The sequence below is a fragment of the Erwinia sp. B116 genome (assembly GCF_002865965.1).
Classification (GTDB): domain Bacteria; phylum Pseudomonadota; class Gammaproteobacteria; order Enterobacterales; family Enterobacteriaceae; genus Erwinia.
Window position 1 is genome coordinate 51,672 of sequence record NZ_JRZZ01000003.1, and the last position, 54,270, is coordinate 105,941.

At 58.9% G+C, this 54,270-nt stretch carries 42 protein-coding genes and 3 tRNA genes; 17 read left to right on the plus strand and 28 right to left on the minus strand.

All coding sequences use genetic code 11. The annotated features are described in order from the left end of the window. The first annotated feature begins 94 nt into the window (after window positions 1-94). Both NV64_RS03095 and NV64_RS03100 read left to right on the plus strand, forming a co-directional pair. Complete coding sequence (locus NV64_RS03095) at window positions 95-670, plus strand: PIN domain-containing protein (RefSeq protein WP_101505300.1); 576 nt, start codon at window positions 95-97, stop codon at window positions 668-670. Between the two features lie 155 nt (window positions 671-825). After that, window positions 826-1,431, plus strand: a complete 606-nt coding sequence (locus NV64_RS03100) for an inorganic diphosphatase (protein WP_056232116.1) — start codon at window positions 826-828, stop codon at window positions 1,429-1,431. A gap of 126 nt (window positions 1,432-1,557) precedes the next feature. Here the strand turns inward: NV64_RS03100 and NV64_RS03105 are convergent, their stop codons facing one another. From NV64_RS03105 to NV64_RS03120, 4 genes are all read right to left on the minus strand, one after another. Then, window positions 1,558-3,075: an FAD/NAD(P)-binding protein gene (locus NV64_RS03105; RefSeq protein ID WP_101505301.1), complete on the minus strand. Its 1,518-nt coding sequence runs from the start codon at window positions 3,073-3,075 to the stop codon at window positions 1,558-1,560. Window positions 3,076-3,106: 31 nt separating this feature from the next. Then, window positions 3,107-4,540: a CoA-transferase gene (locus NV64_RS03110; RefSeq protein ID WP_101505302.1), complete on the minus strand. Its 1,434-nt coding sequence runs from the start codon at window positions 4,538-4,540 to the stop codon at window positions 3,107-3,109. Beyond that, window positions 4,537-4,941, minus strand: a complete 405-nt coding sequence (locus tag NV64_RS03115; protein WP_146005439.1) for a cupin domain-containing protein — start codon at window positions 4,939-4,941, stop codon at window positions 4,537-4,539. Before NV64_RS03115 ends, NV64_RS03110 begins: the two co-directional genes overlap by 4 nt. A gap of 269 nt (window positions 4,942-5,210) precedes the next feature. Beyond that, entirely contained in the window at window positions 5,211-5,738 is a 528-nt protein-coding gene (locus tag NV64_RS03120; protein WP_056232110.1) for an HPP family protein, read from the minus strand. A 104-nt stretch (window positions 5,739-5,842) separates the two neighbouring features. Between NV64_RS03120 and NV64_RS03125 the strand changes: the two genes are divergently transcribed. From NV64_RS03125 to NV64_RS03140, 4 genes are all read left to right on the plus strand, one after another. Next, on the plus strand, window positions 5,843-6,439 hold the full coding sequence (locus tag NV64_RS03125) for a TetR/AcrR family transcriptional regulator (protein WP_199177614.1): 597 nt from the start codon (window positions 5,843-5,845) through the stop codon (window positions 6,437-6,439). Between the two features lie 325 nt (window positions 6,440-6,764). Next, window positions 6,765-7,448, plus strand: a complete 684-nt coding sequence (locus NV64_RS03130; RefSeq protein ID WP_056232103.1) for an amino acid ABC transporter permease — start codon at window positions 6,765-6,767, stop codon at window positions 7,446-7,448. Then, on the plus strand, window positions 7,441-8,208 hold the full coding sequence (locus tag NV64_RS03135) for an amino acid ABC transporter ATP-binding protein (RefSeq protein ID WP_101505303.1): 768 nt from the start codon (window positions 7,441-7,443) through the stop codon (window positions 8,206-8,208). Before NV64_RS03130 ends, NV64_RS03135 begins: the two co-directional genes overlap by 8 nt. 34 nt (window positions 8,209-8,242) lie before the next feature. After that, window positions 8,243-9,016, plus strand: coding sequence for an amino acid ABC transporter substrate-binding protein (locus tag NV64_RS03140; protein ID WP_056232099.1), 774 nt, complete (start codon window positions 8,243-8,245; stop codon window positions 9,014-9,016). A gap of 136 nt (window positions 9,017-9,152) precedes the next feature. On the opposite strand, the gene NV64_RS03145 is transcribed toward NV64_RS03140, so the two are convergent. Continuing rightward, complete coding sequence (locus NV64_RS03145) at window positions 9,153-10,064, minus strand: LysR family transcriptional regulator (protein ID WP_101505386.1); 912 nt, start codon at window positions 10,062-10,064, stop codon at window positions 9,153-9,155. Window positions 10,065-10,166: 102 nt separating this feature from the next. Between NV64_RS03145 and NV64_RS03150 the strand changes: the two genes are divergently transcribed. Further along, entirely contained in the window at window positions 10,167-11,036 is an 870-nt protein-coding gene (locus tag NV64_RS03150; RefSeq protein ID WP_101505304.1) for an MBL fold metallo-hydrolase, read from the plus strand. A 176-nt stretch (window positions 11,037-11,212) separates the two neighbouring features. On the opposite strand, the gene queE is transcribed toward NV64_RS03150, so the two are convergent. From queE to relA, 6 genes are all read right to left on the minus strand, one after another. Then, window positions 11,213-11,884, minus strand: coding sequence for a 7-carboxy-7-deazaguanine synthase QueE (queE, locus tag NV64_RS03155; RefSeq protein WP_101505305.1), 672 nt, complete (start codon window positions 11,882-11,884; stop codon window positions 11,213-11,215). A gap of 95 nt (window positions 11,885-11,979) precedes the next feature. After that, window positions 11,980-13,647 carry a methyl-accepting chemotaxis protein gene (locus NV64_RS03160; protein ID WP_056232093.1) on the minus strand — a complete coding sequence of 556 codons (1,668 nt, stop codon included), beginning with the start codon at window positions 13,645-13,647 and terminating at the stop codon, window positions 11,980-11,982. A 185-nt stretch (window positions 13,648-13,832) separates the two neighbouring features. Next, entirely contained in the window at window positions 13,833-15,128 is a 1,296-nt protein-coding gene (eno, locus tag NV64_RS03165; protein WP_056232090.1) for a phosphopyruvate hydratase, read from the minus strand. 79 nt (window positions 15,129-15,207) lie between these two features. Continuing rightward, window positions 15,208-16,845, minus strand: a complete 1,638-nt coding sequence (gene pyrG / locus NV64_RS03170) for a glutamine hydrolyzing CTP synthase (RefSeq protein WP_101505306.1) — start codon at window positions 16,843-16,845, stop codon at window positions 15,208-15,210. Between the two features lie 199 nt (window positions 16,846-17,044). After that, entirely contained in the window at window positions 17,045-17,827 is a 783-nt protein-coding gene (gene mazG, locus NV64_RS03175) for a nucleoside triphosphate pyrophosphohydrolase (RefSeq protein WP_199177615.1), read from the minus strand. A gap of 542 nt (window positions 17,828-18,369) precedes the next feature. After that, a complete protein-coding gene (gene relA / locus NV64_RS03180) occupies window positions 18,370-20,604 on the minus strand; it encodes a GTP diphosphokinase (protein WP_056232085.1) in 2,235 nt (744 codons plus the stop codon). An 839-nt stretch (window positions 20,605-21,443) separates the two neighbouring features. Here relA and barA point away from each other — a divergent pair. After that, a complete protein-coding gene (barA, locus tag NV64_RS03185) occupies window positions 21,444-24,170 on the plus strand; it encodes a two-component sensor histidine kinase BarA (RefSeq protein WP_056232082.1) in 2,727 nt (908 codons plus the stop codon). Between the two features lie 144 nt (window positions 24,171-24,314). Here the strand turns inward: barA and NV64_RS03190 are convergent, their stop codons facing one another. From NV64_RS03190 to syd, 4 genes are all read right to left on the minus strand, one after another. Beyond that, complete coding sequence (locus NV64_RS03190; protein ID WP_056232079.1) at window positions 24,315-24,764, minus strand: flavodoxin; 450 nt, start codon at window positions 24,762-24,764, stop codon at window positions 24,315-24,317. A gap of 54 nt (window positions 24,765-24,818) precedes the next feature. Then, window positions 24,819-25,595, minus strand: a complete 777-nt coding sequence (gene truC, locus NV64_RS03195; RefSeq protein ID WP_056232077.1) for a tRNA pseudouridine(65) synthase TruC — start codon at window positions 25,593-25,595, stop codon at window positions 24,819-24,821. Continuing rightward, the gene (locus NV64_RS03200; RefSeq protein WP_056232074.1) at window positions 25,595-25,921 is read right to left on the minus strand and encodes a YqcC family protein; all 327 of its coding nucleotides are present in this window, start codon (window positions 25,919-25,921) and stop codon (window positions 25,595-25,597) included. The genes truC and NV64_RS03200 overlap by 1 nt, the downstream gene beginning before the upstream one ends. Before the next feature lie 659 nt (window positions 25,922-26,580). After that, the gene (gene syd / locus NV64_RS03205) at window positions 26,581-27,132 is read right to left on the minus strand and encodes a SecY-interacting protein (protein ID WP_101505308.1); all 552 of its coding nucleotides are present in this window, start codon (window positions 27,130-27,132) and stop codon (window positions 26,581-26,583) included. Between the two features lie 118 nt (window positions 27,133-27,250). Between syd and queF the strand changes: the two genes are divergently transcribed. From queF to xni, 3 genes are all read left to right on the plus strand, one after another. Continuing rightward, on the plus strand, window positions 27,251-28,096 hold the full coding sequence (gene queF / locus NV64_RS03210; protein WP_101505309.1) for an NADPH-dependent 7-cyano-7-deazaguanine reductase QueF: 846 nt from the start codon (window positions 27,251-27,253) through the stop codon (window positions 28,094-28,096). A 174-nt stretch (window positions 28,097-28,270) separates the two neighbouring features. After that, on the plus strand, window positions 28,271-29,635 hold the full coding sequence (gene ppnN, locus NV64_RS03215) for a nucleotide 5'-monophosphate nucleosidase PpnN (protein WP_056232066.1): 1,365 nt from the start codon (window positions 28,271-28,273) through the stop codon (window positions 29,633-29,635). Between the two features lie 40 nt (window positions 29,636-29,675). Then, window positions 29,676-30,428, plus strand: a complete 753-nt coding sequence (gene xni / locus NV64_RS03220; protein ID WP_056232064.1) for a flap endonuclease Xni — start codon at window positions 29,676-29,678, stop codon at window positions 30,426-30,428. 9 nt (window positions 30,429-30,437) lie between these two features. Here xni and rlmM read toward each other — a convergent pair whose 3' ends face one another. From rlmM to NV64_RS03240, 4 genes are all read right to left on the minus strand, one after another. Then, complete coding sequence (gene rlmM / locus NV64_RS03225) at window positions 30,438-31,538, minus strand: 23S rRNA (cytidine(2498)-2'-O)-methyltransferase RlmM (protein WP_101505310.1); 1,101 nt, start codon at window positions 31,536-31,538, stop codon at window positions 30,438-30,440. Next, the gene (locus NV64_RS03230; RefSeq protein ID WP_056232058.1) at window positions 31,531-31,926 is read right to left on the minus strand and encodes a DUF423 domain-containing protein; all 396 of its coding nucleotides are present in this window, start codon (window positions 31,924-31,926) and stop codon (window positions 31,531-31,533) included. Before NV64_RS03230 ends, rlmM begins: the two co-directional genes overlap by 8 nt. A gap of 78 nt (window positions 31,927-32,004) precedes the next feature. Continuing rightward, a complete protein-coding gene (locus tag NV64_RS03235; protein WP_056232056.1) occupies window positions 32,005-32,925 on the minus strand; it encodes a transcriptional regulator GcvA in 921 nt (306 codons plus the stop codon). A gap of 345 nt (window positions 32,926-33,270) precedes the next feature. Next, complete coding sequence (locus NV64_RS03240) at window positions 33,271-33,495, minus strand: YgdI/YgdR family lipoprotein (RefSeq protein ID WP_056232053.1); 225 nt, start codon at window positions 33,493-33,495, stop codon at window positions 33,271-33,273. Window positions 33,496-33,716: 221 nt separating this feature from the next. Between NV64_RS03240 and csdA the strand changes: the two genes are divergently transcribed. Both csdA and csdE read left to right on the plus strand, forming a co-directional pair. Continuing rightward, window positions 33,717-34,922 carry a cysteine desulfurase CsdA gene (csdA, locus tag NV64_RS03245; RefSeq protein WP_101505311.1) on the plus strand — a complete coding sequence of 402 codons (1,206 nt, stop codon included), beginning with the start codon at window positions 33,717-33,719 and terminating at the stop codon, window positions 34,920-34,922. A 3-nt stretch (window positions 34,923-34,925) separates the two neighbouring features. Next, a complete protein-coding gene (csdE, locus tag NV64_RS03250) occupies window positions 34,926-35,366 on the plus strand; it encodes a cysteine desulfurase sulfur acceptor subunit CsdE (protein ID WP_056232047.1) in 441 nt (146 codons plus the stop codon). Window positions 35,367-35,818: 452 nt separating this feature from the next. Here csdE and tcdA read toward each other — a convergent pair whose 3' ends face one another. Together tcdA and mltA are read right to left on the minus strand one after the other, a co-directional pair. Then, a complete protein-coding gene (gene tcdA / locus NV64_RS03255; RefSeq protein WP_056232046.1) occupies window positions 35,819-36,649 on the minus strand; it encodes a tRNA cyclic N6-threonylcarbamoyladenosine(37) synthase TcdA in 831 nt (276 codons plus the stop codon). A 51-nt stretch (window positions 36,650-36,700) separates the two neighbouring features. Next, a complete protein-coding gene (gene mltA / locus NV64_RS03260; protein ID WP_056232044.1) occupies window positions 36,701-37,852 on the minus strand; it encodes a murein transglycosylase A in 1,152 nt (383 codons plus the stop codon). Window positions 37,853-38,066: 214 nt separating this feature from the next. On the opposite strand from mltA, the gene NV64_RS03265 reads away from it, so the two are divergent. From NV64_RS03265 to NV64_RS03275, 3 genes are all read left to right on the plus strand, one after another. Then, a tRNA-Met gene (locus NV64_RS03265) sits at window positions 38,067-38,143 on the plus strand. A gap of 64 nt (window positions 38,144-38,207) precedes the next feature. Continuing rightward, window positions 38,208-38,284 (plus strand) — tRNA-Met (locus tag NV64_RS03270). Window positions 38,285-38,322: 38 nt separating this feature from the next. Continuing rightward, window positions 38,323-38,399, plus strand: a tRNA-Met gene (locus NV64_RS03275). 111 nt (window positions 38,400-38,510) lie between these two features. Here the strand turns inward: NV64_RS03275 and amiC are convergent. Then, complete coding sequence (gene amiC / locus NV64_RS03280; protein WP_101505312.1) at window positions 38,511-39,755, minus strand: N-acetylmuramoyl-L-alanine amidase AmiC; 1,245 nt, start codon at window positions 39,753-39,755, stop codon at window positions 38,511-38,513. Window positions 39,756-39,968: 213 nt separating this feature from the next. Here amiC and argA point away from each other — a divergent pair, with 213 nt between their 5' ends. After that, window positions 39,969-41,342 (plus strand): amino-acid N-acetyltransferase, encoded by a 1,374-nt coding sequence (gene argA, locus NV64_RS03285; protein ID WP_162237176.1) that lies wholly within the window; start codon window positions 39,969-39,971, stop codon window positions 41,340-41,342. A gap of 117 nt (window positions 41,343-41,459) precedes the next feature. Here the strand turns inward: argA and recD are convergent, their stop codons facing one another. From recD to NV64_RS03315, 6 genes are all read right to left on the minus strand, one after another. After that, the gene (recD, locus tag NV64_RS03290; protein WP_056232035.1) at window positions 41,460-43,343 is read right to left on the minus strand and encodes an exodeoxyribonuclease V subunit alpha; all 1,884 of its coding nucleotides are present in this window, start codon (window positions 43,341-43,343) and stop codon (window positions 41,460-41,462) included. Next, window positions 43,340-46,873: an exodeoxyribonuclease V subunit beta gene (gene recB / locus NV64_RS03295; RefSeq protein ID WP_101505313.1), complete on the minus strand. Its 3,534-nt coding sequence runs from the start codon at window positions 46,871-46,873 to the stop codon at window positions 43,340-43,342. The genes recD and recB overlap by 4 nt, the downstream gene beginning before the upstream one ends. Continuing rightward, window positions 46,870-49,755, minus strand: a complete 2,886-nt coding sequence (gene ptrA / locus NV64_RS03300) for a pitrilysin (protein WP_101505314.1) — start codon at window positions 49,753-49,755, stop codon at window positions 46,870-46,872. Before ptrA ends, recB begins: the two co-directional genes overlap by 4 nt. A 115-nt stretch (window positions 49,756-49,870) precedes the next feature. Further along, window positions 49,871-53,242, minus strand: coding sequence for an exodeoxyribonuclease V subunit gamma (gene recC, locus NV64_RS03305; protein WP_056232028.1), 3,372 nt, complete (start codon window positions 53,240-53,242; stop codon window positions 49,871-49,873). A gap of 100 nt (window positions 53,243-53,342) precedes the next feature. Further along, window positions 53,343-53,696, minus strand: coding sequence for a prepilin-type N-terminal cleavage/methylation domain-containing protein (locus NV64_RS03310; RefSeq protein ID WP_056232355.1), 354 nt, complete (start codon window positions 53,694-53,696; stop codon window positions 53,343-53,345). Window positions 53,697-53,796: 100 nt separating this feature from the next. Further along, window positions 53,797-54,249, minus strand: coding sequence for a DUF2509 family protein (locus NV64_RS03315; protein WP_369878855.1), 453 nt, complete (start codon window positions 54,247-54,249; stop codon window positions 53,797-53,799). Window positions 54,250-54,270: the final 21 nt, after the last annotated feature.

Here is a 54,270-nt window from a genome sequence, read left to right on the forward strand (position 1 = left end):
ATGTACTGGCTTACCGGGATCGGCTCAAAAATGCCCGCCTTGATGCACTGGATCAACTGGGGGCAATCGATCAGCAACTCGGAATGGGATACGAATGAGCGCGGGTTATGCCGTAGTACTTGATGCCTGCGTTCTTTATCCGGCACCGTTACGCAGTTTCCTCATGTACCTCGCTGCCGGAGGACAGTTCCGGGCGCACTGGACAGAAGATATCCATGAAGAGTGGATCAGGAACCTGTTACTGAATCGTAAAGAGTTAGCCAGACCTCAATTAGAGCGTGTCAGGGCATTGATGGACAGACATGCTCCCGACGCACGGGTAACCGGATATCGTGAATTAATTGATTCCATTACCGGGCTGCCCGACAAAGACGACCGACATGTTGTGGCTGCAGCGATAGTCGCTCAGGCAGCAGAAATTGTGACATTCAATCTGAAGGATTTTCCGGATGAGGTTCTAACCAGATGGAATTTGCGTGCAATCCACCCCGACAGTTTCATCACCAGCCTGAGCGATTTGGATATTACCCTCGTACTGGAGGCAGCCCGACGCCAACGGGCCAGCCTGAAATCTCCACCTTTTAGCGCTGACGAATTTCTCGATTGCCTGCTGCGCCAGCAGTTACCAGAGACCGTATCGCGACTGCGTCCACTTAGCGGTCTGATCTAAAGAAGCTCTGATGCTAAAACTATGCTTTTACAGGCTGGAATCGCTAACAGACTGATTGATTCTCAGGTTTACCCCGCTTTACTTTCCTGTCATCTCCCTGTCATTCCCCCCCACTACATTGTTGGCTCACTCATTAAAGATCAAGAGAATCAACGATGAAGCTGTCAAGCAAACTGTCTGTTCTTGCCCTGGTTTTTTCAGCCTGCGCCCAGGCCAGTACCATTAATATCCTCGACTTTCCGCAGCCGGAAAATAACCCGGAAGAGTTCTACGCCCTGACCGAGATCCCGGCCGGCGGCATTATCAAGTATGAAACCGACGCCAGAACCGGCTTTATTATCGCCGACCGTTTCCAGTCGATGCCGGTAGCCTACCCGGCCAACTACGGCTCACTGACCCAGTCGCTGGGCGGTGACAACGATCCGCTGGACGTTGTCTTCTACACCCGCGCGCCGATGGCCCCCGGTACGCTGATCAAACTGCGCCCGATCGGCGTGCTGAAAATGATCGACGGCGGCGAGTCCGACGATAAGATCGTCGCGGTGCCGGCCAGCAAGATCGACCCGACCTACGATGACATTAAATCGATGGCCGACCTGCCTAAACTGGAACAGCAGCGCCTGGAAGCCTTCTTCCGCGTCTACAAGCAGCTGCCGGAAGGCCGCAAGAAGGTCGAGCTGAACGGCTTCGGTGATGCCGCCGCCGCCAAAACCGAAATCAAAGCGGCCTATGACGCTTACAAAGCGAAAGCCGCTCAGTAAGGCAACAGGTGCGGGTGGTGACGGGCTGCCCGTACTCTATGAAAGACTTATCAAACATCCAAAAAAGAAGCTCCCTTAATAATCGATGAAAAAATATTTCTTCGGGTAGGGATTAATTTTATAAAATTAGATACAACCATCTTCGTTAACTTCACTCAATATTAATTCAAGTAAGCTTCGAGCACACTCCTTAGCATGCCTAGTTATAATATCGAGAGCACTTGTAAAAAGGAAAGTTCCATTGGTTACTTCCCCAATAGCAAAAATACTAGAATTTATAACACCTGAATCACTTATAATTCTATAACTTGACCTGCAAACATTTAAACCACCTAAATAGTTCCTCGATATTACTTTACCTTCGAGCAACCTTGAAAACAAAACCGAATCACAATCATCTAAATACCTAGGACTTCCAGTTGCATACAAAATTTTATCTAAATAACTACCACCATCATGAAAACACATTCCACTTTTAAAAAATATACTTGGATTTATTTCACCATGAACATAACTGAGTTGCCCCGATTTAATATAATCTAAAATCTTTAATGCATTTACTCTAGGTATAGATACTCTCATTGACATTGCATTCGAAAAATAACTCGCTAAAAATAGTTCTTTGTCTTTTTTTGAAAACATACTCCATATAAGATCTATACAATCATTGGTATCGTAAAGAATCGCCTGCCAGGCGCGTGGGCCACTAGATAAATTAATTTCCCGCTGAAGAAATGAAGCTAGTGAACTTATGGGTTTGAAATTAATTGGCAGATCGTCACCATCCTGAGTTTCTTTTGTTTTCTTGTAATTATCAATCTCTTTATTATATAGATCATGCAATATTTTAAAATCCATAACATTAAAATTTGAGGATATAAAACTTCGATTCAAATACAAATTTTTGTAACGTTTTTGTGTTCCTCTCACAAAGGGAAAATTACCTGATCTAGAAAATAGAGTAATTTTCCCTCTATGCCCTGACTCAATTAGGCTAATTACTGAATCGATGGCACTAAGCCTTGACCCCACGATCCCAACATTATCATAAGGCATAATTTTTTTAGGTAAAAACTTAGTTGGGAAAGGAGTAGTCATAAAATCACCATCCTTTGAATAATCCTTTCCTTTCCCATTGAGATTACCACAGGCAAGAATTATCTTATTTGCATAAACCTCCTCACCATCACTCAAGGAAATAACAAACTCATGCTCATCTAACTTATCGATACTTACCGCCTCACCTTTTATTCTTTTTATTTCAAAGCCAGAATAGTGAGCATGCTTGCATATTTTCTCAAAAGCATCCTTCATATATATTCCAAAAAGCGCTCGTGGCAAGTAACTATCTCTCTTCACCTTTAAATTAGCAAAATCAACTCTCCACTTATTCTCACAGCACACTAACCATTTGTAGAAGTCCCCCGGACTATCTCTGAAAATCGTAATATTTTCAGCTTTGGTATTTAGAATATTTGATTCAATATCATTTCTATATGCATTACCGGGGCCTATTTCTTCTGATTTTTCTATTACTAAAAAACAGATGGCCAATGGTTCGGTATTATTACACTCCTTTATAAAATTATCTATAAAAGAAACACAAGATGCCCCACCACCAACGATAGCAATATTTAAAGACATAGCAAATCCCTTTTAGATTTAAAACACCTACTCAATTAATCTCGAATGGAAATTCCTTTTCTACTCTATCTAATTCAACATCACCAACCAGCTTAATAAGATAGAAAATCCCTTTATGCAGTTTAAATACAATCAACTCCGTTATAATTATTATTTCCTTTTGCCAAAAATGAGATTGATTAGTAGAAATTGTTATTTGTTTGACATGATCAACAAACTTTTTCACCTTCCCTCCACTTACAATTTCAACTTCCCCTGAACTCAGTGCCTTTTCAAAAAAATTGGTTCTCGTTGTACCACACAAATATATTTTCTTAGCTGAATGAAAAATATTAATAAATCCACCCGCACCCGTTACCTCTCCTCCAAAAGAGCTAGCATTGACATTCCCATACTTATCTATTTCAGCGAAGCCCAGAAATGCAACATCGATTCCACCGCCATTATAAAAGCTAAATAAATCAGACTGTTGAATGCATGCGCTAAAATTTTCTGACTCACCAAATGACATGCCTGTTTTGGGAGTCCCATTTATGACTCCTGATTCAATAGAGGAATGAAACTTTTGATTACTTTTAGCGATCCTCTCTCCTATAAGAGCCGGTAGTCCTATGCCAAAGTTCACATAAGACCAATCTTCTATTGGCTCTGCACAAGCATATTTAATAATAACCTCCTTTTCGATTCTGATGTTATCAAAATCATCATAAAATGTATAATTAGCGGAACCATAACTTGGGAAGTGTTTATTTTTTGATATCACAACATAATCAACTAAGTGCCCTGGGATATCTACTTTTTGAGCTGGTAAAATGTCCACCACACTCTCGACCTGAAAAGCAATTATACCTCCACTATTTCGAACTGCCATTGCTTGCAATAGTGCATCATGCAGAGCCGCCTCGCCAGACATTGATATATTTCCGTTCATATCTGAGACAGTTCCTCTGAGCATAGAAAAATCGGCTCCTACGCTAGGAAAATAAAGCATATCCTTACCCATGATGTTAACAACGCTTACCAATGTATTTCCTTCAATTACAAGATTACCACCATCAACTCTAGGGTCTACAAAGGAATGCAACCCTACTGAAGTAATATGGCCATCCAGTCCACTTGCTATATCCCTAAAAAGATGACTAATAACTCCCAGAGGCCAATTATGCGCTTCAATCCTCCCACTCAGCCCAAGTTTAGCTAGTGAAGGGCAATAACCCCAGAATCCACCAATAGCTCTTTTTACTAGAAATTCATTAGCAATCACATCTAATCCTTTCCCTTTTTTATCACCTGAACCAGATCCGAAAAACAATGTTAATCCTAGTGGATGCCTTTCCTCTGAAAACCGATTGGCTAGAGCATCTGTTAATTCATCGGGATGACCACAACAGCCAAACCCTCCAGGGATTACAACCGACTTATCTTTAATCAAACTTACCACATCTCTAGCTGTTGTTATTTTCACATTATCCCTTGCAGTTGTTTTACGGGTTTATATCTCGATGCCAAAATTAAGCATCCTTTCTTGGATTCCATACTATGACAAGTGCCAGGAGAACGCAGAATAAATGAACCCGGAAGAAAGGTTTTATTGTTTTCAATATAATCACCTTTTAATACCAGCACAGTCTCATAGCCAGTATGTAAGTGTTTAGGTACGAACGCATTTGGTCCATAGCGAATGAATGCCATATCTGCACCGTGAGGATCGTTGACAGTCTCATCAAATAAAACAGCTATTTCTACATTTTTTCTAAGTCCTTTTTGGTAAGTGGAAAATTCAATCCATTCAGGTAATTCAAAATCCTCACCGAAAGAAATATTCATTACTAAGTCATATGCCTCAGATTGATAAATTAATGTCACAGTATTTTACCCTCTCATCACAGAAAACTTATTTGATATATGTAAAAATAATCAGTTAGCCCTAAGCCTAATTGCTAAAACAACTCAATCGATTGATTTCTCGGCTGATAAGTTGACAAGCAAATGGTATAAGCAACAACATCTAGACTCGTATATTATTATAGCAAAACTGGAATTAAAATAGATTTTCATCCAAATAAAACCAGCTTGCTATACTTAAAGTCAAAATGGATAATTTATTTATCTATTGAAGTAATGTAAGCCGTTAATTAATTTCGCCACCAATCCAAACCGTGCCAGTAGTGCGGCCAGCGCTGCTCTTTACCTGAGTTATTTACCAGAGTGGCGAGAATCACCAGCGCAACACTGCCTAACAGAACCGGCGTCAGCAGGAAAGACCAGTTCATCACCTGCTGTCCGGCAAGAATGATCACGATCGGGTTGGCGCCGGCAGGGGGATGAACGGTTCGCGTAACCTGCATCAGCAAGATAGCCAGACCGACTGCGACGGACATGACGATCGCTGAATCTCCCAGCGTATAAAGCGCAGTCATGCCCACCGCCGCAGCGATCAGATGCCCGCCGATCACGTTACGAGGCTGTGCCAGTGGCGATGCTGGTACGGCAAACAGCAGTGCGCAGGTTGCCCCAAACGGTGCCATTAGCCAGGGTACGCCGGTTGACGCAGCCAGATACCCCAGCAGCAGGATCCCCAGAGTGCTGCCGATAAATCCCCTGACCAACTGCATCACGCCAGGTCTGGGTGGCAACTGGCCACCGCCGGATAATTTTTTCATCTCTCACTCCTTAATGCTCAACGTTAAACCACAAGGTTCTGTGGTAGCCTTAACCGTACAGATCTGTACAAGTCAAAATGTACAGATCTGTACACTTAACGGCAATGCTGATTTTGCGGGTAGAGAGGAACAATTTTGTGAGTAAAAGTGAACACATTCTGGACGTTGCTGAGACCCTGTTTAACCAGTTCGGTTATTCAGCCGTGGGGGTTGACCTGATCCGGGATCACGCCAGGGTATCTAAAACGTCGATGTACCGGCATTTTGGTTCCAAAAATAAGCTGATTGAAGCCGTGCTGACCCGACGTCATCAGCGTTTTGAAAATACGCTGGGCAAGACCGTCATCGCCGGTTCGTCCACGGAAGAGAAGCTTAATGCCCTTCTGGATTGGCATTTCGCCTGGTTTCGCGAAGCAGATTTCAAAGGCTGCATGTTTATGCACGCCTTTGCGGAGTTCAAATACGCCGATCGGCTCCTGGCCGATCGGGCACAGCAGCATAAGGCCTGGCTTAAGGCGCTGATTGCCTGCGCTTTTGACGTCGACGAAGCGCGGTCTGAGGCCTGCACGTCACTGCTCCTGACCTGGTTTGAGGGGCTGATCGTCACAGCAGAATTTGGCGAGATCGACGCCGATCGCGAACTGTACCGTTCAGGAATGCATGCGCTTGCCGCTACGCGCTTCCCCACTTATGCTCAGTAATGTCTTTGCCCTGCAGGCTTAGCACTGTCAGCCGCTAACCCTTGCCGCCCCTGGCCCCCAGCCGTGACTTATTACGACCCGTGCCGCCACTAAAGAGCGGCATCGGGTGCTCAGTCTCTGACAGCTGATGCCGCTTAAGCGCCCTTACTTTCAACCAAACAGATAAGTCCGGCTTTATGTTTTTTTGTCGCAAGCTTAGCCAAAATAAACTTATTCTTATTCCATCTACTATATTAAATGACGATATAAGCGCGGTTTTCATCACCGTGCTACGCTCCCGCCATAAGTTCAGATAAGAAATACTACGATCCAGGAAAGGTGCCCGATGCCCACATGGCTGACGTTAGCAATAGACTCCTTCTGGCCGATGCTGTACGCCGGCCTGACATTCACCATTCCACTCACCTTAATCTCCTTCGTGCTCGGCCTGTCGCTCGGTTTCCTGGTGGCGCTGGCGCGGTTGTATGGCCCAAAACCGTTAAAGCAGCTGGTGCGTTTCTACGTCTGGCTGATCCGCGGCACGCCGCTGCTGGTGCAGCTGTTTCTGATTTTCTACGCGCTACCCAGCGCGGGCATCACCATTGACGCCTTTCCGGCGGCGGTGATCGGCTTTACGCTGAACATCGGTGCTTACAGCTCGGAGATCGTGCGCGCTACGCTGCTGTCGGTGCCGAAGGGACAGTGGGAAGCGGCGCATTCGATTGGCATGAGCTGGCCCCAGGCGCTGCGGCGCATCGTCATCCCGCAGGCGGCACGTATCGCCGTGCCGCCGCTGTCGAATACCTTTATTTCACTGGTAAAGGATACCTCACTGGCCTCGGTTATTACCGTGCCCGAGCTGTTCCTCGCAGCGCAGCGCATCGCTGCCGTTACCTATCAGCCGCTGATCCTCTATACCGAAGCGGCGATTATTTATCTGTTAATCAGTTCGGTATTGTCCGCCCTGCAGACGCGGCTGGAAAAAAAGCTGGAAAATACTGCCCCGCGTAAGGTGCATAGCCATGATTAAGTTATCCGGCATTGAGAAACGTTTTGATGACAACCCGGTCCTGAAGAACATCAACCTGACCATTAACGAAGGCAGCGTCACCGCGCTGATCGGCCCGTCCGGCAGCGGCAAAAGCACCCTGCTGCGCTGCATTAACCTGCTGGAGATCCCGCAGGCGGGTGAACTGACCATCGGCAGCGAGCAGATCGTCTTTACCGGCAGCCCGCGGGTGGGCAGAAACGACCTGAAGCGTATCGCCGGGCAGACCGGCATGGTATTTCAGAATTTTCAGCTGTTCCCGCACCTGACGGTGATTGAGAACATCACCGAAGGGCTGATCGTGGTACAGAAACAGTCACGTGACCAGGCGCGGGCGCGGGCGGAAGCGCTGCTGGAGAAGGTCGGTATGCTGCATAAGCGGGATGCCTGGCCGTCGACGCTTTCCGGCGGCCAGCAGCAGCGCGTGGCGATTGCCCGTGCGCTGGCACCGTCACCGAAGGTGCTGCTGTGCGACGAACCGACCTCGGCGCTGGACCCGGAACTGGCGGTGGAAGTGGTCGCGGTACTCAGGCAGCTGGCGCTGGAGGGCACCACCATGCTGATGGCCACCCACGACCTGCGGCTGGCGGCCAATATCGCCAATAACGTGGTGTTTCTGGAGGCGGGCGAAATCGTCGAATCCGGCACCTCACGCGATATTTTTACCCGGGCACAAAAGACCCGAACCCGGGCGTTTATCTCAACGCTGACCGAAACCCTGCCCGATTCATGGGAAATTTAAACCACAACCACACACGGCATTCAGGAGCACTAAGATGAAAACACTCGCAACGCTGGTCTTTGCAGGCCTGGTTCAGCTCGGCTTCGCAGGCGGCGCACTGGCTGCTGACGATCTGGCAAAAATCCAGTCCGCCGGGGTGCTGAAAATCGGTACCGAAGGCACCTATCCGCCCTTCACCTTCCATGACGCCAGCGGCAAGCTGACCGGCTTCGACGTCGAAATTGGCCGCGAAGTGGCAAAACGCCTCAACGTAAAGGCGGAATTTGTCGAGAGCAAATGGGATGGCCTGGTAGCCGGGCTGGATGCTAACCGGTATGAAGCGGTGATTAACCAGGTGTCGATCACTCCGGCACGTCAGGCGAAGTATGATTTCTCCGAACCCTATATCAGCTCGAAGGCAGCGCTGATCGTGCGTAACGATAATACCAGCGTGAAAACCTTTGAAGACCTGAATGGCAGGAAATCTGCCCAGTCGCTGACCAGCAACTTCGCAGAACTGGCGCGCAAATATAAGGCGGAGATCGTTGGTACCGACGGCTTTAACCAGTCTGTTGATCTGGTCGCCAGCGGCCGCGCCGATGCCACCATCAACGACAACCTGTCGTTCCTCGACTTTAAAAAGCATAAGCCGGACGCGCCGGTGAAAATCGTCGCCACCCAGAGTGACGCCGAGCAGGAAGGGATCCTGATCCGTAAAGGTAATCCGGAGCTGAAGGCGGCGATCGATAAGGCCTTAGCCAGCATTAAGAGTGACGGCACTTACCAGCGCATCTCGCAGCAGTACTTCGGTGCTGACGTGTCGAAATAAGGTAACAGCCCGGCGACAGGCGCGGATCTTCGCGCCTGTTGCAAAGTCCCGCTACGCCCCGCCTGTAAGCCGAGCCGCCATCTGCAAGCCGCACCGATCCGCGTTTAACAACCGTGCCAAACCCTGTAAGCCCCCTCTACTCGCCGTTTAACAATCGTGCCGCTTCATCGCCGCTGAACCACTGCGCCAGAAAATCCAGTAACGCGCGCAGCCGCGGCGACTGGTGCTGGCGTGAGGTGTAGATGGCGTAAACGCCGAGGTCCTCCAGCTGCCACTCGGGCAGCAGCGCCACCAGCTGGCCGCTGGCCAGATACGGCCCGGCGCTGAAGGTCGGCTGCATTGAAATACCGCTGCCGGCCAGCGTGGCGGCCAGCAGCATCACCGAATCGTTGGCGCTGAGATTACCGCTCACCGCCACCGCCTCCAGTTCCTCACCCCGACTGAAGTGCCACAGGCTTTTGCCAAAGTGCGAATAGACCAGGCAGTTGTGCTGTGCGAGCTGCGCCGGCGTCTGCGGCGTGCCGCTGCGCGTCAGGTAGTCCGCTGAGGCGCAGATCACCGACCGGCAGCGATGCAGCGGGCGGGCGATCAGGTTGGGCTCCAGCTGTGAGGTAATGCGCAACGCCAGATCGATGCGCTCCTCCACCAGGTTGACCCGCTGGTTGCTGATATGCAGATCGATACGGATGCGCGGGTGCTGACGCTGGAAGGTGTCAATCGCCGCCATCAGCACGCTCTGCCCCAGCGACAGTGAACAGGAGACGCGCAGCAGCCCGGACAACGCGTCCCCTTCCGGCTGGTTGCTGTTCTCGATTTCCACGGCCAGCGCCATCAGCTGCTGACAGCGGGCCAGCGCATGCTCCCCGGCCGGGGTCAGGCTCAGGCGGCGGGTGCTGCGGTGCAGCAGTCGCGCCCCGGACCAGCTCTCCATCTGCGTCAGATAGCGGGTGACCATCGCCCGCGACATCGCCAGCGTTTCCGCGGCCGCCGACAGGCTGCCGCGCTGAACGATAGTGATAAAAACCTGTGCTGCGGTCAGCCTGTCCATCATATGCCCGTTTTATGCAACAATCTGTTGCCTGATAGTCGGTTTATCCGGCCCGTTTTGCAATCCACAATAGGGGACTTTTCGCATCACAGGTTAACTGCCATGAAACGTTTATCGATTTTACTGCTGGCCGGCGCGGCCAGCGCCCCGCTTTACGCCGCCGAACCGCTGCAGCTGCAGGTTTATAATCCGGGCGAAGCCAGCATTTTCCCGGTCTCCAGCGAGATCATCTCCGGCCCGCACGAGGTGGTGCTGATCGACGCCCAGTTCCAGCGTAACGACGCCGAAGAGCTGGTCAGACGCATTAAGGCCACCGGCAAAAAGCTGACCACGGTGTTTATCAGCCAGTCCGATCCCGACTACTACTTCGGCCTCGACACCATTAAGCAGGCGTTTCCACAGGCTAAGATCGTCGCCACCGCCGCCACCGTCGCGCTGATCAACCAGACCAAAGACCATAAGCTGGCGTTCTGGGGCCCGAAAATGGGCGACAACGCGCCAAAATCGCTGATCGTGCCGCAGGTGCTGGCGGGCAGCAGCTTCACCGTTGACGGCCAGATCGTTGAAGTTCAGGGCAGCCACGGCGCGGAGCCGCAGAACGGCTGGCTGTGGGTACCGGCGCTGAAAACCGTGCTCGGCGGCGTGCAGGTGTCCGGTGAAAATATTCACGTCTGGCTGGCGGACGCGCAGACCAAAGCCGCGCGCGAAGTGTGGCAGCAGAAGCTGCAGGCGATCGCCGCGCTGCAGCCGCAGCGGGTGATCCCGGGGCACTTCCTGCCAGGGACAGCGGAATCATTAGAGTCGGTTAGTTTTACGCTGAACTACCTGAAAAAAGCCGAGGAGACGCTGACGCAGACCAAAGACGCCGTCGCCTTTACCGAGGCGATGAAGGCCAGCTATCCGGCGTTGAAAGACGTGTCGAGCCTGGAACTGAGTGCGAAAGTGCTGAAAGGGGAAATGCAGTGGCCGTAACGGCGTTTGCAAAGGTAATACTGGCGTAGCGGGCGGCAGTCGCAGCGGTAATCCCGTGCGGCAGAGCCGGCCTGAAACGTTCCGTTTACGGCGTCTTCAGGGCTGTGTGCGGTGACGAACGTGGCCTCGATACGTGGCGATGTTCACCGGCGTGGAGAACGCCGGTGAACGTGGCATCAGGCAATATTCAGGTACTTGTGGGTCTGCATCGACAGCCGCCAGTTGCGGGCAATACAGGTGTCGATGCACAGCTTAGTGGCATCGTCCTTCTGGCTGATCGGCTGCAGCGCGATAATCCGCGCCTTGCTGTCGCTCAGCGTCGCCAGCAGGTCGTCCAGCGCGTCGATATCGCGCTGGCGGGCCACCGGGTGCTTCACTTCATCGGCGCGCACCAGCGCCGAATGCAGCACGTCGTAGCCGCCGCGCATGTTGACCTTCGGCGATACCGTCACCCAGGTGGTGGCGGTGCAGCGCACCTCATGGGTTCCGCTGGTCTCAATCTGGCAGCTGAAGCCCTGCTGCTCCAGTTCGGCGGTCAGCGGCGTCAGGTCGTGAATGCACGGCTCACCGCCGGTAATCACAATATGCTGCGCCGTCCAGCCGTGCTGGCGGACAACCGCAATCAGCGCTGCGGCGTCGGCCGCACCCCAGGCATCGGTTTCCACCGTTTTCAGCAGGATATCGCCCAGCGAGGTTTCCCGATCGGCCAGCTTATCCCAGGTGTGTTTGGTATCACACCAGCTGCAGCCCACCGGGCATCCCTGCAGGCGGATAAAAATTGCCGGAACGCCGGTATAAATCCCTTCGCCCTGCAACGTCTGGAACATTTCATTTATCGGGTACTGCATTGACTTCTCGACTGGTGGCTAAATAACGGGCGCAGATTATGGCAGATTGCGACTGCAACACCAACCATCCTGTGCCTTCCGGCCGTCCTCAGTCGTTAAAAGGTCTCCCAGTTGCCCTCATCAGCGGCCAGCGCCTTGCGCGGAGCCGCCAGCTGCGGGGTTTTAAGCGCCGGCACCGTGGGCGTCACCCGCGCCACCGCCGCCGGCTGACCAATTTTAAACACCGCCACCGTCTGGGTCAGGCGGCTGGCCTGCTCCTCCAGCGAGGCCGAGGCCGCCGCCGACTGCTGCACCAGCGCGGCGTTCTGCTGGGTCACCCGATCCATCTCGGTGACCGCCACGCCGATCTGGTCGATACCCCGGCTCTGCTCGTCGCTGGCCGAGGCGATCTCACCCATGATATCGGTGACGCGCACCACCGCGCTGACGATTTCATTCATGGTCTCTCCGGCGGTGGTCACCTGCTGCGAACCGGAGTCGACCCGGCTGACTGAAGCTTCGATCAGGCCTTTGATCTCTTTCGCCGCCTGGGCGCTGCGCTGGGCCAGGTTACGCACCTCCCCCGCCACCACTGCAAATCCGCGGCCCTGCTCGCCGGCGCGCGCCGCTTCCACCGCGGCGTTCAGCGCCAGAATATTGGTCTGGAAAGCGATGCCGTCGATCACGCTGGTGATATCGGCAATGCGTCGCGAGCTGTCGGAGATTTCACTCATGGTTTTCACCACGCCGTCGACCACCCGGCCACCCTTCCCGGCGGTTTCCGAGGCGTTTCTGGCCAGCACCGTTGCCTGGCGGGCGTTATCGGCGTTCTGCTTCACCGTGGCGGTCAGCTGCTCCATGCTGGCGGCGGTCTGCTCCAGCGAGGCGGCCTGCTGCTCGGTGCGCGACGAGAGGTCGCTGTTGCCCTGAGAAATCTCGCTGGCGCCGGTATAGATGGCGTTTGAGCTGTCGCGTACGTTGCTGACGGTGTTAATCAGCGAGTGCTGCATCTGCGTCAGCCCATCGGCCAGCTGGCCCATTTCGCTGCGCCCTTCGACCGCCAGCGTCTGCGACAGGTCACCGGCGGCAATGCGTTGCATATGCGCCAGCAGCTGCTGCAGCGGGTTCAGCAGCACGCGACGGATCCCCTGCCACACCGCGATCAGCAGCACCACCAGTACCACCAGCACCGACGCCAGCGTCCACAGCATATTGCTGTAGCCCTGCTGATTCTGGTCCGTACCCACCTGCAGCAGCTGACGGTTCTGCTCCCGCCACTGCTCGTAGGTGCTCTCCAGCTCGTCCTGCGCCTGCTGCGTGTCGAGATTGCCGTAGGCCTCATAGTTGTTCGCCGCGAGGAACTGTATCGACTGCTGCAGCAGACCGTGCAGCTGCTGGTAGCGCGCGCCGACCGCGTCGGCCAGCGCCGCGCTCTCGCCGCTGACCACTGGCATATTTTGATACCGGGTAAAGTGCTGCTGCGCGTCGTCCAGCGTCTCGCGCGCCTGGCCAAGCAGTTTCGCCATCGCCGCCAGCGAGGCGTCATCGGTCTGCTTCTTCAGCATGCGGATCGCCACGCGGTTAATGGTGACGCGGGTTTTGACCAGCGTCTGCCATGCGTCGCTGAGCTGCCCCTGCTGCTGGGTGAGGATCCCGGCACGGTTGAAGTTGGCCTTATCCTGGCTGATGGCGTTAAACGACAGCCCGCTGGAGACCAGCAGCAGCGCACTGAAAATGAGCAGCATAATAAGGATGCTGGTGACAACTTTAACGTTTTTGAACATGGTGCTCACTCTGTAGTGGGGAAGATGGCGGACACCACTGATTATCGGTTAACAACGGCGGGAACTTTAGCCTCGGCGGCAGGCCGGGTGCCAGAATTTGTGTAGCGACAGGCATAAAAAAACCCCGTCCGCAGACGGGGTTTTGTCGGTTATTCCGCGCCGGTGACGGCGGGGATTAACGCAGCTTACTGGCCTTTAACTTCTTTCAGGCCGTTGAATGGCGCACGGTTGCCCAGCGCTTCTTCAATACGCAGCAGCTGGTTGTACTTAGCTACGCGGTCAGAACGGCTCATAGAACCGGTTTTGATCTGGCCTGCAGCGGTACCGACCGCCAGGTCAGCGATGGTGGCATCTTCGGTTTCACCTGAACGGTGAGAGATCACCGCGGTGTAGCCGGCGTCTTTCGCCATCTTGATCGCAGCCAGGGTTTCGGTCAGTGAACCGATCTGGTTGAATTTGATCAGGATTGAGTTAGCGATGCCTTTATCGATACCTTCTTTCAGGATCTTAGTGTTGGTCACGAACAGATCGTCACCGACCAGCTGGATTTTGTCGCCCAGTACTTTGGTCTGGTATGCGAAGCCCGCCCAGTCAGATTCGTCCAGGCCGTCTTCGATAGAGACGATTGGGTAATCTTTGGTCAGGTCTTCCAGGAAGTGGGTGAACTCTTCAGAGGTGAAGGCTTTGTTGCCTTCGCCAGCCAGCACGTACTTGCCGTCTTTGTAGAATTCAGATGCCGCACAGTCCATCGCCAGGGTAACGTCTTTGCCCAGCTCGTAGCCTGCTGCTTTTACCGCTTCTGCGATAACGGCCAGTGCTTCGGCGTTAGAACCCAGGTTTGGCGCGTAGCCGCCTTCGTCGCCGACCGCGGTGCTCAGGCCTTTAGACTTCAGCACTTTTGCCAGGGTGTGGAACACTTCAGAACCGATACGCAGCGCTTCTTTCAGCGTTTTCGCGCCAACAGGCTGGATCATGAACTCCTGAATGTCGACGTTGTTGTCCGCGTGCTCGCCGCCGTTGATGATGTTCATCATTGGCAGTGGCATAGAGAACTTGCCTGCGGTGCCGTTCAGTTCAGCGATGTGCTCGTACAGCGGCTGACCTTTAGAGGCAGCGGCCGCTTTCGCAGCAGCCAGAGAAACGGCCAGGATGGCGTTAGCGCCAAACTTGGATTTGTTCTCGGTGCCGTCCAGCTCGATCATGATCTTGTCGATGTTAGCCTGGTCTTTCGCGTCTTTACCGGTTACGGCGTCAGCGATAGGACCGTTAACAGCGGCAACGGCTTTGGTTACGCCTTTGCCCAGGAAACGAGATTTGTCACCGTCACGCAGTTCCAGCGCTTCGCGGGAACCGGTAGAAGCACCTGATGGTGCCGCAGCCAGACCAACAAAGCCGCCTTCCAGGTGAACTTCTGCTTCTACAGTCGGGTTACCACGGGAGTCGATGATTTCGCGGCCGATGACTTTTACGATTTTGGACATTAGTTTTTCCTCAGTACAAGTTAACTTAAACTTAGACAACAACGCCCTGAGACCGAAGTTCAGGGCGTTATGAAAACACTTATTTTGCCAAACGCTTCTGGAACTCGTTTGCTGCCTTCACGAAGCCGCTGAACAGCGGATGTCCGTCACGCGGCGTGGAGGTGAACTCCGGGTGGAACTGACACGCAACATACCACGGGTGGTCAGGGATCTCGATGATCTCCACCAGTTGGTCGTCGCCGGAACGACCCGCGACGCGCAGGCCGGCCGCTTCAATCTGCTGCAACAGCATATTGTTCACTTCATAGCGGTGACGGTGACGCTCAACGATGGTGTCGCTGCCGTACAGCTTGCGCACCAGGCTGTCATCGGTCAGCTGGCACTGCTGGCTGCCCAGACGCATGGTGCCGCCCAGGTCGCTCTGCTCGGTGCGCTGCTCAACGTTGCCTTCTTCATCACGCCATTCGGTGATCAGCGCCACCACCGGGTACTTACAGTCCGGCTGGAATTCGGTGGAGTTGGCACCAGGCATGTTCGCCACGTTGCGGGCGAACTCCATCAGCGCCACCTGCATACCCAGGCAGATGCCGAGGTACGGGATATTATTCTCGCGCGCATACTGCGCGGTCATGATCTTGCCTTCCACGCCACGGTAGCCGAAGCCGCCCGGGATCAGGATAGCATCCAGACCCTTCAGCACTTCCACACCGCGGGTTTCCACATCCTGCGAGTCGATCAGCTTAATGTTGACCGTGACGCGGTTTTTCAGGCCGCCGTGCTTAAGGGCTTCAATCACCGACTTATAGGCATCCGGCAGCTCAACGTACTTGCCGACCATACCGATGGTCACTTCCGCGCCCGGATTAGCTTCTTCGTAAATCACCTGCTCCCACTCGGCCAGGTTGGCTTCCGGTGCGTTCAGGTTGAAACGTTTGCAGATAAAGTCGTCGAGGCCCTGCGATTTCAGCATGCCCGGGATCTTGTAGATCGAGTCGACGTCTTTCAGCGAGATCACCGCTTTTTCCGGCACGTTACAGAACAGCGCAATCTTGGCGCGTTCGTTGGCCGGTACGGCGCGGTCAGAGCGGCAGATCAGCACGTCTGGCTGAATGCCGATCGACAGCAGCTCTTTCACCGAGTGCTGGGTAGGTTTGGTTTTCACTTCACCGGCGGCGGCCATATAGGGCACCAGGGTCAGGTGCATATACATGGTGTGCTCGCGGCCCACATCCACCGCCATCTGACGGATGGCTTCAAGGAACGGCAGAGACTCGATATCACCGACGGTTCCACCAATTTCAACCAGCACCACATCGTGGCCTTCGCCGCCTTCGATGATGCGCTCTTTGATGGCATTGGTAATGTGTGGGATCACCTGAATGGTCGCGCCCAGATAGTCACCGCGACGCTCTTTGCGCAGCACTTCTGAGTAGATACGGCCGGTGGTGAAGTTGTTGCGGCGGCTCATCTTGGTGCGAATGAAACGCTCGTAGTGACCGAGATCCAGATCGGTTTCTGCGCCGTCGTCGGTGACGTACACTTCACCGTGCTGAGTCGGGCTCATGGTGCCCGGATCGACGTTGATATACGGATCCAGCTTCATGATGGTCACGTTAAGACCGCGCGCTTCAAGGATTGCAGCCAGGGAAGCGGCAGCAATGCCTTTACCCAGAGAGGAAACGACCCCGCCGGTCACAAAAATATAGTTCGTTGTCATGCTGAACCTGAGAATGTAGGTTTAAAGACGATGGAATGAAATACCAGGACGGGAAAATAGTATACCCGAAACACCCCGGAACGACAATTGATCGTTTCCGGTTGTGTTACCGCCACCGCATTTACCGCCCTGACATTACCTGATTTCGCCACGCAGAAGGTTGACGCGCGTCACATTTTTGTTGAATCGTGTCAGCCAATTATTCCTCTGACTTTAGCTGCTGCCACGCGGCCTCCATCTGCTCCAGCGTCGCCTGCGGCATACTCATCCCCTGAGCGGTGATAATCTGCTCAACCTGGCGGAAGCGGCGTTCAAATTTGGTGTTGGCCTTTTGCAGCGCGGTTTCGGCTTTTTTGCCCAGATGGCGCGACAGATTGACCGTGGCAAACAGCAGATCGCCAATCTCCTCTTCCAGCTTCTGCTCATCGATCACCGCCTGCTTCGCTTCGTGCATCACCTCGTCGATCTCTTCATACACTTTGTCCAGCACCGGCCCGAGGGTGGTCCAGTCGAAGCCGACGTTGCTGCAGCGCTTCTGGATTTTGTGCGCGCGCATCAGCGCCGGCAGCGCGGCGGGAATATCGTCCAGCGCCGAGTGCTGCGCCTTATCCGCCCGCTCCTCGCTTTTAATCTGCTCCCAGTTAACCAGCACCTCGGCGCTGCTGGCGGCGGTGGCATCGGCAAAGATATGCGGGTGGCGGCGCTCCAGCTTGTCGCTGATGGCGGTGCAGATGTCGTTGAAGTCGAAACGCCCCTGCTCCTGCGCCATCTGCGCATAGAACACCACCTGGAACAGCAGATCGCCCAGCTCGCCGCGCAGGTCGTCGAAGTCGGCGCGGTTGATCGCGTCGATCACCTCATAGGTCTCTTCCAGCGTATAGGGTGCGATGGTGGCAAAGGTCTGCTCGCGATCCCACGGGCAGCCGTGCTCAGGGTCGCGCAGGGTTTTCATGATGCCCAGCAGGCGATCGAGAGAAGTCATAGTTTCATCCATTTAAGTGTGAGAAAGAGTAATTCGCTGCCGGTTTCAGTACCCGTCTGAACCAATGAGCCCGCTATACGAACCCATCGCTGCCGGTTCCGGTGCCCGGCGTATCGGGTATATCCGGAACGCGGACACGCTATAAACACATCCATGTGCGCTCGGCGGCGGCCATCCCTGGCCGCCGACGGTCCGCTAACCCGGATATACCCGATTGCCCGTAACGACGGAAGTCGCTGCCTGACAGCACATCCGGCTTTTGCTATGCAGCAGGTAGTTTAAACGTTAAAAACAGCGATACAACAGGCAGAAAGGGAGGGCGCTGGCGGACAGGTTAGCCGGGCGTACGGCGCAAGGATGCGCCGTCCGAGCCCACAGGGAGGTGTTTACGGCGTCCCGGCGTTCTGCCGCCTGCGGCCGAACCCAGCACAGGAACGAGAAGCTACGCCCTTAAAACAGCGACACAAACGTCAGAAAGGGAGGCCGCTGGCGAGCAGGTTAACCGGGCATCAGAGCCTGTAGCGACTTTACGTCTGCCGCCGTTAATGCAGACGTTTGGCATCTATTATGTCTGGCACCTGGTTGAGTCTTGCCAGCACCCGGCTCAGCACCTGCTGGTTATAGATCTCGATATCCATATCGATGGTCGCCAGCTGCTTTTTGGTGTCGCTGTGGCTGGAGACGCCCAGCACGTTGACCTTCTCATTGGCAAGGATGGTGGTGATATCGCGTAACAGGCCGCTGCGATCGTTGGCCGTAACACGCACCACCAGCGAATAACCGCTGGAATAGGTTTCCCCCCACACCGCGTCAACAATGCGCTCCGGCGCGTGCGACATCAGATCGGCCAGCTGGTCACAGTCGGCACGGTGGATCGAAATGCCGCGCCCCTGGGTAATAAAACCGGTGATATCGTCGCCGGGGATCGGCTGGCAGCAGCGGGCGATGTGGTGCATCAGGTTGCCGACCCCTTCCACCACCACCCTGCCGCTCTCTTTGCTGCGCGGCACGCTGCTGGCGGTTTTCTGCGTCAGCTGGCGCAGCGCTTCGCGATCTTCCTCTTCGGCGCTCGGCTTGTTGAGCTTCGACTGCAGGTAGTTGCTCATCTGGTTGAGGCGAATATCGCCGCCACCGATCGCCGCCAGCAGTTCATCGAGGGTATGGAAGTTATAGCGCGGCAGCAGCAGCCGCTCGGCGTCCTTCAGGCTGATATCGAGATGATCCAGCTCGCTGTCAAGGATCTGCCGCCCGGCGATGATGTTCTTATCGCGATCCTGCTTGCGGAACCAGGCGTGGATCTTCGAGCGTCCGCGGCTGGTGGTAATGTAACCAAGGTTCGGGTTCAGCCAGTCGCGGCTCGGATTCGGCTGTTTCTGGGTGATAATGTCGATCTGATCGCCCATCTGCAGCTGATAGGTGAACGGCACGATGCGTCCACCGATCTTGGCGCCGATGCAGCGGTGGCCGATATCACTGTGGATATGGTAGGCGAAGTCGAGCGGCGTCGAGCCGGCCGGCAGGTCGACAACGTCGCCTTTCGGGGTAAACACGTAGACCCGGTCATCAAACACCTGGCTGCGAACTTCATCGAGCATTTCGCCCGAATCCGCCATCTCTTCCTGCCAGGTAATCAGCTTACGCAGCCAGGCAATGCGCCCTTCATGGCCGGACGCCCCACGGGCGCTGCCGGAGGTTGAGCCCTCTTTATACTTCCAGTGGGCGGCCACCCCCAGCTCGGCATCTTCATGCATCTGCCGGGTGCGGATCTGAATTTCAACGGTTTTGCCCTTCGGCCCGAGCACCACGGTGTGGATCGACTGATAGCCATTGGGCTTTGGGTTAGCGACATAGTCATCAAACTCGTTCGGCAGGTGGCGATACAGCGTATGCACGATACCCAGCGCGCCATAGCAGTCCTGCAGGCGTTCAGCGACGATACGCACCGCGCGCACGTCGAACAGCTCATCAAAGGCGAGCGCCTTTTTCTGCATCTTGCGCCAGATGCTGTAAATATGTTTCGGTCGGCCATACACCTCGGCCTTGACACCCTCTTTCTTGATCTCAGCGCGCAGCGACTCCACGAAGGTATCAATATAGCCTTCGCGATCGATGCGCCGCTCGTGCAGCAGTTTGGCAATGCGTTTGTATTCGTCGGGGTGCAGGTAGCGGAAGCAGAAGTCTTCCAGCTCCCACTTCAGCTGGCCGATACCGAGGCGGTTGGCCAGCGGGGCGTAGATATTGGTGCACTCTTTCGCCGCCAGCACGCGCTCGTCTTCCGGCGCGTCCTTCACCTCACGCAGGTGGGCGATACGCTCCGCCAGCTTGATCACCACGCAGCGGAAATCTTCCACCATCGCCAGCAGCATGCGGCGCACGTTATCCACCTGCTCGGAGGCCATCGAGTCGTTATGGGTGGCTTTCAGCTGGCGGATGGCGTCCATATCGCGCACGCCGTGCACCAGCAGCACGATAGCCTTGCCGAAATGCTCTTCCAGCACCGCTTCGCTGACTACCCCGGCGTCGGCCAGCGGGAACAGCAGCGAGGCCTGCAGGGTTTCAAGATCCATGCTGAGCATGGAGAGGATCTCCACCATCTCCACGCCGCGCCACAGCAGCAGCGTGGCGTCCGGATGGTCCTGGGTCGCCGTTTCACAATAGCGCCAGGTTTCGGCCAGACGTTCACATGACTGTTGGTTAGCGATCCCCAGACTGGTGATCCACTGGTCGGGCGCAAACTCACCGGCCGTATTCAGATGTGCACTTCTTACCGCAACCATATCCTCTCCTGCACGCCCCCCGGTTCGGGGGACCCTTTTCGGCTAAACAGCACCATGAGCCCCGGCACGCGCGATATCACACCCCGCCGCGCACCCTGACCCGTTCCCATTTGGTAGCCGGACGTCAGTACTCTCTGACCGTCCCATGCCCGTCTTCATTCTGTTCAGCGAAACATTATACGCAGCCTTCCCCCCGAATGCTGCAACGCCCTCCACACCTGCGACATTTTAAGCCACTTTTCCGGTTGTGAGAGTAAAACTTCCCATTGTGAAGCGGTAAAACAGCACGCAATTCTGTCACTGTCGGCCTTATCCAGGGCAGTGTAGGCCATTTCTGCCGACTCGTCAGGCGACTCGCATCAGGGATGATAACGCAGCAACGCCCCCCTGCCAGCAGCGCGTTTCGCATTGCGTCAGCCATCGCCAGGTTCGTGGCAGCTGATGCTTATGCGAAAACCGTTCCAGTTTTACGCTAAACTTCGCTGAATGCCTGCGCCTGACGCCGCCTTCGCCGCTGAACATATTAACGCCGTCAGTGCGCACGCACGCTGCACGCTAAAACGGTGCAAGGCGCAGGGCTTGCCCCATAACGAGGCACCAGAACAGGGCATTCGCAGATATCGCCCAGCTCAGTCCCGCTCAGCGGAGCAAAACCTCTTTATGATGCGCGGCTTTTGGGCTGCCAGTTCCGGCGCAGAGAGAGTAGAATTGCGTCATTCGTTTCACCGCTGGCTCACGGCGGTGGCAATCATCCACCGTCGCCCCCCGGCGACCCGGGATTCGGCCAGGACGCACCCGCTCGGCGAAGGATCGCCCAGGCCTCGCACAGGGAATACAGCATGACCAAATACAGCCTGCGGGCGCGCATGATGATTCTGATACTCGCCCCCACGTTGATGATCGGGCTGCTGCTGTCGACCTTTTTCGTGGTCAACCGTTATAACGAACTGCAGCGTCAGCTTACCGATGCCGGTACCAACATCATTGAACCGCTGGCGGTCTCCAGCGAGTATGGCATGACCTTTCACAGCCGCGAGTCCGTGCGTCAGCTGGTCAGCCTGCTGCACCGTCGTCATTCAGAAATTGTGCGGGCAATCTCGGTATTCGACGATAAAAATCAGCTGTTCGTCACCTCGAACTACCATCAGTCGCCCGATCTGCTGCGCCTGCCGGACCATGCGCCGCTCAGTGGAAAATACTTAAAAGAGCGGCACGGCAATTCGGTGATCCTGCGCACGCCGATCCTTTCGGAAAGCTACTTCCCCGATGAGTCCCCGGGGCAGGAGGCGAAGCCAACCGGCAATCCGCTGGGCTACGTGGTGATTGAACTCGACCTGCAGTCGGTGCGGCTGCAGCAGTACAAAGAGGTATTCATCTCCACCCTGCTGCTGCTGCTGTGCCTGTGCATCGCCATGCTGTTCGCCTACCGGCTGATGCGTGACGTCACCGGGCCGATCCGCAACATGGTCAGCACCGTCGACCGCATCCGTCGCGGCCAGCTCGACAGCCGGGTCGAAGGCTATATGCTCGGCGAACTCGACGTACTGAAAAACGGCATTAACTCGATGGCAATGTCGCTGACCGCTTACCACGAAGAGATGCAGCAGAACATCGACCAGGCAACCTCCGACCTGCGGGAAACGCTGGAGCAGATGGAGATCCAGAACGTTGAGCTGGACCTGGCGAAAAAACGCGCCCAGGAAGCGGCGCGCATCAAGTCCGAGTTCCTCGCCAATATGTCCCACGAGCTGCGCACCCCGCTCAACGGCGTGATCGGCTTTACCCGCCAGACGCTGAAAACCGCGCTGAACACCACCCAGCGTGACTATCTCAACACCATCGAACGCTCGGCCAACAACCTGCTGAGCATCATTAACGACGTGCTGGACTTCTCCAAGCTTGAGGCCGGCAAGCTGGTGCTGGAGACCATTCCGTTCCCGCTGCGCGCCACGCTGGATGAAGTGGTGGTGCTGCTGGCACAGTCGGCGCATGAGAAAGGGCTGGAGCTGACGCTGAATATTCAGAGTGACGTGCCGGATAACGCCATCGGCGATCCGCTGCGCCTGCAGCAGATCGTGGTCAACCTGCTGGGTAACGCGATTAAATTCACCGAGCGCGGCAACGTCGATATCCGGGTGGAGAAACGCGCGCTGAGCAATAATCGCATGGAGCTGGAGGTGCAGATCCACGACAGCGGCATCGGAATTTCCGAGAAACAGCAGTCCCAGCTGTTCCAGGCCTTTCGCCAGGCGGACGCCAGCATCTCACGCCGCCACGGCGGCACCGGGCTGGGGCTGGTGATCACGCAGAGGCTGGTGGGCGAGATGGGCGGTGAGATCTCCTTCCACAGCCGGCTGAACCACGGTTCGACCTTCTGGTTCCATATCAACCTGGCGCTGAACCCTAATGCCGCCAGCGACCCGCGGGTGATGGACTGCATTGCCGGGCACCGGCTGGCCTACGTTGAGGCCAACGTGGCGGCGGCGCGCGCCACGCTGGAGATGCTCAACGCCACGCCGATGCACGTCAGCTACAGCCCGACGCTGGAGGAGCTGCCGGACGCCCACTTTGACGTGCTGCTGCTGGGGATGCCGGTCAGCGCGGTGCCGGAGGCCGGGCTCGGCGGCGAGCAGCTGAAACCGCTGCTGCAGCGCGCCGACAACCTGATTCTGGCGCTGCCTTTCCAGATGCAGATGTGGTCTGAAGAACTGAAAGCGCGCGGGGTGACCGCCTGCCTGGTTAAGCCGCTGTCGATGACCCGGCTGCTGCCCGCGCTGGTCGACTACCATTCGCGGGAGAGCCGACCGCAGCCGCTGCATACGCGTCTGCCGCTGCGGGTGATGGCGGTGGATGATAATCCGGCCAACCTTAAGCTGATTGGTGCCCTGCTGGAGGAGCAGGCCGAGGAGATCGTGCTGTGCGACAGCGGTGAAGCGGCGATCCAGCAGGCGCGGCTGCAGAAGCTGGACATTATTCTGATGGATATCCAGATGCCGGACATCGACGGCCTGCGCGCCAGCGAGGCGATCCGCGCCCTGCCACAGCATGCAACCACGCCGATCGTCGCCGTCACCGCCCACGCGCTGGAGGGGGAACGCGAACAGCTGATCCACGCGGGGATGAATGACTATCTGGCAAAACCGATCGACGAGCAGAAGCTGAGCGTGCTGCTGGCACGCTATGCCCTGCCGCAGGGTGGCGAACGGCTACCGGTAATCGACGTGCCGGCCTCGCTGGACTGGTCGCTGGCGCTGCGCCAGGCCGCCAATAAGCCCGACCTGGCGGAAGATCTGCTGCGGATGCTGGTGGATTTCCTGCCCGAGGTGCAGAGACTGGTGGAGGAGTCGATGGCGGAGAACAACGCCGCCAGCCTGCGCGATATCATTCACAAGCTGCACGGCAGCGCCAGCTACAGCGGCGTGCCGCGTATGAAGCAGCTTTGCCAGCAGCTGGAGCAGGGCCTGCGCCAGCAGCAGGATATTGCGGCGGTGGAGCCGGAGCTGTTTGAACTGCTGGACGAGATAGAAAACGTGGCGGGGCTGGCGAAGAAACGTCTGAAGCTGTAAGGCATGGCAGGAACGGTAACAGTGCCACCTCCCGACAGAGCTGCCGGCGATCGCCGGCTGGCGTGCAGCACCGGGAACACCGGTCTCTCTGTCGGCAGCGGGCAGGTCAGCCCAACTTTTGCCGGGCATCGCCCGGCAGCAGTTTTATTTCAGCAGCTGCGCCCACTGTTCCACCCACGGCGAGGTGACCTCTTCCGGCTCCGGGTTCTCACCCGCGTCCACCAGCAGCACCTCGCCCACGCGCACCGCGCTGTGCTCCTGCAGCAGCGCGTCAAACTGTTTGCCAGCGCCGCAGAAGTTGCTGTAGCTGCTGTCGCCCAGCGCAATTACGCCGTAACGCAGCGTCGGCTGGTAGCCCAGCTGGTCTTTCATCGCGTGGAACAGCGGCGCAATGCTGTCCGGCAGGTCGCCCTGCCCGGTGGTGGAGGTAATCACCAGCGCCACCTTATCGGCATAACGCTGCCAGTCCGCCAGCGAAGCATCATCGTAAATTTTCACCTGGTGGCCGGCCGCCACCAGCAACGGCTCGGCCTCTTCCGCCACCAGCAGCGCGTTACCGTATACGGTGCCTACAAAAATACCGACTTCAGCCATCTTGTTCTTCCTTACTCAGGTCGCGGTTATTACCGGCCAGCGGCGCCCGCCGGCTCAGAGTTGTTCACTATCCTGCAGACTTTGCGGCGGCAACTCAACCCTCGGCACGTCAGGTAGCGTGGCCTGCCAGCCAAACTGTTCCATCATCACCTGCCACACCGCGTCCAGCCCGGCACGCAGCACCAGCGGCTCGCCGGTGACCGGATGGTGAAGGCGCAGTTCGCTGGCGTGCAGCATCAGGCGATTAAGGCCAAAGTGCGTGGCAGCGCTGCGGTTCTGCTTCAGGTCGCCGTGCTTGCTGTCGCCGATGATCGGATGGCGCAGATGGCTCATATGCCGGCGCAGCTGATGTTTACGCCCGGTCTGCGGCAGCATCTCCACCAGCGAATAGCGCGAGCTGGCGAACCGGCCGACGGCCACCGGCAGCTCGGCCGTGGCCAGCCCGCGCCAGTGGGTCACCGCCGACTGCGGCGATTTTTCCTGGCTGAACTTATCGGCGATTTTATCCAGCTCTTCGGTAAGCGGATAGTCCAGCGTCTCATCGCCCTCCAGCCAGCCGCGCACGACCGCATGGTAGGTTTTCTGCAGCTGATGCTGTTCAAACTGCTGTGACAGCAGGCGCGCCACCTCCGACGACAGCGCCATCAGCAGCACGCCGGAGGTCGGGCGATCGAGACGATGCACGGTAAACACGTGCTGGCCAATCTGGTCACGCACCGTCTGCATCACAAACTGCGTTTCATGGCGATCGAGCCAGCTGCGGTGGACCAGCCAGCCGGAAGGTTTGTTGACCGCCACCAGCCACTCATCCTGGTACAGTATTTCCAGCATCAGTTGCCTGACTCAAACAGGTTGTCAAAGGCGGTCAGGCAATGCAACAGGCGCGTGCGGTGCGGCATCGCGGCGTCGAGCGCCACCTCATAGTAAGGGGCAATGGCCAGCGTGGCCGGCAACGGCGCGCCGGCATCCAGCAACGCCTGCATGCGCGGTAAAAATACCCACTGTAGCCACTCCAGCGGCAGCATCGTGCTCACACAGAAGGGTTCGGTGCAGGCAAAGGCCTCACTGTCCGGGGGCTGGTTCTGCCACAGGCCACTCTCTTTCAGGCACTGTTCTGTCGCCTGTAACCGTGCCTGAACCTGCTGATGACGGTTCATGGTCAACCTCTTAGCTGATGCGTGATAAAAAAGGGGGGCAAGCATACCGTTTTCACGCGGGCGGCCGCAACTGCGGCGATGGAAAGCGCGCGACGTGGGCCGGCGGGCCAGGATCGAGGCATAAAAAAAGGGAGCACTGTGTTAACAGTGCTCCCGGTTCGTTTGCAGCAATCCCGCTACCTTGATGCTCCCTGCTCTTCCGTGAAAACTCGTCCTTCCGCCATCCGTTGCTGACACCTTCCCGGTGAATATCCCTGTACATCCCTGAGCACCACTCTCCTTAGCGGTTCACATTCTTCATCCTGGAGGTGTCCCTTACCTCATCCTGAGGTGTTCCCTGTTGCTTCATCATTGAAGCCTATCCCTGTCGCTATCATCCTGACGGGTCCTGCTCAATCCATTGAGGACATCATCCTGATGTCATTCTGAATCCTGAGCGTCCCTTCAATAAGGACAATTTTGCCCAATTATCACAGCTAAACAAGGTACCTGCGCAGATTATATGTCCCTGCTACGGGCGTTAATTTAGTGCAAAAGGTGCTAAGATCATGATCTGACATAATTTTACATTCTTAGGCGTTAACAGAATGTCAAAATCTTTGGCGATCTCGCACAGCTTTTGTAAGAGATCTCGCACGCATCATGCAGCTATTAACGAATCAGCTAACGATAAGTGGCTGTAACGAAATAAGAAAATTCTTAAGAGAAGGCGCAATCACTTCGCGGTTTTTCTTCCCCAGCTGTTCGAGAATCACTTCACCGCTGAGATTACACACCGAGATCACCTCCAGCTCCGACTCGGTGGTGGCAATAAACAGCGTGGGCGACTGCTTTAAACGCCGTTTCATCAGCAGATGACCGATTAGATTCTCCTGCACCCGAATAAAGTCCTCTTCGCTCCACGCCTGCAGCAGCGAGAGCGCCAGGCCGTCGCAGCTGGCCGCCATGTCGCCGGCAAACTGGGTGGTCCAGAACGCCGTAAGCGCCGGCTGCAATTGCAGATCCAGCGCCCGTTCTACCGCCAGCAGATTCTGTGCCAGGGTAAAAGGCTGCGGCTGCCACCAGACGCTCTCCTGCTGCGTCTGCAGCACACAGGGTGAGGGAACCCCGGTCAACTCCGCGCTGGCAGGGGCGTGCCCGCGCTGCTGCTGCCAGAGACTGCAGTAACGTTCGGTAAAATCGCTTAATGCCTGGCCGGTTTCATCAATCATTCTTTTTTCACTCTTTGTATGCTGAGTTACACTGACCGCCTATTGTAGCCCGAACCCGCGTCGGGCTGACTGACCAATTTGCAACTGCGCCTGCCAGCTCAGGCAGTAAGGTAATACGATGTCTTCCTACGACAACCATCAGGCCCTTGACGGCCTGACGCTGGGTAAGCCCACAGAGTACCACGACCGCTACCAGCCGACGCTGCTGCAGGCGGTGCCGCGCAGCCTGAACCGCGAACCGCTGGGTCTGTTCCCGGATAACCTGCCCTTCAGCGGCGCCGATATCTGGACGCTGTACGAACTGTCATGGCTGAATGCGAAGGGTCTGCCGCAGGTGGCGGTGGCGGAGGTGAGCCTCGACGCCGCCAGCCGCAACCTGATCGAATCGAAAAGCTTTAAGCTCTACCTGAACAGCTTCAACCAGACCCCGTTTGCCGACTGGGGCGAGGTGCGCAGCACGCTGGAGCGCGATCTGAGCGCCTGCGCCGAGGGCGACGTCGCCGTCGCGCTGTTCCGCCTGCAGGAGATCGAAGGGCAGCCGATCGGCCACTTCAGCGGCCACTGCATCGACGAGCAGGATATCACCATCGACAACTATCAGTTCAGTACCGACTATCTGCAGGATGCCATCGGCCAGGAAGTGGTCGAAGAGCAGCTGGTCAGCCATCTGCTGAAGTCCAACTGCCTGATTACCAACCAGCCCGACTGGGGCTCGGTACAGATCAGCTATCGTGGCCCGCGTATTCAGCGTGAAGCGCTGCTGCGTTATCTGGTCTCATTCCGCCACCACAATGAGTTTCACGAACAGTGCGTGGAGCGCATCTTCAACGATATTCTGCGTTTCTGCCGGCCAGAAACGCTCAGCGTCTACGCCCGTTATACCCGGCGCGGCGGGCTGGATATCAATCCGTGGCGCACCAACGGCAGCTTCCGTCCGTCACGTTCACGGCTGGTACGTCAGTAAGCCTCATGGTTCACATCGTCAGCGATTGCCCGCGCGCGGGAGTGTTTTTTTAGCGCCCGGAGCGCTAAGCTGATGACGGGCAACCAGAAAAGGGTGCCCAGGGATATTTTACCCCGCGGCTGCGGCAGCAATCGCGGAGTTACCGATCACCCAGGCGGGTGTAAAGGAGTTCACTTGATTACTCAAATCAGCCCACTCGGCTCGATGGATCTGCTTTCTCAACTGGAAGTCGACATGCTGAAGCGCACGGCCAGCAGCGACCTCTACCAGCTGTTTCGTAACTGTTCCCTGGCCGTGCTTAACTCCGGAAGTCTGACCGACAGCAGCCATGAGCTGCTCTCCCGCTTCGAAAGTTTTGATATCAACGTGCTGCGCCGCGAACGCGGCGTCAAATTAGAGCTGATCAACCCGCCGGAAGAGGCGTTCGTTGACGGCCGCTTAATCCGCTCGCTGCAGGCCAACCTGTTTGCCGTACTGCGCGATATTCTGTTTGTGAACGGTCAGATCGACCACGCCGGGCGCTTCCAGCATCTCAACGTGGAAAACTCGGTGCATATCACCAACCTGGTGTTCTCTATTCTGCGCAACGCACGGGCGCTGCACGTCGGCGAAGAGCCCAACACCGTAGTGTGCTGGGGCGGCCACTCGATCAACGCCGTGGAGTACCAGTACTGCCGCAGCGTCGGCGCCCAGCTCGGCCTGCGCGAGCTGAATATCTGTACCGGCTGCGGACCGGGGGTGATGGAAGCGCCGATGAAAGGTGCCGCGGTGGGTCACGCCCAGCAGCGTTACAAAGAGGGGCGCTTTATTGGCCTGACCGAGCCGTCAATTATTGCCGCCGAGCCGCCGAATCCGCTGGTCAATGAGCTGATCATTATGCCGGACATTGAGAAACGGCTGGAAGCCTTCGTGCGCATTGCCCACGGCATCATTATCTTCCCGGGCGGGGTGGGCACGGCAGAAGAGCTGCTCTACCTGCTGGGGATCCTGATGAACCCGCACAACCACGACCAGGTGCTGCCGCTGATCCTCACCGGGCCAAAAGAGAGCGCCGACTACTTCCGCGGGCTGGATGAGTTTATCGTCAGCACGCTGGGCGAAGCCGCCCGCGTTCACTACCGCATCATTATTGACGATGCGGCGGAAGTGGCGCGTCTGATGAAAAAAGCGATGCCGAAGGTGAAAGAGTACCGCCGTGAAACCGGCGACGCCTACAGCTTCAACTGGGCGCTGCGCATTGCGCCGGACCTGCAGGTGCCCTTTATGCCCAGCCATGAAAATATGGCAAACCTCAACCTTTACCCGGATCAGCCCGCCGAGCAGCTGGCCGCCGCGCTGCGCCGCGCCTTCTCCGGCATCGTGGCCGGTAACGTGAAAGACGTCGGCATCCGCGCGATTAAAGAACAGGGGCCGTACAAGCTGCACGGCGATCCGCAAATGATGCGCCGCATGGACGAGCTGCTGCAGGGCTTTGTCGCCCAGCACCGCATGAAACTGCCCGGCAGCGCCTACATCCCCTGCTACGAAATCATCAAGTAACCTCACCCAGCGGCCCGCAGGGCCGCTCAGGGCCAACACTATGATCCATCTGTTAATTATTGACGCGCTGAACCTGATTCGGCGCATTCACGCGGTACAGGGCTCGCCCTGCCAGCAGGCATGCACTCACGCCGTGCAGCAGCTGTTGCTGCACACCGGGGCCAGCCATGCGGTGGCGGTGTTTGACGATGACGACCGCCGCGAAAGCTGGCGGCACAGGCTGCTGCCCGACTACAAAGCGGGGCGTTCGCCGATGCCGGACGCGCTGCACGACGAAATGCCGCTGCTGCGCGCGGCCTTCGCCACCCTTGGCGTGGCCAGCTGGCACTCGCCCGGCGATGAGGCGGATGACCTCGCCGCCACCCTCGCCTGCAAAATTTCAGCAGCGGGGCACCAGGCGACCATCGTCTCGACCGATAAGGGCTACTGCCAGCTGCTGGCGGCCAACATTCGCATTCGCGACTACTTTCAAAAGCGCTGGCTGGACGTGCCCTTTATCGCCGATGAATTCGGCGTCGCGCCGCAGCAGCTTACCGACTACTGGGGGCTGGCCGGCATCAGCAGCAGTAAAATCGCCGGCGTCCCCGGCATTGGCGGCAAAAGCGCCGCGCAGCTGTTACAGCAGTTTGGCAGCCTGGACGCGATCTATGCACAGCTGGACCAGGTGCCGGACAAGTGGCGCAACCGGCTAAGCGGCGCGCAGCAGCAGGCAGAGATCTGTAAGCAGGTGGCGACGCTGAAAACAGATTTGGTGCTGGAAGGGAATCTGAAGGATCTGCGCCTGCCGGGTTAAGCTAAAGCATTAACGCTCGTCGCGCCGTCCTCCGACCGCACTCCAGATGCGGCGAATATGTACCGTCACCTCTTCGCGATCGTGATACAGCTGACGCGCCTGGATCTGCGCATTGATACCGCTGGCCTTCAGCTTCTCGTCGATCATCGCCAGGTTCTGCGACACCTCTTCGTAGCGCTTTTTCATCGGCAGCTTGAGGTTAAAAATGGCCTCACGGCACCAGCCGTTGACCAGCCAGTCGGCCATCAGGTTAGCCACGCGCACCGGTTTTTCCACCATGTCGCAGACCACCCAGTAGTTGTTATTGCGCGTCGGGCGATACTTAAAGCCGTCCTCACGCTGGTGGAACACCTGCCCGGTGTCCATCAGGCTCGGCGCCATCGGGCCGTTATCCACCGCATTAACCATCATGCTGCGCTGCACCAGCTGATAGGTCCAGCCGCCGGGGCAGGCGCCGAGATCCACCGCCCACATGCCGCTGGCCAGACGTTCATCCCACTCATCCGCCGGGATAAACACGTGAAACGCCTCTTCCAGCTTCAGGGTCGAACGGCTGGGCGCGTCGGACGGGAACTTCAGCCGCGGGATGCCCATAAAGAACGGCGAGTTGTTGTGCGGCAGGGAGTAACCCACGTAGCAGTGGCCAGGCGCGATAAAGAACACGTGCACCACCGGACGCTTGTTGGTCTCATAGTTGAGCAGCACTTTTTCTTTACGCAGGGCGGCGCGCAGCGGCACGGTAAACTTGCGGCAGAACTTGAGCAGCTCTTTGCTCTCGTTGGTATCCGGCACTTCCACCCGCAGCTCACCCCCCTTCTCCACCGCGCCCACCAGCATGCCGGCCACCGGCGTGATGCGGTCCTCCGGCGGCAGGTCGCGCAGCAGCTCACCGACCACGATCATCTGGCGGGCGAAGATCAGCTGACTGTACGGCAGATCCTTCAGCAGCTTCTCGGCCTCACCGGGCTGATAGCATTCGAACAGCACGTAGGCCGAATCTTCTTTCACCCGGGCAAAGCCGAAAATCTGGTGTTCGGCGGCCTTAGCGGTGATCTCCGCCGCGCACTCTTTCTCAAAACCCTGACGGCAATACAGTAAAATTTTATTCATGACGTTCTGCCCTTTTTTTCAGACGCAGAGCGCCAACCAACATCAAGATCCAGCCAACCAGCAGGCAGGTGCCGCCGATCGGAGTGATATAAACCCACAATTTCAGGTGTGACAGCGCCAGGCTGTAGAGGCTGCCGCTAAACAGCACCACGCCGAGCGCCAGAAAAGCGCTGCTCCAGTAAAACCAGATATTGGCCCGGCGCAGCATCACCGCGGCGGTACCGAGGATCGCCAGGGTGTGGATCGCCTGGTAATCCAGCCCGGTTTTCAGCCACGCCATTTCAGCGGGGCCGAGAGATTTACCCAGCACGTGGGCACCAAACGCGCCCAGCATGACGTAGAAAAAGCCGCTAATTGCGGCAAAAATTAACATTGCGCGACTGGACATGGTCCATATCCTCAATCAGGGCAGCCCTGCGGTCGGGGCTGGCGTCCATCGATCACTTAAGCGTCCGCCACGGGCAGCTTACTGCTCGTAGCGAAAGCGAAATTTTTCCTGTTCACTGGCGGCTTTGGCCAGGATCCACTGCCGGAAGGCGGCTATTTTACCGAGTTCTGCCTGACTGTCATGACAAACCAGATAAAAAGCATTCTTACTTACCAGCACGTCGTTAAACGGGCAGACCAGCCTGCCGGCTTCAATCTCCGTCTGCGCCATCACGTTATTGGCCAGCGCGATCCCCTGGCCGTGAATCGCCGCCTGCAGCACCATCGCGCTGTGGCTGAAGATTGGCCCCTGCTGCACGTTGATGGCGTTCAGCCCCAGCTGACGGGTATAGGCCTGCCAGTCACGGCGCGAGGCGTCATGCAGCAGCGTATGCTGGCTCAGCGCCGCGGGCGAGGTTAACGGCCGGTCGCCGGTTAACAGCATCGGCGAGCACACCGGCAGCAGATACTCAGCGTAGAGTTTTTCAACCCGCAGGCCCGGCCAGTTACCACGGCCATAGAAAATTGCCACGTCAACGTCATCAGCCAGCTTCATCTCTTCATCGCGGTCGACCGCCTGAATACGCACGTCAATGCCCGGATAATCCGCGTTGAAACTGGTCAGGCGCGGCACCAGCCACTGGATGGCGAAACTCGGCAGCAGGCTGACCGTCAGCGCTCCTTTGGCGCTGCGCGCCTGCAGCTTACGGGTGGCGTCGTTGAGCGCGGTAAAAATCTCTTTGATATCGAGATAGTAGCTCTGCCCCTCTTCGGTCAGCAGCAGCGAGCGGTTACGGCGACGAAACAGCTTAAGCCCGAGGAAATCCTCCAGCGACTTGATTTGGTGGCTGACCGCCGCCTGGGTAACAAACAGCTCTTCTGCCGCTTTGGTAAAGCTCAGATGACGCGCCGCGGCATCAAAAACCCGCAGGGCGTTAAGAGGGGGCAAACGTTTCGACATGATGGATGGGGTCTTTCCCGGCATAAGCGTTGCTTTACAACACCTGGTTACGTATTAGTTTTTTTTATTCGACACATTATAAATTGTCCGTTGAGGAACCGCCAGCAAATACCTATAGTTGCCGCACTTCCTGAGCCGGAACGAAAAGTTTTTGAGGATTGGGTATTAACGTACTGAATCTTTGGCACTTTTGGCTTGTGGGCGTGATGTTGTGTTTGCAATTGACCTGACGATTTTCGGGTCCGGTGGCGTAAGCGACCTTTTATTCCTGTAGATTTACCCTGTCTGTCCATAGTAAATTCTTAGTAGCACCGCTTTTTGCGGTGCTTTTTTTTTGCCTGACGTTTACTGATCCATCTCCGCCATCTCTTTCACATCCGAACGGTTGATCTGCTGCATGTTGCCACTGGCATCTTTATAGCCGATCATTCCGGTGTCGTTATCCACCGACGGCTTGCCTTTGGCGACGATGGTGCGGCCATCGTTGGTGTGCATCACGTAGTTGCTGGAGCAGGCGGCCAGAGTAAAGGTCATGGCACAGGCGGCGATTACGGCAGCGATCTTTTTCATCTTAAATCTCCTTGCAGATAAATGGGCGTTAATCCCCCGCAGGCGGTTGACCCTGCGCCCCCGGGCAGTAAAAATGCCTGTAACGGGCGGCTTTGTTTTGCGGGTAATGGCATAACGCTGACCTTTTTTAGCATAACGCGCTTTTTTCGCTTTGCCAGAAAGCGACACTGAATTCAGCCTGGTCCTAAAAAACCGGCACTGCCCGCCCTGATGAGGAGAGTATGACGTCTTTTAATCCCGCGCTGTTTCGCCAGCAGTTTCCGGCGCTCGCTGAAGCCGGCAGCTACCTCGACAGCGCCGCCACCGCGCTAAAACCCCAGGCGGTGATTGACGCCAGCGAACAGTTTTATCGCCTGAGCGCCGGCACCGTTCACCGCAGCCAGTTTGCTGCCGCCCGCCGTCTCACCGAACGCTACGAGAACGCCCGAGGCCAGGTGGCCCACCTGCTGAACGCCGCCGATGCGCACGCCGTGGTCTGGACCAAAGGCACCACCGAAGCGATCAACCTGGTGGCACAAAGCTGGCTGCGTCCGCGCCTGCGGCCGGGCGATGAGATTGTCGTCAGCGAGGCGGAACACCATGCCAACCTGGTGCCCTGGCTGATGGTCGCCGAACAGTGCGGCGCACGGGTGGTGAAGTGGCCGCTGGGCGACGATCGCCTGCCGGATATCCGCCTGCTGCCCGCGCTGCTGAACAACCGTACCCGCCTGCTGGCGGTGAGCCAGATGTCTAACGTCACCGGCGGCTGCCCGGATCTGCCGCAGGCCATCACCCTTGCCCACGCCGCAGGTGCCAGCGTAATGGTGGACGGCGCACAGGGCGTCGTGCACGGCCCGCCCGACCTGCAGGCGCTGGACGTGGATTTCTATGCGTTCTCCGCCCACAAGCTGTACGGCCCGATGGGCACCGGTGCACTGGTGGCGAAACCGGAACGGCTGAATGAGATGGTGCCGTGGCAGGGTGGCGGAAAGATGCTGACTGAGGTCAGCTTTACAGGCTTTACACCGCAGGCTGTGCCCTGGTGCTTTGAAGCAGGAACCCCCAACGTTGCGGGGGTGATTGGCCTGAGCGCCGCACTCGAGTGGCTGGCAGACGTGGATATCGCGGCTGCCGAGCGCTGGAGTTGCGATCTTGCCAGCCTGGCCGACGCCCGGCTGAGCGCCCTGCCCGGCTACCGCAGCTTCCGCGTCGGCGAGTCCAGCGTGCTGGCGTTTGATATTGCCGGTGTGCACCACAGCGATGTGGTCACGCTGCTGGCGGAAAGTGGCGTGTCGCTGCGCGCCGGCCAGCACTGTGCTCAGCCGCTGCTGGCGGCGCTGGGGGTCAGCGGCACGCTGCGCGCCTCTTTTGCCCCCTATAATTCCCTTGAAGACGTGGACGCGCTGGTCGCGGCCATGACCACCGCACTTGACCTGTTGGCAGACTGAATCATGAACCTGATAGCCCCTCATCCGTTTGGCAGCGAGATTACCCGCGACGCGCTGCTGCAACAGTTTTCCGCTTTTCACCAGTGGGAAGATCGCTACCGCCAGCTGATCCTGCTGGGTAAAAAGCTGCCCGCGCTGGCAGAGGAACTTAAAGAGCGGGATATTGAGCTGAGCGGCTGTGAAAACCGCGTCTGGCTGGGGCATCAACGCCTGGCAGACGGTCGGCTGCATTTTTATGGCGACAGCGAGGGCCGCATCGTGCGCGGCCTGCTGGCGGTGCTGCTGGTGGCAGTGGAGGGGCAAACCCCGCAGCAGCTGGCGGCGGAGGACCCGCTGGCGCTGTTTGACCAGCTGGGTTTAAAAGCGCAGCTGAGCGCCTCGCGCAGCGCCGGATTACAAGCGCTGGCTGAAGCGGTATTAAAAACGGCTAATCACCAAAAGTGAATGTTGCACTATCGGGGGGACAAATCTGAGAATAGTTAGCCTCCCGGCGATGATAATCTGAACGGCTGCGGTCGTTTACGACTTTGTCGCGGATACTGTCGGTACATAAAGGGTTGCGCGACGCACGTTCCCGGTTAGCTTTGATGCTCCAGTTCTGATTATCCTTTTCCCGCTGCTGATACTGTTCCAGGGAGCGGGCAATTTCCCGGGCGTTCCAGCGTCCTTCTGGCTTGCCGCCAGCGCCAGAAGGAGGCAAGGTGCGGAATGACCCGCTGGATTTTTCGCGCTCCAGCTGGCAGGATCTTCAGGCTGCCAGTGGAAAGTGGGACCAGCCGCAGAAACGACAGCAGGTATGATGATTCCGATGATAATGATGAGTCGCGTTTTCATAAATCACCTGCGGGGAGGGTAAACTTAGCCACCACTCTGCGCCGGATATACTCAATCTGAAATCAATCAACGCGTGCAACCGCGGACTTTTGTGCGTTTGCGTTCGCCTTCGCCATCATCTTCTTCAGCACGTGTGACACGGCGACAAAACCAAAGGTCGCGGTAACCATGGTGGCTGCGCCAAACCCGGCGGCACAGTCCATCCGTTTCGGGCCTTCAGCGGTACTGCGCGAGGCGCACACCGTGCCGTCCGGCTGGGGATACATCAGCGCTTCGGTGGAAAACACGCAGTCGATACCCAGCTTGCCCTTGCTGTTTTTCACGATCTTAAAATCGTTTTTCAGCCGTTCGCGCAGCTTAGCCGCCAGCGGATCCTGAATGGTTTTCGCCAGATCGGCCACCTGAATCTGCGTCGGATCGATCTGCCCGCCCGCACCGCCGGTGGTCACCAGCGGCACCTTATTACGCCGGCACCAGGCCAGCAGCGCCGCTTTTGGCCGCACGCTGTCGATGGCATCAATCACGTAGCTGAACCCCTGGTTCATCAGCTCAGCGGTGTTATCCGGGGTGATAAAGTCGTCGACGCAGGTCACCCGGCACTCCGGGTTGATCTCGCGGATACGGGCGGCCATCACCTCGGTTTTCGCCTGGCCGACGTTATCCTTCAGCGCGTGGATCTGGCGATTGGTATTGGTGACGCAGACGTCATCCATATCAATCAGGGTGATGGCACCGATACCGGTACGCGCCAGCGCTTCGGCGGCCCAGGAACCGACGCCGCCGATGCCGACCACGCAAACGTGCGCGTCGGCAAACAGCTGCAGCGCGTCCTGACCATACAAACGCCCGGTGCCGCCAAAGCGTTGCCGCCAGGCGTCAGAAAGAACCGTCATGCACTATTCCTCGAAGAAAACGAAGGGCCACCTGGGTGGCCCGGAGAAAAATTACTGGCTGGCGAGCAGCGCGCCCTGCGCGTCACGCGGCACGGCGGCGGAAGAGAACAGCGGCGTACCGGCTCCCGGTGCGGTTTTCAGCACCCACACGCGGCCATAATGGTTAAACCAGCCCGCCATATGCCCGGCGTCCGGGCCGATGCCCTGGTAGATGTCAAAGTGCTGGCCTTTAATGGCCCCGCCGACGTCCAGCGCCACCATCATGCGCATCTCATATTTTCCGGTAAATTTACCGTTGTTGTCCAGCAGCGGGATCTCCGCCAGCAGCGTTGTCCCCGCCGGGATCAGTGACCGGTCAGAGGCCACCGACGCTTTGGCAATCAGCGGCACCGCGCTGGCCCCGCGCACCGGCGCAAAGTTCTCCGGCTTAAAGAACACGAACGACGGGTTCTGCTCCAGCAGCTCGCGCACCTCCGCTTCGCTGTGCTTCAGGCCCCACTCGCGGATCGCCTGCATCGACATATCTTCCCGCTTCACTTCGCCACGGTCGATCAGCACCTTACCGATGCTGCGGTAGGCGTGGCCGTTCTTGCCGCCGTAGCCGAAGAAGGTCAGCGGCCGGCCGTCGCCGAAGTCCACATAGCCGCTGCCCTGCACGTCCATAATAAAGTTATCCATCAGCGAATTGCTGTAGCCGGCAATATAGCGGTCACCCAGCGCACCGCTGTAAATCTGCGCGCGGCTCGGCAGCTGCTTGCCACGCGGACGCGGCGGCATGCGGTAGAGCGGATACTGGAACTCACCCTGGCGGGTGTAACGCGCCTGCAGCACCGGCGTATAATAGCCGGTAAACTGCACGTTGCCGTAGTTGTCGGCCCCTTCCATCTGGTAGGCATTCAGACCGAACTCCCGCAGCTGGCGGGTATCGCCGCCGGCCATCAGCCAGCTCTGCACCGCGCTGAAGGTGCTTACCTGGCGAGAGTAGAGACCGGATGAGCTGCTGCGGACCTGCTGTACCTGGTCGGCATAGTCTTTGCCGTTCACCGGGCGGCCTTTAGCGTTAGGCTGATTGACCAGGCCCAGCGGCTGCTCCAGCTTGCCATCCTTATACTGCTGCCCACGGTCGGTGGGTTTAGAGGAACATGCCGCCAGCAGCGCCAGCAGCGAACCGGTCAGTAAAACTTTAGCCCAACGTCCTTTCATACCTTTATCTACCCTTAACCGGAAATAAGCGAAATCTGCTGCGAAGATAGCAAAGCCGCCCTGAGAATAAAACGTGCGCCACCGCTGCGCGACGGCATTTGTGCAACAATCCAGCGCCTCGCTTAAAAAATGCGTCATCAGGATGATTTTAGCCACTTATCTGCAGAAAGGGGTTGCAAGAAAACTCATCAGGCGTATAGTGCGCATCCACGGACGCGGGATGGAGCAGCCTGGTAGCTCGTCGGGCTCATAACCCGAAGGTCGTCGGTTCAAATCCGGCTCCCGCAACCAATTCACCGCAGTCTGGTGAAGCAGTAAAAGATAGTGTCGTGATGGAAGCGACAAACCACGCGGACGCGGGATGGAGCAGCCTGGTAGCTCGTCGGGCTCATAACCCGAAGGTCGTCGGTTCAAATCCGGCTCCCGCAACCAATTTGCCGCAGTGGTCAGTAGTAAAAAGCGTTTACGGACGCGGGATGGAGCAGCCTGGTAGCTCGTCGGGCTCATAACCCGAAGGTCGTCGGTTCGAATCCGGCTCCCGCAACCAATTTAACACCCTGATGGGTGTTTTTTTGTTTCTGGCGTTTGTAAAACCGTTGAACAAGCGGAACGTCGTCCGCTTCTCCCCTGTAATCCTCTGCAAATACTCCTGAAACCGTTACCGGTGCGGGCTGAGCGATGCGCCGTTAGCAAAGTACGCCTTAATCCCGGCCAGAATTGACTCCGCCACCTGCTGCTGAAAGCGCGAGGTGCGCAGCTTACGCTCCTCTTCCACGTTACTGATAAACGCGGTTTCCACCAGAATTGACGGAATATCCGGCGCCTTCAGCACCGCAAAGCCGGCCTGATCCACCGAGCGCTTGTGCAGATGGTTAATATGGCCCATCCGTGACAGCACCTCTTTACCAAACTTCAGGCTGTCGTTGATGGTCAGGCTCTGCACCATATCAAACATGGTGCTGTCGAGATAGCGGTCGCCGCTCATGCTGACGCCGCCGATCAGATCTGATTCGTTCTGCGTCTGCGCGAGGAAGCGGGCGGCGGTGCTGGTCGCCCCTTTGGTCGAGAGCGCAAACACCGAAGAGCCGCGCGCGGCACGGCTGGTAAAGGCGTCGGCGTGGATCGAAATAAACAGATCGGCGCGCTGTTTACGCGCCTTCGCCACCCTGACCTTCAGAGGAATAAACACGTCTTCGTTGCGGGTCATATAGGCGCGCATGTTGGGCTGTTTATCGATCAGCGCCTTCAGCCGCCGGCCAATTTTCAGCACCACGTCCTTCTCACGCGTTTTATGCTTGCCCACCGCGCCGGAATCTTCCCCGCCGTGCCCGGGGTCGATCATGATCACGATCGGCCGATCGCGCCCGGCTTTGCCCGGCAGCGGCGCGGCGGCCGGCTGGTCACGCTCCAGATCGCCCTTGTTGTAATTTTCCAGCAGTGCCAGCAGCGGATCGTCGCTCTGTTTGTTCTGCGCCGGATAGAGATCCAGCACCAGGCGGTTGTTGATCCCGGCCACCGGGGCAAGGGTAAACACCTTCGGCGAAACATTCTGCTTCAGTTCCAGCACCAGCCGCACGGTGCGGGCATCGAACTGGCCGACGCGGGCGTTTTTAATATAGGGATCGTCCTGACGTACCAGCTTACCAATGCCCTTTAGCGTGTGGTTAAGCTGAATATCTTCTATATCCACCACCACCCGATCGGGATGGCTGAGCGCAAACTGCCTGTATTTTAACGGCCTGCCTGACTCAATGGTCAGGCGTGAGTAGGTCGAGGAGGGCCAGAGGCGGATCGCCACCACGTGGCTGCCTGCGGCCATCCCCACCCCGCTCACGCTGAGCAGCAGGCCGGCACCTGCGCCCTGTAACAGCCGTCGTCGGCTGAGAAAAGTTGAATCAGACATGCCACTCCAGATGCGCTAAAACGCGTAATAAAAAGCCAATTGAGACAAATTTGTAAAAACTTTAGCGAAAGCGCCGCCGGGTGTCACCCGGAAAAAGCGAATAAATGCAGTAAATTAGCATTACAGTTTCACGGTAACGGGTGATAATTAAGGAAAAATGTCGCTTGCACCCGGCCCCATAAAAGAATAAAAATACATATTTACCGAATAATCATGCAAAGAGGGTTTGCCGTGAAGGAACGCAGTACCGAGCTGGTTCAGGGTTTTCGTCATACCGTTCCCTACATTAACGCCCACCGTGGTAAGACGTTTGTCATTATGCTGAGTGGCGAAGCCATTGAGCATGAGAACTTCTCCAGCATCGTCAACGATATCGGCCTGCTGCACAGTCTCGGCATCCGTCTGGTGGTGGTTTACGGTGCCCGCCCGCAGATCGATGCCAGCCTTTCCGAGCGCCATCTTGAGCCTGTTTATCACAAATATACCCGCGTCACCGACGCGCAGTCGCTGGAGCTGGTCAAACAGGCCGCCGGCCGGCTGCAGCTGGATATTACCGCCCGTCTGTCGATGAGCCTGAGCAATACGCCGCTGCAGGGCGCGCATATTAATGTGATCAGCGGTAACTTTATCATCGCCCAGCCGCTGGGCGTCGACGACGGCGTCGATTACTGCCACAGCGGCCGCATTCGTCGCATCGATGAAGAGGCGATCCACCGCCAGCTCGACAGCGGCGCGATCGTGCTGCTGGGGCCGGTGGCGGTATCGGTGACCGGTGAAAGCTTTAACCTGACCTCCGAAGAGGTGGCCACCCAGCTGGCAATCAAGCTGAAGGCCGAGAAGCTGATCGGCTTCTGCTCCGAGCAGGGCGTCACCAACCGCGAAGGGCGGATCGTTTCCGAGCTGTTCCCTAACGAGGCGCAGCAGCGCATCGACGAGCTGGAAAACGACGATGACTACCACTCCGGCACCGTGCGCTTCCTGCGCGGCGCGGTGAAGGCCTGCCGCAGCGGCGTGCGCCGCAGCCATCTGATCAGCTACCAGGAGGACGGCTCGCTGCTGCAGGAGCTGTTCTCACGCGACGGTATCGGTACCCAGATCGTGATGGAGAGCGCCGAACAGATCCGCCGCGCCACCATTAACGACATCGGCGGCATTCTGGAGCTGATCCGCCCGCTGGAGCAGCAGGGGATCCTGGTGCGCCGCTCGCGGGAACAGCTGGAGATGGAGATCGACAAGTTCACCATTATCGAACGCGATAACCTGACCATCGGCTGCGCCGCGCTCTATACCTTCCCGGAAGAGAAGATCGGCGAGATGGCCTGCGTGGCGGTGCATCCGGATTACCGCAGTTCGTCGCGCGGTGAAGCGCTGCTGGAGCGCGTGGCGCTGCAGGCGCGGCAGATGGGGCTGAAAAAGCTGTTCGTGCTGACCACCCGCAGCATCCACTGGTTCCAGGAGCGCGGCTTCAAGCCGGTGGACGTCGAACTGCTGCCGGAAAGCAAAAAGCAGCTGTATAACTACCAGCGCCGCTCCAAGGTGCTGATGGTCGACCTGCGCGAAAACAGCGAGCATATCCGCCAGAGCTGACGCCACCGCAGCACTACGCCTGCAACCCGCGGCCCGGTAAATACCGGGCCGCGGACTTCTGATCGGCTAACACACTCAACGCTCCGCCATCAGCTATCAGCCATCAGCCATCAGCCATTACGCCGATTCATCGTGCCCGTCAGTTGCCAGCGCTATCGCTTCCGGCACCAGCGTATTCAGCCGCTCTACCAGCCCGCTGCGCCGCTGCGTGCGCACCTTCACCGCCGCGTTAAATACCGCAGCGTCGCTGTACAGCGTCAGCTGCTGCTTCGCACGGGTGATAGCGGTATAGACCAGTTCGCGGGTCAGCACCGGCGTCATCTGCCCCGGCAGTACCATCAGCGTGTGTTCAAACTCCGAGCCCTGCGATTTATGCACGGTCATGGCATAAGCCGTCTCGTTGGGCGGCAGGCGGCTGGGCTGTACCGGCTTGATGCTGCCGTCCGGCAGCGGGAAGAACACCTTCAGCTCCTGTTCCGCGTTGCGCATCGCGATGCCGATATCGCCGTTAAACAGCCCCAGAGCGCGATCGTTACGGGCGATCATCACCGGCCGCCCGACGTACCAGCGGCCGTTGGCCGCCAGGTTGCGGTGGATCAGCCCGGCGCGCGCCAGCGACGCCTCAATGCGCTCGTTCAGGCCGGAGACGCCAAACGGCCCCTCGCGCAGCGCACACAGCAGCTGAAAGCGCGAGAAGGCCGCCAGCACCTCGCCCGGCGCGGCTCCGGCGGCCAGCAGCTGCAGATAGCCGCGATAGCCGGCCACGCAGTCGGCCAGCAGCTGCTGGTAATGCTGCGCATCGTTCAGAGGCTGCAGGCGGATATCGCTCAGCCCGGCGGTGAACACCCGCCCCGCCCCGGCGGCATCCCCGGCGTTCACCGCCCGCGCCAGCTGGCCAATCCCCGAGCCGGCGGTAAAGCGGTAGCTGGTGCGCAGCAGGCAGATCATATCGCGCACCGGCGAGGCGAGAGGGTCTTCCACGCCCTGTACCTCACAGCCGGTGATGCGGCTCAGTTCGGCGGCGCGCTGCGGGCTGTAGCCCTGTTCAGCGCAGCGGCAGATATCGCCGAGCACCGCGCCGGCCTCCACTGAGGCCAGCTGATCGCGGTCGCCGAGGAAAATCACCCGCGCCTGCGGCGGCAGTGCGGCTATCAGGTGCGCCAGCATCGGCAGGTCGACCATTGAGGCCTCATCCACCACCAGCACGTCAAGGTGCAGCCGGTTGCCGGCGTGGTAGCGCATGCGCTGGCTGCCCGGCAGCGCGCCGAGCAGCCGGTGCAGGGTGGTGGCTTCGGCCGGAAAACGCTGGCGCACCGCTGGCTCCAGTTCCAGCGCCTGCAGGGTTTTGCCCAGCGACTCGGTCAGCCGCGCGGCCGCTTTGCCGGTCGGCGCGGCCAGCTCAATACGCAGGCCGGCGGGGGACAGCTCGATCAGGCTGGCCAGCACCCGCGCCACGGTGGTGGTTTTACCGGTGCCCGGCCCGCCGGAGATCACCGACACCTGGCGGGTCAGCGCCACCGCGGCGGCGATTTTCTGCCAGTCGCCCGGCTCGCGGCCAAAGTAGCGGTCCAGCGTGCGGCCAAGCGCCGCTTCATCCACGGCCCAGTGCTGCTGGCGCTGGATAAAGCGCGCCACGTCACCTTCGCTCTGCCACATACGGTGCAGGTAGAGGCGTTCGTCGTGCAGCACCAGCGGCGTGGCATCGCCGCCGTCACCCACCGCCGTCTCGGCCAGCAGCAGCGCCTGCCAGTCGGCAGGCTCCCCCGCCGCCAGGCATAACTCCTGCGCCAGCTGCGGGTGCCGCCCGTCAAACAGCGCGGCGGGCCGCAGCTGCGCCAGCGGCAGGCAGACGTGCCCTTCGCCGGCATCGCGACTGACCAGCGCCGCCGCCAGCATCAGCGCCGGTCGGCTGTCGTCGGCCAGCATGCGGGCAAACTGCACGTCCAGCGCGCGCAGCAGGCGCTGGCGGCAGGCCAGATCTAACAGGTCGGCCATGCTCATCGTGCCGTCTCCTCATCGCCACGGAACAGCTGGTCCAGCGCCTCAACAAAGCTCAGCTCAGGGCGGGCGGTGAAGATGCCGTGGCTGCCCTCTTCGCCGTCCAGCCCACGCAGGAACAGATAAATCACCCCGCCAAAGTGCTGCCGGTAGTCATAGTCCGGCAGGCGGTGGCGCAGGTAGCGGTGCAGCGCCAGGGTATAGAGCTGATACTGCAGGTCGTAACGGTGCGACTGCATCGCCTGGGCCATAGCCGGCTGGGTGTAGGCGCTCTGGTCCTCACCCAGCCAGTTAGATTTGTAGTCCAGCAGGTAGTATTTGCCCTGCCAGCAGAACACCAGGTCGATAAAGCCCTTCAGCATGCCCTGCACCTGGTGAAACTCCAGCGGCGGCGTCCCGGCCGACAGAGGATCCTGACGCACCAGCGCATCAAGCGCGCCGGCGGTAAGCAGCCCGGAGATCGGCAGGTAGAACTGCAGTTCAACGCGGCAGGCTTCCGGCGACAGCTGGTTCAGGCTGACCCCACTCTCATTTAACGGGGTCTGCAGAATGCGGCTCAGCCAGTCGCGCATCACCGGCAGCCACTCCTCGCTCAGCCCCTGGCCCTGCAGCTGCTCCAGCAGCCAGACGTCATCCAGCGGAGCGGTGAAGTCGATCGCCTCAAACAGGCCGTGCAGGAAAGTGCCGGGCGCCGCGCCGCGCGGGAAGCTGTGCGGCGTCAGCTGTGGCTGCAGATCCGGCTGCGCTTCCCCGACCGCATCGACGTCAAAACGCGGCAGCAGATCCAGCGTCTGCGCCGCACCGTGCTGCTGCAGGCCGGAGTAGCTGGTCACCCGCCAGTCGTCGCGTAAGGCACGCGGCAGCGGCAGACAGCGCAGGTTTTCCGGCGCTTCAGCTTCCGGCTGGAAGCGCGGTGCGTCGCTGCCCGCAGCGTCAGCCAGCGCGGTATGCTCACACTGCATCGCCGCCAGCAGCGCCTGCAGCGTGGCGGCATCCGCCGCTTCCCCACGCTGTAACAGCCAGCCCAGCGCGCTGCGGTGCAGATCGCTGGCACCCTCTTTTTTACGCGTTCCCTTTACCAGCGGGGCCACCCCGACGCTGCAGTGATACACCGACCGCGTCAGCGCCACGTACAGCAGGCGCAGATCTTCCGCCAGCCGCTCCTGCTCGGCCAGCGCTGCGCTCTCCTCGTCCGGCTGCAGGTCGAGCAGCGCGGCAAAGGTCTGCCGGTCATGGTAAACGGCGCTGTCGGCCTCGCGGAAGTTGGCGACAAACGGCAGCCACACCAGCGGATACTGCAGCCCTTTGGATTTATGGATGGTAACAATCTGCACCAGGTGGCGATCGCTCTCCAGCCGCAGCTGCTGGTTCGCCACCTGGCCGTCGGGCTGCTCCAGCTGCTGCGCCAGCCAGCGCACCAGCGCGTGTTCGCTGTCGAGCCCGGCCGCCGCCTCCTGCAGCAGCTCGCCGAGGTGCAGCAGGTCGGTCAGCCGGCGTTCACCGCCCTCCGAAGCCAGCAGGTTCTCGGCCATCTGCCGCTTCAGCATCAGCTCACGCAGCATCGGCAGTACCCCGCGCTTCAGCCAGCGCTGGCGATAGTGGTCAAACTCGTCCACCAGCCGATCCCAGGCGCGTTCGTCGCGGCCCAGCTGGTCCAGCGTCAGCGCATCGAAACCAAACAGGCTGCTGGCCAGCGCGGTGCGCAGCGTGCGCTCCTGCTCCGGGTTCAGCACCGCCTGCAGCAGCCACAGCAGCTCGCGCGCCTCGTTCGAGGTAAACACGCTGTCGCGGTTAGACAGATACACCGACGGGATCGCCAGCCGCTGTAGCGCATCGCGCATCACCGCGGCTTCGCCACGGCTGCGCACCAGAATGGTAATATCCGACGCCCGCAGCGGCTGCTGGCTGCCGGTTTTGCCGATCAGCGCCAGCCCCTGCTGGCCCGCCGCCAGCCACTGGCTGATTTCAGCGGCGCAGCAGCGGGCCATCGCCTGCTGATAGTCGCTGACCCCGACGCCTTCGCCGGGCTGCAGCCACAGCTTCAGCGCCGGCTGCTCCACGCCGTCAACGGTGAAGCTCAGCCGCTGATTGGGTTCCGCCGCGCTGACCGCGATAAACGGGATTTCGTTAAACAGAAACGGCTGTGGCAGGCGCGCAAACAGCTGGTTGACGCTGTTAACCATCGCCGGCGAGGATCGCCAGTTGGTCTGCAGCGTGTAGTGGGCGCTAACTTCGGTGCGGGCGCGCATGTATGTAAAGATATCGGCGCCGCGAAAGGCGTAGATCGCCTGCTTCGGATCGCCGATCAGCAGCAGCGCGCTCTCCGGCTGGCGAACGTACAGCCGGTGAAAGATGCGGTACTGCTGCGGGTCGGTGTCCTGAAACTCATCGATCAGCGCCACCGGATAGCGCTGCCGGACGGCGGCGGCCAGCGCCTCACCGGCGGGCTGCTGCAGCGCGGCGTCAAAGCGACCGAGCAGATCGTCAAAGCCGAGCTGCGCGTGCAGGCGTTTTTCCTGCTGGGTGATGCGGCGAATGTCGCTCAGCGCGCGGGCAATCAGCAGATCTTCCAGCGTGCGCGGCTGCGCGAGGAAGTCGTCGATCTGCACAAACAGCGCATGGCGCGGCGCTTCGCCTTTTTTAGTCTTGTCGCTAAGCATCTGCTGGCCAAAGCGCTCAAGATCTTTCGGCACCGCATAGTCGAGGGTGTCGCTTTGCGCCCACAGGGTGATTTTTTCCAGCCAGGCAGGTAAGTGCTTACTACTGTAGCTGCGTCGGTCAACGCCGGAAGCCTCAATCAGCGCCTGCAGATCGCCCGCCGCCAGCCACGCCGCCTTGATCGCCGCAATGCGGCTGATAATCTGCTGGTGCCGCTGCTCCAGCGTTTCATCCGGGTGCGGCGCCGAGCGCAGGGTCGGCGCTTCACCGTTCAGCCACGGCGACAGCGTTTTCAGCAGCGCATCCGGCCCGGACCACAGCTCGCGCACCGCGGCGGCCACCGGCAGCGGCAGCGGATAGCAGTGGCGACGCCAGAAGTCGGCCGCCGCGCGACGGCGCAGCGGCGTTTCATCTTCGATCAGCTGTTGTTCAAACATCATGCCGGACTCAAATGCATTCAGGTTGAGCATGCGCTGGCAGAAGCCGTGAATGGTGAAGATGCCGGCATCATCCATCTGCCGCTCGGCGGCCAGCAGCATTGCCGCCGCCTGAGACAAATCGGTGATGCCCGCCATCAGCTCGCGCAGCATCGGGTTGGCGCTGTCGCCGCGCACGCAGGCAATGCGCAGTTCGTGGATATTGGCGCGGATGCGCCCGCGCAGTTCGGCGGTGGCGGCCTCGGTAAAGGTCACCACCAGAATCTCCTCCACGGTCAGCGGCCGCCCGTACGCCGCGTCTCCGCCCAGCCCCAGCAGCAGGCGCAGATAGAGCAGTCCGATGGTAAAGGTTTTACCGGTGCCTGCTGAGGCTTCAATCAGCCGCTCACCGCGCAGCGGCAGGCTTAACGGTTGCAGCGGGCTGGCGGGCTGGCTCATGGTTTATCCTGGATAACCGGGAACGACTGCTGCAGCGTCGACAGATCTTTCCAGGTGGTCCAGCCCGGTGCCACCGCGTAGTCGGCTTTGCCGTGATGGCTGCCGGAGATCTGCGACAGCAGCGCCAGGCCGTTCGGGGCGATTACCGCCTGGTGGAAGAAGTCGGCAAGGGCGGCAGGCGTCAGCTGTTGCACCTGGGCAATCACCTTCTCACGGGTGTCAAAACGGTAATTTTCCCGGCTGAAATCCTTGCTGAAGCGCCCGGCCTCTTCATCCAGCGTCTGCGGGCGCTGCTTCAGCTCGTTGATCATCGCCGCCTGATACTGGGCGAAGTCCTCTTTTTTCATTTCACGCAACCGTTTTTCCGCCGTCGGGTAGAACGCCTGGAAACGGGTTAACAGGTATGCCGGCTGTTTGACGTTGCTCTGCAGCAGGAAACCGATCCCCCACTGGCGGCCGACCGGCATCTGGAAGGCGAATACCGCATAGCCCAGCTGCTCTTCGGTGCGCAGCTGGTTGTAGAACCACGGCTGAATAATCTGGCTGAGCAGCGCGCTGCTGGCCATGCTCTGATGCTCACCATAGCCGGTCGGCACGTAGACTGCCGCCAGCGCGGAGTCGGTGCTGCTGCCGGCTTTTTCCAGATTGGCCCGCTTAAGCTGGTCCACCACCACTTCGTTGTTGTGCCACCAGCGCTCACCGGAACAGTTGAGCTGATTTTTCACCTCATCGGCCAGCGTGGTGACCGCTTCCGGGGTCATGTTGCCCACCACCAGCAGTTCCGGGGCGGCTTTTTCCAGCAGCATTTTGCGGTAGTCCGCCAGCTGCTGCAGCGTAACGGTTGGCACAATCTTGCGGCGTTCACTGCGCTGTGTGTACGGCAGGCGCGACAGCAGCTGCGCAGGCTGGATCGCCAGCTCAAACGCTTTGCCCTTTTCGGCGGCGTCCAGCCGCTCGATATACCAGGATTTAGCCTGCTCCAGCTGCTGCCCGGTAGGCGTGAAGCGGGTGTAGCCGGCAATCAGCTGGTTCATCAGCTTCGGCAGGCGCTGGGTAAAGCCGCTGGCGCTGAAGGTCACCCCGTCATTTTCACCGGTCGAGAAGCTGATGCCGCCCACCGACGCCTGTGAGCTCAGTTCATCCAGCGCCACGCCGGCCAGATAATCATTGAGGGCAAACAGCACCTGGTTCTGCGCGCTGTTCATCGCCTGCTCATTGCGCAGCGACAGGGTGATGCTGGCCTTCGGCTCATCGGCGTAGTACTGGCTGGGCATGTAGAACACCCGCAGCCCCGGCTTGTTGACCAGCTCCTGCGGGCGATCGTAGCCGTGCGCCGGTTTAATCAGGCTGAAATCATCGGGAATGTAGGGGTTGAGCACCGGCAGCGACAGGGTGATTTTGTCGCTTTCCGCCTGCCACTGGCTGAAGGTCTTCGCGCTGATTTTGTCCACCTGATAAGGGGCGTCAACAAAGTAAGCGGTTTTGTTGTGCGGCTCCTGCGGGCTGATATACCAGATACGTGCGTTCTGCGGCGTCATGCCGTCCAGCCGTGCTTTAATCGCCTGCGGATCGTAGCGGTCGGCGATGTAGGAGGCATCCAGCGTGTGCTCAACCGGCACGCGCAGCATGGTATCCACCAGCCACTCGATGTAGTCCATATCACGGGTAATCGACGGGTAGCGGAAGTCCAGGTCTAGCACGTGGGCCACTTCATCGAAGTAACGTTTATCAATGCCGCCGTCGCGCAGGGTCTTCAGGTAGCTGAACACCGCCGCCACGACCCGATCGCGGTTGGCCTGGCCTTTGTCGGTCAGCGAGACGGCAATCGAGAAGATACCGCCGTTGCGGTCAATCATCGGATCGGCCCCGCCGCTGACCGAGTCAGCCAGCCCCTGGCTCTGCAGCCAGTCCGACAGGGTGTTTTTGCTGCGGTTACCGATCAGGTAGCCGATCAGCGTGTCGGTTTTGCTGCGGAACTTATCGCTGTTATTTTCAATGCGGAATTCGATCTTCAGCTGCTTGCGCGGCTGGGCCGGCACGTAGTGGATCACAATGCCTTTCTGCTGGTCGGTCACCACCGGTACGTCGATCGCCGGCACGGTAGCGTTGTGGCTGGCGACGCGGCCAAAGGTGGCGACGGCAATCTTCTGCAGCTCCGCCAGCGGCTTGTTGCTGTAGATCACCGCTTTCATCAGGTTGGCCGAGTAGTAACGCTGGTAGAAATCCTGCAGCGCATCGTGCAGCTTGCTGCCGGGTTTGTCGCGCAGCGTCTCCAGGTTGCCGCCGGCGAACAGCGAGCTCGGGTGCTGCGGGTTAAGCGTTTCCGCCCCCACCTGCGCCATGCGCAGGCCATCACGCGAACGGGCCATGGTCAGCTCGGCGTTGACCGCGTTACGTTCGCGGTCGGCGTTGACCGGGTCGAGCAGCGGCTCGGCGATGGCGTCCGCCAGCCGGTCGGCGGCCGGTTGCAGGGCGTCATTTTCCACTTCCAGATAGAAGGCGGTACGGTAAGGCGCGGTACTGGCGTTATGGCTACCGCCGTGCTTTTTGAGGAATTCGGCGAGGTTATCCGGCTCCGGGTAGCGTTTGGAGCCCATCAGCACCATATGTTCAAGGTAGTGTGCCAGCCCCTGCTGGTTGCGCGGGTTTTCCAGCGAGCCGACCGGCAGCGCCAGCGCCGCCAGCGACTTGGTGGCCAGCGTGTCGGACACCAGCAGCACGGTCATGCCGTTATCCAGACGGATCGCCTGATACTGGCGCGGATCTTTTTCGCTTTTATGAATGGTTTCCGCGATGGGCTGCCAACCGTTCTCCGCCATACTCAGCGGGCTGAACAGGGCTACCGAAACAAAACAAGCTAACCAGACTGCATAACGACGCATTCAGACTCCTCAACACATGCTACTAATAACGTTATAAAATAACACTACAGGATAGTCTCCTGCTTGTCCCTGAAACTTTACTCTCACGTCCTGCCGGTTCTGCGCCGCATAACGGTTACTGCTGCGGCTGGTGCCACTGACGCATCGGCAGCAGCCACCGTTCGGCCGCGGCGGTGAACTGCTGCACGGCCTCGTCATCCAGTTGACGGATCAGCCGCTGCAGTGAGGGGTCGCTGCCCTCGCCCTCTATCTGATAATTGCCCTGCCAGGCGGCCAGCAGCTTCGCCTGGGCTTTCTTCTGCGTGGCCTCATCGCGCAGCAGCGTGCCGCTGTTGCCGTCATAGCTGGCCTCCAGCCAGGCCGCGCCGCTGCGGGTCAGCAGCAGCGGCAGGCACAGCCCCTGCTGATAACCCGCGATATAACCCGCCAGCTGCTGCTGCGCCTGCTCTGCCGCCATCGCCGGGAAGTGCCATTCGCTCTCCAGCCGGCCAAGCATGCGGCTGCTGCCGCTGCCGCCGCTGGCGCAGTAGACCAGATGTTCCAGCCACAGCGTCAGGCCGTCGGTGTAGTTGAGCACACCGGGCCGCCAGCGCAGCAGGCCACTGTCCTGCACCTGGGTCAGCCAGCCGGTCAGCGCCACGCCGCCGCACTCCAGCAGGATCTCGCGGTTCTCCGCCCCGGCGCGCAGATCCTTTACCCGGGCGGCCAGATCGCTCATCTCCTGCTGCTGCTCCTGCCACAACAGCTCACCGAACGCCCCGTAGGGCAGCGCGCCCGCCGCCCGCTGACGACGGTAGAGCTGCTGGCCGTCGCCGCCGTCTATAAGGCTGTTCAGCAGCTGGCTGTTAAGCTGATAACGGCTCAGCCCGTCCAGCGCGAACGGCTCGGCGTCCGGCAGGCCGCTCTCCTCCAGCTGGAAGCTGACGCCCAGCCGCAGGCTGAAAAACGCCCGCACCGGATGCCGCCAGAAACGCACCAGCCGTTCAAAGCTCAGCGTATTTTCCTCCAGCGGCTCCAGCGCCTGCATAAACGGCGGATGCGCGCTGCCGGCCGCGCTGGCGGCGGGCAGCCACTCGGCGGCGTAGCTGGTAAACTCCGACCGTTCGCTGAAATTTTCCGCCGCAAACGGCATCCGGCTGTGCAGATGCTGCAGGTGTTCAACCACCGCCTGCGCGCTGCTGTCGACGTCGCGATCGCGGTCCGCCGCCAGGCAGAAGCTCTGGCTGATGTACTCCACCAGTTCACTGACCAGCACCGAAGGATATCGTTCCGTATTATCCTGAATCGAGCGGGCGATATAGCTGATATAGAGCTGCTGCTGTGCCGAGTTGAGCGCCTCCAGGAACAGGTAGCGGTCATCGTCACGGCGGCTGCGGTCGCCCTTTTGGCCCTGCTGGCTCATCAGGTCAAAGCCGAGCGGCGGCAGGGTGCGCGGATAAACCCCGTCGTTCATCCCCAGCAGGCAGACCACGCGGAAGGGAATGGAGCGCATCGGCATCAGGGTGCAGAAGTTGACCGGGCCGGCGAGGAAGCGCTGGCTGATGCGCTGCTGGTCGAGCCGCGAGGTCAGCTCATCGCGCAGCAGCGCCAGCGGCACCGCCTGATCAAACCGGGCCTCCAGGCCGTACTGCACCGCCTGCTGCCACTGCTCCTCGATCAGCGTCAGCGCCGCTTCCGTATCGGCATCCCGCACAAAGAAATCATCCAGCATCTGGCGGCACAGCGGCAGCCAGGCGTCCAGCCCGCGCGCCTCGCTCAGCCACTGTCGCCAGCGGTTCAGCTGCATCAGCAGGCCAGCGAGGTTACCCGCCAGCTCGGCGATCAGCCCGCTCGACTCATCGTAAGGCAGGATCCCCTGCCAGTCGCCCGCGTCGCTGTTCATCGCATAGCCCAGCAGCATGCGGGTCAGGCCAAAGTGCCAGGTGTGCTGGCCGGTGGCGGGCAGATCCAGCTCGCGTACGCTGTCATCATCCAGCCCCCAGCGGATGCCGGACTCGGCCACCCAGTGACGCAGCAGGCGCAGGCCCTCTTCATCTACCGCGAAACGCCCTGCCACCGCCGGTACCTCCAGCAATGCCAGCACCTCTTCGGCGGTAAACCGGCTTTCCGGCAGGTTGAGCAACGCCAGATAGGCCTGCAGCGCCGGGTGCGCCTGGCTGGCGCGGCGGTCGGAGATGGCAAACGGCAGCTGGCGCTCCGGCGGCGCGTTGCCAAACACCGCCTGAATAAACGGCGTGTAGGCGTCGATGTCCGCTACCATCACGATAATGTCGCGCGGCGTCAGGCTGGCATCTTCCGCCATCAGCGCCAGCAGCCGGTCCTGCAGCACCTCGACCTCGCGCTGGGCGCTGTGGCACTGGTGAATAACGATCGAGCGGTCCTCTTCGGCCAGCACGCGCTTTTCACGGCTGCTGTTCCACTCCCCGGCGGCCAGCCCGAGCACGGCGTTATCTTCCAGCTCCAGCAGGTCGCGCTTGATGGTCTGCAGCAGGTTGGTCGGATCGATATCGACGAAGGCCACCACTTCGTTCGGCTCCATCTGCGCCAGCAGATAGAGGTTATCGCGCCCCAGCTTGCCCCACGAGGCCAGCAACGGGTTACTCAGCTGCTGCTCACCCGCCGGGTTAAACAGCGTCGCGGCGCTGCCGCCATCGAGGAACTGCGGCACGTCATGCTGATGCTGATAGTGTTTGCGATGGCGGTTCTGCAGCTTCGCCAGGAAGGCGTAGTCCTGAATATCGCCCCAGTAGTGGCGGCAGGGGTTGGTAAACAGCAGGTGAATATCAATGTGGCGGCCCAGCGCCTGCAGCGCCTGCAGATAGACCGGCGGCAGCGCTGAAATACCGCAGATAAACACCCGATCCGGCAGGTTGGCCGGACGGGTGGTGCTTTTTTCCAGAGCGTGAATAAAGCGCTGATAGAGGTTGGCACGGTGCCATTCCGGCTGGCCCAGCTGGTGGGTATACTCCACCAGCGCCGCCCACAGCGGCGCCTGCCAGGCCTGCGCCTCCGCCAGCCCCTCGACTAACTGCCCCTGCTGCCACTGATTCAGCCACTGCGGTCGGTAGACCAGATACTGGTCAAACAGGTCGGCGACCTTAGTCGCCAGCTGGAACAGCTTGCGCTTGTCGTCGTCGTCGCTCAGGTAGTGACGCAGCGGGGTAAAGGCGTCGTCCGCGAGCATTGCGGGCAGGATCGCCATCAGCTTCCAGCTCATGCTGGACTTGTTGAAGGCGCTCTCTTTCGGGATCCCCGGCAGCACGCTTACGAACATGTCCCAGATAAAGCTGGCGGGCAGCGGAAAATCAATGTTGGCGGCAATGCCGAACTCGTCGGCCAGCGACATCTGCAGCCACTGCGCCATGCCGGGGCTCTGTACCAGTACCACCTCCGGGCGCAGCGGATCCTGCAGCGGCTGGTTTTCGATCTGCCATGACGCCAGCGTTTTCAGTATGTCCAGCTGATTGGAGTGGTAAACGGTAAACATAACCAACGGTCCCTTATAAGACGTTTCATTTTTCCGGGGAACTACTTTACCCCGTCCGGCCGGCGATGAACATGTCACAACGCGAGCCTGGTGTGCCGGTTCACCCACCAGGGGGTGAACCGAAGCCCGGCGACTCAGCGCAGCGCAGCTGCGTCAGCTCCGCGCGCCGCCCGGCCGGGCTGACCACCCGCGCCGTCAGCAGCTGGCAACCCGCCGGCCCCGGCTGCTGCAGGCGCTGCCCCTGCCAGCCGCCCGGTACAGCCTGGCCCAGCAGCAGCTGATGGGCGTTGCGCCAGGCGCTGCGCTGCTGCCACTGGCGCTGGAACCCGTCGGCCAGCGCCAGCTGATACTGCATCAGCGCGCTGAAACTGAGGCTAAACAGCAGCAGCGCCACTAATGTTTCAATCAGGCTAAAACCCTGCTGGTCAGGCCGGTCTGAGGCAGGTTCCGGTATAAGCCTGCCCCCCTGCTGATGCGCGCGGCGCAGGTCAGAGTCTGGCTGCATTCTCAGGCTATATTGCTGTGGTCTGCATATGACAGGCTTCAGTTTCATATTAAGGCCCTGCTGCCGCGGCCGGTATCTGGCAGGCGCCACTCTCTTTCAACGGGCAAAAATCCAGCCAGCCATGGGCTAAAGGGTGCAGGCGTGGTGCCGTTCCGCCCAGCCAGCGCCATAATGCCAGCGTTCTTTCACCGCTGTCGGCGTACAGTAAGCTGCGTGGCTCAGCGTTATTATCAGCGCGCGTCTCGCCGCTGCGCAGGCACGCGCGCCAGCCCTGCGGCTGTAGCCGCTGGCACTGCCAGCCCCCGGTTTGCGGCCAGTTGAGACGCTCACCCCACGCCAGCGCGGAGGCAGCAGCGGCAGACTCCCGGTAATAGCGCCCTTCGCCCGCCACCAGGCTCAGGTTATCGCTGAGCTGGCGGCGGGTGGCATGCAGCAGCAGGCTGCCCATCATCAGAAGAATGACCACCATCAGCAACGTACCGCCGCCACGCTGCTGGCCGATCGCCCTCGTCTCGCTACCGTT

Bases quoted from the DNA above. Each gene is read 5' to 3' on its own strand.
- NV64_RS03095 (WP_101505300.1), top strand. From the start codon at position 95: ATGAGCGCGGGTTATGCCGTAGTACTTGATGCCTGCGTTCTTTATCCG.
- NV64_RS03100 (WP_056232116.1), top strand. From the start codon at position 826: ATGAAGCTGTCAAGCAAACTGTCTGTTCTTGCCCTGGTTTTTTCAGCC.
- NV64_RS03105 (WP_101505301.1), bottom strand. From the start codon at position 3,075: ATGTCTTTAAATATTGCTATCGTTGGTGGTGGGGCATCTTGTGTTTCT.
- NV64_RS03120 (WP_056232110.1), bottom strand. From the start codon at position 5,738: ATGAAAAAATTATCCGGCGGTGGCCAGTTGCCACCCAGACCTGGCGTG.
- NV64_RS03125 (WP_199177614.1), top strand. From the start codon at position 5,843: ATGCTGATTTTGCGGGTAGAGAGGAACAATTTTGTGAGTAAAAGTGAA.
- NV64_RS03130 (WP_056232103.1), top strand. From the start codon at position 6,765: ATGCCCACATGGCTGACGTTAGCAATAGACTCCTTCTGGCCGATGCTG.
- NV64_RS03135 (WP_101505303.1), top strand. From the start codon at position 7,441: ATGATTAAGTTATCCGGCATTGAGAAACGTTTTGATGACAACCCGGTC.
- NV64_RS03140 (WP_056232099.1), top strand. From the start codon at position 8,243: ATGAAAACACTCGCAACGCTGGTCTTTGCAGGCCTGGTTCAGCTCGGC.
- NV64_RS03145 (WP_101505386.1), bottom strand. From the start codon at position 10,064: ATGGACAGGCTGACCGCAGCACAGGTTTTTATCACTATCGTTCAGCGC.
- NV64_RS03150 (WP_101505304.1), top strand. From the start codon at position 10,167: ATGAAACGTTTATCGATTTTACTGCTGGCCGGCGCGGCCAGCGCCCCG.
- queE (WP_101505305.1), bottom strand. From the start codon at position 11,884: ATGCAGTACCCGATAAATGAAATGTTCCAGACGTTGCAGGGCGAAGGG.
- NV64_RS03160 (WP_056232093.1), bottom strand. From the start codon at position 13,647: ATGTTCAAAAACGTTAAAGTTGTCACCAGCATCCTTATTATGCTGCTC.
- eno (WP_056232090.1), bottom strand. From the start codon at position 15,128: ATGTCCAAAATCGTAAAAGTCATCGGCCGCGAAATCATCGACTCCCGT.
- pyrG (WP_101505306.1), bottom strand. From the start codon at position 16,845: ATGACAACGAACTATATTTTTGTGACCGGCGGGGTCGTTTCCTCTCTG.
- mazG (WP_199177615.1), bottom strand. From the start codon at position 17,827: ATGACTTCTCTCGATCGCCTGCTGGGCATCATGAAAACCCTGCGCGAC.
- relA (WP_056232085.1), bottom strand. From the start codon at position 20,604: ATGGTTGCGGTAAGAAGTGCACATCTGAATACGGCCGGTGAGTTTGCG.
- barA (WP_056232082.1), top strand. From the start codon at position 21,444: ATGACCAAATACAGCCTGCGGGCGCGCATGATGATTCTGATACTCGCC.
- NV64_RS03190 (WP_056232079.1), bottom strand. From the start codon at position 24,764: ATGGCTGAAGTCGGTATTTTTGTAGGCACCGTATACGGTAACGCGCTG.
- truC (WP_056232077.1), bottom strand. From the start codon at position 25,595: ATGCTGGAAATACTGTACCAGGATGAGTGGCTGGTGGCGGTCAACAAA.
- NV64_RS03200 (WP_056232074.1), bottom strand. From the start codon at position 25,921: ATGAACCGTCATCAGCAGGTTCAGGCACGGTTACAGGCGACAGAACAG.
- syd (WP_101505308.1), bottom strand. From the start codon at position 27,132: ATGATTGATGAAACCGGCCAGGCATTAAGCGATTTTACCGAACGTTAC.
- queF (WP_101505309.1), top strand. From the start codon at position 27,251: ATGTCTTCCTACGACAACCATCAGGCCCTTGACGGCCTGACGCTGGGT.
- xni (WP_056232064.1), top strand. From the start codon at position 29,676: ATGATCCATCTGTTAATTATTGACGCGCTGAACCTGATTCGGCGCATT.
- rlmM (WP_101505310.1), bottom strand. From the start codon at position 31,538: ATGAATAAAATTTTACTGTATTGCCGTCAGGGTTTTGAGAAAGAGTGC.
- NV64_RS03230 (WP_056232058.1), bottom strand. From the start codon at position 31,926: ATGTCCAGTCGCGCAATGTTAATTTTTGCCGCAATTAGCGGCTTTTTC.
- NV64_RS03235 (WP_056232056.1), bottom strand. From the start codon at position 32,925: ATGTCGAAACGTTTGCCCCCTCTTAACGCCCTGCGGGTTTTTGATGCC.
- NV64_RS03240 (WP_056232053.1), bottom strand. From the start codon at position 33,495: ATGAAAAAGATCGCTGCCGTAATCGCCGCCTGTGCCATGACCTTTACT.
- csdA (WP_101505311.1), top strand. From the start codon at position 33,717: ATGACGTCTTTTAATCCCGCGCTGTTTCGCCAGCAGTTTCCGGCGCTC.
- csdE (WP_056232047.1), top strand. From the start codon at position 34,926: ATGAACCTGATAGCCCCTCATCCGTTTGGCAGCGAGATTACCCGCGAC.
- tcdA (WP_056232046.1), bottom strand. From the start codon at position 36,649: ATGACGGTTCTTTCTGACGCCTGGCGGCAACGCTTTGGCGGCACCGGG.
- mltA (WP_056232044.1), bottom strand. From the start codon at position 37,852: ATGAAAGGACGTTGGGCTAAAGTTTTACTGACCGGTTCGCTGCTGGCG.
- amiC (WP_101505312.1), bottom strand. From the start codon at position 39,755: ATGTCTGATTCAACTTTTCTCAGCCGACGACGGCTGTTACAGGGCGCA.
- argA (WP_162237176.1), top strand. From the start codon at position 39,969: ATGCAAAGAGGGTTTGCCGTGAAGGAACGCAGTACCGAGCTGGTTCAG.
- recD (WP_056232035.1), bottom strand. From the start codon at position 43,343: ATGAGCATGGCCGACCTGTTAGATCTGGCCTGCCGCCAGCGCCTGCTG.
- recB (WP_101505313.1), bottom strand. From the start codon at position 46,873: ATGAGCCAGCCCGCCAGCCCGCTGCAACCGTTAAGCCTGCCGCTGCGC.
- ptrA (WP_101505314.1), bottom strand. From the start codon at position 49,755: ATGCGTCGTTATGCAGTCTGGTTAGCTTGTTTTGTTTCGGTAGCCCTG.
- recC (WP_056232028.1), bottom strand. From the start codon at position 53,242: ATGTTTACCGTTTACCACTCCAATCAGCTGGACATACTGAAAACGCTG.